This window comes from Clostridium sp. AF28-12, from assembly GCF_003435225.1.
Lineage (GTDB): Bacteria > Bacillota > Clostridia > Lachnospirales > Lachnospiraceae > Pilosibacter > Pilosibacter fragilis.
Map to the genome: position 1 here is coordinate 1 of NZ_QWGJ01000008.1, position 57,671 is coordinate 57,671.

At 46.4% G+C, this 57,671-nt stretch carries 50 protein-coding genes (1 of these 50 running past the window's edge); 34 read left to right on the plus strand and 16 right to left on the minus strand.

All coding sequences use genetic code 11. The features are described 5' to 3' along the window. Positions 1 to 444 precede the first annotated feature (444 nt). The 9 genes from DWY93_RS08365 (at position 445) to DWY93_RS08405 (ending at position 11,282) form a co-directional block, all read left to right on the plus strand. A complete protein-coding gene (locus tag DWY93_RS08365; protein WP_117472188.1) occupies positions 445 to 1,776 on the plus strand; it encodes a sodium-dependent transporter in 1,332 nt (443 codons plus the stop codon). Between the two features lie 77 nt (positions 1,777 to 1,853). After that, positions 1,854 to 3,047 carry a Zn-dependent hydrolase gene (locus DWY93_RS08370; RefSeq protein WP_117472190.1) on the plus strand — a complete coding sequence of 398 codons (1,194 nt, stop codon included), beginning with the start codon at positions 1,854 to 1,856 and terminating at the stop codon, positions 3,045 to 3,047. A gap of 81 nt (positions 3,048 to 3,128) precedes the next feature. Continuing rightward, positions 3,129 to 3,557: a RidA family protein gene (locus DWY93_RS08375; protein ID WP_117472192.1), complete on the plus strand. Its 429-nt coding sequence runs from the start codon at positions 3,129 to 3,131 to the stop codon at positions 3,555 to 3,557. Between the two features lie 624 nt (positions 3,558 to 4,181). Further along, complete coding sequence (locus DWY93_RS08380; RefSeq protein WP_117470123.1) at positions 4,182 to 5,624, plus strand: sodium:solute symporter family protein; 1,443 nt, start codon at positions 4,182 to 4,184, stop codon at positions 5,622 to 5,624. An 88-nt stretch (positions 5,625 to 5,712) separates the two neighbouring features. Beyond that, positions 5,713 to 6,906 (plus strand): Zn-dependent hydrolase, encoded by a 1,194-nt coding sequence (locus tag DWY93_RS08385; protein WP_117472194.1) that lies wholly within the window; start codon positions 5,713 to 5,715, stop codon positions 6,904 to 6,906. Positions 6,907 to 6,942: 36 nt separating this feature from the next. After that, positions 6,943 to 8,379, plus strand: coding sequence for an amidohydrolase family protein (locus tag DWY93_RS08390; RefSeq protein WP_117472196.1), 1,437 nt, complete (start codon positions 6,943 to 6,945; stop codon positions 8,377 to 8,379). 169 nt (positions 8,380 to 8,548) lie between these two features. Next, the gene (locus DWY93_RS08395; RefSeq protein WP_117472198.1) at positions 8,549 to 8,977 is read left to right on the plus strand and encodes a RidA family protein; all 429 of its coding nucleotides are present in this window, start codon (positions 8,549 to 8,551) and stop codon (positions 8,975 to 8,977) included. A 129-nt stretch (positions 8,978 to 9,106) separates the two neighbouring features. Next, positions 9,107 to 10,381, plus strand: a complete 1,275-nt coding sequence (locus DWY93_RS08400; RefSeq protein WP_181968520.1) for a lactate racemase domain-containing protein — start codon at positions 9,107 to 9,109, stop codon at positions 10,379 to 10,381. Between the two features lie 127 nt (positions 10,382 to 10,508). Further along, positions 10,509 to 11,282 (plus strand): IclR family transcriptional regulator, encoded by a 774-nt coding sequence (locus DWY93_RS08405; RefSeq protein ID WP_015552733.1) that lies wholly within the window; start codon positions 10,509 to 10,511, stop codon positions 11,280 to 11,282. Between the two features lie 186 nt (positions 11,283 to 11,468). Here DWY93_RS08405 and DWY93_RS08410 read toward each other — a convergent pair whose 3' ends face one another. Continuing rightward, positions 11,469 to 12,689 (minus strand): pyridoxal phosphate-dependent aminotransferase, encoded by a 1,221-nt coding sequence (locus tag DWY93_RS08410; protein WP_015552732.1) that lies wholly within the window; start codon positions 12,687 to 12,689, stop codon positions 11,469 to 11,471. 177 nt (positions 12,690 to 12,866) lie between these two features. On the opposite strand from DWY93_RS08410, the gene DWY93_RS08415 reads away from it, so the two are divergent. After that, positions 12,867 to 13,757 (plus strand): LysR family transcriptional regulator, encoded by an 891-nt coding sequence (locus DWY93_RS08415; protein ID WP_181968332.1) that lies wholly within the window; start codon positions 12,867 to 12,869, stop codon positions 13,755 to 13,757. On the opposite strand, the gene DWY93_RS08420 is transcribed toward DWY93_RS08415, so the two are convergent. Then, positions 13,754 to 14,719, minus strand: a complete 966-nt coding sequence (locus DWY93_RS08420) for a LysR family transcriptional regulator (RefSeq protein WP_117472204.1) — start codon at positions 14,717 to 14,719, stop codon at positions 13,754 to 13,756. The two genes, DWY93_RS08415 and DWY93_RS08420, sit on opposite strands and share 4 nt — an antisense overlap. A 626-nt stretch (positions 14,720 to 15,345) precedes the next feature. Here DWY93_RS08420 and DWY93_RS08425 point away from each other — a divergent pair. After that, the gene (locus DWY93_RS08425; protein ID WP_117470116.1) at positions 15,346 to 16,116 is read left to right on the plus strand and encodes a sulfite exporter TauE/SafE family protein; all 771 of its coding nucleotides are present in this window, start codon (positions 15,346 to 15,348) and stop codon (positions 16,114 to 16,116) included. Between the two features lie 154 nt (positions 16,117 to 16,270). Here DWY93_RS08425 and DWY93_RS08430 read toward each other — a convergent pair whose 3' ends face one another. Beyond that, positions 16,271 to 17,596: a GntP family permease gene (locus tag DWY93_RS08430; RefSeq protein WP_181968333.1), complete on the minus strand. Its 1,326-nt coding sequence runs from the start codon at positions 17,594 to 17,596 to the stop codon at positions 16,271 to 16,273. 200 nt (positions 17,597 to 17,796) lie between these two features. On the opposite strand from DWY93_RS08430, the gene DWY93_RS08435 reads away from it, so the two are divergent. The 10 genes from DWY93_RS08435 to DWY93_RS08480 all read left to right on the plus strand — a co-directional run bounded on the left by DWY93_RS08435 (position 17,797) and on the right by DWY93_RS08480 (position 29,271). Next, entirely contained in the window at positions 17,797 to 18,759 is a 963-nt protein-coding gene (locus DWY93_RS08435) for a LysR family transcriptional regulator (protein WP_117470114.1), read from the plus strand. Positions 18,760 to 18,904: 145 nt separating this feature from the next. Continuing rightward, complete coding sequence (locus DWY93_RS08440) at positions 18,905 to 19,657, plus strand: aspartate dehydrogenase domain-containing protein (protein ID WP_117470113.1); 753 nt, start codon at positions 18,905 to 18,907, stop codon at positions 19,655 to 19,657. 58 nt (positions 19,658 to 19,715) lie between these two features. Beyond that, entirely contained in the window at positions 19,716 to 20,900 is a 1,185-nt protein-coding gene (locus DWY93_RS08445; protein WP_117470112.1) for a pyridoxal phosphate-dependent aminotransferase, read from the plus strand. A gap of 14 nt (positions 20,901 to 20,914) precedes the next feature. After that, a complete protein-coding gene (locus DWY93_RS08450; protein WP_117470111.1) occupies positions 20,915 to 21,853 on the plus strand; it encodes a hydroxyacid dehydrogenase in 939 nt (312 codons plus the stop codon). Positions 21,854 to 22,079: 226 nt separating this feature from the next. After that, a complete protein-coding gene (greA, locus tag DWY93_RS08455) occupies positions 22,080 to 22,583 on the plus strand; it encodes a transcription elongation factor GreA (protein ID WP_015552730.1) in 504 nt (167 codons plus the stop codon). 22 nt (positions 22,584 to 22,605) lie between these two features. After that, positions 22,606 to 23,868 carry a 2-hydroxycarboxylate transporter family protein gene (locus DWY93_RS08460; protein WP_117472248.1) on the plus strand — a complete coding sequence of 421 codons (1,263 nt, stop codon included), beginning with the start codon at positions 22,606 to 22,608 and terminating at the stop codon, positions 23,866 to 23,868. Between the two features lie 134 nt (positions 23,869 to 24,002). Then, positions 24,003 to 24,878 carry a LysR family transcriptional regulator gene (locus DWY93_RS08465; RefSeq protein WP_117472206.1) on the plus strand — a complete coding sequence of 292 codons (876 nt, stop codon included), beginning with the start codon at positions 24,003 to 24,005 and terminating at the stop codon, positions 24,876 to 24,878. Positions 24,879 to 25,112: 234 nt separating this feature from the next. Continuing rightward, positions 25,113 to 26,378 (plus strand): M20/M25/M40 family metallo-hydrolase, encoded by a 1,266-nt coding sequence (locus tag DWY93_RS08470; protein ID WP_117472207.1) that lies wholly within the window; start codon positions 25,113 to 25,115, stop codon positions 26,376 to 26,378. A 3-nt stretch (positions 26,379 to 26,381) separates the two neighbouring features. Continuing rightward, positions 26,382 to 27,677 (plus strand): CapA family protein, encoded by a 1,296-nt coding sequence (locus DWY93_RS08475; protein ID WP_117472209.1) that lies wholly within the window; start codon positions 26,382 to 26,384, stop codon positions 27,675 to 27,677. A 178-nt stretch (positions 27,678 to 27,855) separates the two neighbouring features. Next, positions 27,856 to 29,271: a serine hydrolase domain-containing protein gene (locus DWY93_RS08480; RefSeq protein ID WP_117472211.1), complete on the plus strand. Its 1,416-nt coding sequence runs from the start codon at positions 27,856 to 27,858 to the stop codon at positions 29,269 to 29,271. A gap of 186 nt (positions 29,272 to 29,457) precedes the next feature. On the opposite strand, the gene bilS is transcribed toward DWY93_RS08480, so the two are convergent. Both bilS and DWY93_RS08490 read right to left on the minus strand, forming a co-directional pair. Beyond that, a complete protein-coding gene (bilS, locus tag DWY93_RS08485; protein ID WP_158553017.1) occupies positions 29,458 to 29,964 on the minus strand; it encodes a flavodoxin family protein BilS in 507 nt (168 codons plus the stop codon). A 15-nt stretch (positions 29,965 to 29,979) separates the two neighbouring features. Continuing rightward, positions 29,980 to 31,182 carry an FprA family A-type flavoprotein gene (locus DWY93_RS08490; protein WP_117470099.1) on the minus strand — a complete coding sequence of 401 codons (1,203 nt, stop codon included), beginning with the start codon at positions 31,180 to 31,182 and terminating at the stop codon, positions 29,980 to 29,982. Between the two features lie 382 nt (positions 31,183 to 31,564). On the opposite strand from DWY93_RS08490, the gene DWY93_RS08495 reads away from it, so the two are divergent. From DWY93_RS08495 to DWY93_RS08515, 5 genes are all read left to right on the plus strand, one after another. Beyond that, complete coding sequence (locus DWY93_RS08495) at positions 31,565 to 31,741, plus strand: FeoB-associated Cys-rich membrane protein (RefSeq protein ID WP_242990569.1); 177 nt, start codon at positions 31,565 to 31,567, stop codon at positions 31,739 to 31,741. A gap of 28 nt (positions 31,742 to 31,769) precedes the next feature. Beyond that, positions 31,770 to 31,985: a FeoA family protein gene (locus DWY93_RS08500; RefSeq protein ID WP_117470097.1), complete on the plus strand. Its 216-nt coding sequence runs from the start codon at positions 31,770 to 31,772 to the stop codon at positions 31,983 to 31,985. Positions 31,986 to 32,231: 246 nt separating this feature from the next. Then, positions 32,232 to 32,456, plus strand: coding sequence for a ferrous iron transport protein A (locus DWY93_RS08505; protein ID WP_015552719.1), 225 nt, complete (start codon positions 32,232 to 32,234; stop codon positions 32,454 to 32,456). Positions 32,457 to 32,570: 114 nt separating this feature from the next. Then, the gene (gene feoB / locus DWY93_RS08510; protein WP_117472213.1) at positions 32,571 to 34,754 is read left to right on the plus strand and encodes a ferrous iron transport protein B; all 2,184 of its coding nucleotides are present in this window, start codon (positions 32,571 to 32,573) and stop codon (positions 34,752 to 34,754) included. A 177-nt stretch (positions 34,755 to 34,931) separates the two neighbouring features. Beyond that, positions 34,932 to 35,720, plus strand: coding sequence for a ZIP family metal transporter (locus tag DWY93_RS08515; protein WP_117470095.1), 789 nt, complete (start codon positions 34,932 to 34,934; stop codon positions 35,718 to 35,720). 227 nt (positions 35,721 to 35,947) lie between these two features. Here DWY93_RS08515 and DWY93_RS08520 read toward each other — a convergent pair whose 3' ends face one another. From DWY93_RS08520 to DWY93_RS08530, 3 genes are all read right to left on the minus strand, one after another. Further along, positions 35,948 to 37,390: a TrkH family potassium uptake protein gene (locus DWY93_RS08520; RefSeq protein ID WP_117472215.1), complete on the minus strand. Its 1,443-nt coding sequence runs from the start codon at positions 37,388 to 37,390 to the stop codon at positions 35,948 to 35,950. 12 nt (positions 37,391 to 37,402) lie between these two features. Next, positions 37,403 to 38,761 (minus strand): Trk system potassium transporter TrkA, encoded by a 1,359-nt coding sequence (trkA, locus tag DWY93_RS08525; RefSeq protein WP_117472217.1) that lies wholly within the window; start codon positions 38,759 to 38,761, stop codon positions 37,403 to 37,405. A 179-nt stretch (positions 38,762 to 38,940) separates the two neighbouring features. After that, positions 38,941 to 39,801, minus strand: coding sequence for a class I SAM-dependent methyltransferase (locus DWY93_RS08530; RefSeq protein ID WP_117472219.1), 861 nt, complete (start codon positions 39,799 to 39,801; stop codon positions 38,941 to 38,943). 388 nt (positions 39,802 to 40,189) lie between these two features. Here DWY93_RS08530 and DWY93_RS08535 point away from each other — a divergent pair, with 388 nt between their 5' ends. Further along, entirely contained in the window at positions 40,190 to 41,602 is a 1,413-nt protein-coding gene (locus DWY93_RS08535) for a cell wall-binding protein (RefSeq protein WP_117472221.1), read from the plus strand. A gap of 202 nt (positions 41,603 to 41,804) precedes the next feature. Here the strand turns inward: DWY93_RS08535 and DWY93_RS08540 are convergent, their stop codons facing one another. Both DWY93_RS08540 and DWY93_RS08545 read right to left on the minus strand, forming a co-directional pair. Then, positions 41,805 to 42,944, minus strand: coding sequence for an amidohydrolase (locus DWY93_RS08540; protein WP_117472224.1), 1,140 nt, complete (start codon positions 42,942 to 42,944; stop codon positions 41,805 to 41,807). A gap of 174 nt (positions 42,945 to 43,118) precedes the next feature. After that, entirely contained in the window at positions 43,119 to 44,069 is a 951-nt protein-coding gene (locus DWY93_RS08545; RefSeq protein WP_015552710.1) for an NAD(P)-dependent oxidoreductase, read from the minus strand. A 576-nt stretch (positions 44,070 to 44,645) separates the two neighbouring features. On the opposite strand from DWY93_RS08545, the gene DWY93_RS08550 reads away from it, so the two are divergent. Both DWY93_RS08550 and DWY93_RS08555 read left to right on the plus strand, forming a co-directional pair. Further along, a complete protein-coding gene (locus tag DWY93_RS08550) occupies positions 44,646 to 45,515 on the plus strand; it encodes an isocitrate lyase/phosphoenolpyruvate mutase family protein (protein ID WP_117472226.1) in 870 nt (289 codons plus the stop codon). Between the two features lie 398 nt (positions 45,516 to 45,913). Beyond that, on the plus strand, positions 45,914 to 46,543 hold the full coding sequence (locus DWY93_RS08555) for a transposase (protein ID WP_015552708.1): 630 nt from the start codon (positions 45,914 to 45,916) through the stop codon (positions 46,541 to 46,543). A gap of 977 nt (positions 46,544 to 47,520) precedes the next feature. Here the strand turns inward: DWY93_RS08555 and DWY93_RS08565 are convergent. The 6 genes from DWY93_RS08565 to DWY93_RS08590 form a co-directional block, all read right to left on the minus strand. Further along, the gene (locus tag DWY93_RS08565) at positions 47,521 to 48,195 is read right to left on the minus strand and encodes a hypothetical protein (protein WP_117470088.1); all 675 of its coding nucleotides are present in this window, start codon (positions 48,193 to 48,195) and stop codon (positions 47,521 to 47,523) included. Next, positions 48,192 to 48,413, minus strand: a complete 222-nt coding sequence (locus DWY93_RS08570; protein WP_117470087.1) for a hypothetical protein — start codon at positions 48,411 to 48,413, stop codon at positions 48,192 to 48,194. The genes DWY93_RS08565 and DWY93_RS08570 overlap by 4 nt, the downstream gene beginning before the upstream one ends. 641 nt (positions 48,414 to 49,054) lie before the next feature. After that, positions 49,055 to 49,414: an IS66 family insertion sequence element accessory protein TnpB gene (gene tnpB / locus DWY93_RS08575; RefSeq protein ID WP_147324196.1), complete on the minus strand. Its 360-nt coding sequence runs from the start codon at positions 49,412 to 49,414 to the stop codon at positions 49,055 to 49,057. After that, complete coding sequence (locus DWY93_RS17295) at positions 49,408 to 49,794, minus strand: IS66 family insertion sequence element accessory protein TnpB (protein WP_147324197.1); 387 nt, start codon at positions 49,792 to 49,794, stop codon at positions 49,408 to 49,410. Before DWY93_RS17295 ends, tnpB begins: the two co-directional genes overlap by 7 nt. Positions 49,795 to 50,517: 723 nt before the next feature. Continuing rightward, positions 50,518 to 51,324: an enoyl-CoA hydratase-related protein gene (locus DWY93_RS08585; protein ID WP_117472230.1), complete on the minus strand. Its 807-nt coding sequence runs from the start codon at positions 51,322 to 51,324 to the stop codon at positions 50,518 to 50,520. Positions 51,325 to 51,565: 241 nt separating this feature from the next. Next, the gene (locus DWY93_RS08590; protein WP_117472232.1) at positions 51,566 to 52,675 is read right to left on the minus strand and encodes an SLC13 family permease; all 1,110 of its coding nucleotides are present in this window, start codon (positions 52,673 to 52,675) and stop codon (positions 51,566 to 51,568) included. Between the two features lie 654 nt (positions 52,676 to 53,329). Here DWY93_RS08590 and DWY93_RS08595 point away from each other — a divergent pair. From DWY93_RS08595 to DWY93_RS08615, 5 genes are all read left to right on the plus strand, one after another. Next, entirely contained in the window at positions 53,330 to 54,139 is an 810-nt protein-coding gene (locus tag DWY93_RS08595; protein WP_117470084.1) for an AzlC family ABC transporter permease, read from the plus strand. A gap of 58 nt (positions 54,140 to 54,197) precedes the next feature. After that, complete coding sequence (locus DWY93_RS08600; RefSeq protein WP_117470083.1) at positions 54,198 to 54,506, plus strand: AzlD domain-containing protein; 309 nt, start codon at positions 54,198 to 54,200, stop codon at positions 54,504 to 54,506. A gap of 421 nt (positions 54,507 to 54,927) precedes the next feature. Continuing rightward, on the plus strand, positions 54,928 to 56,373 hold the full coding sequence (locus tag DWY93_RS08605) for a sodium:proton antiporter (RefSeq protein WP_117470082.1): 1,446 nt from the start codon (positions 54,928 to 54,930) through the stop codon (positions 56,371 to 56,373). A gap of 15 nt (positions 56,374 to 56,388) precedes the next feature. Then, positions 56,389 to 57,432: a cytidylate kinase-like family protein gene (locus DWY93_RS08610; RefSeq protein WP_117472234.1), complete on the plus strand. Its 1,044-nt coding sequence runs from the start codon at positions 56,389 to 56,391 to the stop codon at positions 57,430 to 57,432. A gap of 111 nt (positions 57,433 to 57,543) precedes the next feature. After that, positions 57,544 to 57,671: the beginning of an MATE family efflux transporter gene (locus tag DWY93_RS08615; protein ID WP_117472236.1), read on the plus strand. It continues 1,228 nt past the right edge of the window; the window shows 128 of its 1,356 coding nt (coding positions 1–128); the start codon lies at positions 57,544 to 57,546; the stop codon falls past the right edge of the window.

Consider the following 57,671-nt stretch of genomic DNA (forward strand, 5'->3'; position numbering starts at 1 on the left):
AGAGATAGAAAAAAGAGTCATCCGATGGATGGCTCTTTTTTCTATGTTCAAGCCCTGCCGGGCTCGAACGGTTCGAATGTCTCCGCTCCGCTGCGGTCGTCGCAGGCGAACGTCCCCCGGACGTTCTGCGACGTCTCGTGCTCTCAAAGAGATAGAAAAAAGAGTCATCCGATGGATGGCTCTTTTTTGTATGTTCGAGCCCTGCCGGGCTCGAACGGTTCGAATGTCTCCGCTCCACTGCGGTCGTAGCAACAATTTCAAATGCTTGTAAATCATAGGATTGCATGGTATGATAAAATATGTTCGGAAATGCTGGCTGAATGTATCAGCAGAAATTGCCGACAGCACGCGATAGAGTTCATGCATGAGGGTCACACGCTCAAAAAAGTTTAAACATGAATCATGAGAAAGGGGACATAGCTGTTCTAAGGCAGTTGTAAGTGTATGGGAAAACATAGAGATGGCTTTAAGAGCCGGACAGGATTTGTACTGGCCTGCATTGGGTCGGCTGTTGGTATGGGGAATATCTGGAGATTCCCATATATGGTTTCAGAATGGGGTGGAATGACGTTCCTGCTTCCATATGTTCTGTTTGTTATTTTGATCGCTTCTACCGGAGTGATCGAGGAAATGGCGCTTGGCCGCGCGGCAAAGAGCGGACCGATCAAAGCATTCGGTAAATGTACGGAGATCCGCACCGGAAATAAGCGGATAGGAGAGGTGATCGGTGTGATTCCGGTTATCGGATCCCTGGCATTGGCGATCGGATATAGCGTGGTCGTAGGATGGATCTTTAAATATACATTTTTTGCACTTTCCGGTGGTCTCTTCCACTTAGGGCAGGACGTAGCCGCGATCGAAGGCTTGTTTGGAGGTACAGCCGCCGCATTTGGAAATAATGTATGGCAGGTGGTCGCAATGCTTGTAACCGCGGTGATCATGGCATATGGAATTTCCGGCGGAATTGAGAAAGCGAATAAGATCATGATGCCGATGCTTTTTATCCTGTTTGTTGGGCTCGGCATATATATTTTTACACTTCCAGGTTCGGAACATGGATATCGTTATATTTTTACACTGGATCCCAAAGGGCTTTTTGATCCAAGACTCTGGATCTACGCGTTCGGCCAGGCATTCTTTTCGCTTTCCATCGCAGGAAATGGAACAGTCATTTACGGTTCTTATTTGAGCGAGGAAGAGGATGTGGTCAGCTCAGCAAGAAATGTAGCATTTTTTGATACATTAGCGGCGCTTCTTGCGGCACTCGTCATTATACCGGGCATGGCAGTGGGAGGCGCAGAACTATCGTCAGGCGGACCGGGGCTGATGTTTATTTATCTGCTGAATGTGTTTAATGGCATGCCGGGCGGATGGTGTGTAGAGATAGTCTTTTATGTCTGTGTTTTGTTTGCAGGCTTAAGCTCTCTGGTAAATCTTTATGAGGCACCGGTAGAGATGATGCAGGAGCGGTTTGGGTTCAGGCGGAAAATTGCGGTTGCAGTGATCGCGATGCTTGGCGGTATCATTTCCCTGATGATCCAGGGAATCGTTTCCGGATGGATGGATGCGGTCTCCATTTATATCTGTCCGCTTGGCGCGATGCTTGCTGCTATCATGTTTTTCTGGGTAGCCGGAAAGGATTTTGCGCTTACAGCAGTTAACAAAGGAACGAAAAAAACGATCGGCAGCTGGTTTATGCCGCTTGGAAAATATGTATTGGTTCCGGCTGCGCTTCTCGCACTTGTGGCGGGGGCGCTGCTTGGGGGAATTGGCTGATAAGAGATACTTTCATGTTTCGTTAGGAGAAATCTGAGGACGGCATGTGGAAAACTTAATGGAGGAGATGACTAAAAATGAGCAGATTAAACGAATTGCTCCAACAGGCGGGCAATATTGGACGGAACGAAGATGGTTCGATCACAAGACTGGGATTTTCAGAAAAATATTTTCAGGCGCTTGAGTTTTTAAAAGGACGCATGCAGGAGCTGGGAATGCAGGTGGAGACTGACCCGGTCGGAAATCTTCATGGCGTATTGCAGGGGAGTGACCCGGCAGCAAAATCCATCGTGATCGGCTCCCACATGGATACAGTTATGCAGGGCGGTGTTTATGATGGAATGCTGGGTGTGACCGGTGCATTGGAAGTTGCAGCCCGCTTAAAGGATGAAGGACGTACCCTGCGCCATCCATTGGAGATCTGGGGATTTAATATGGAAGAGTCCAGTATTCTTGGCGGTACATTTGGAAGCAGATGCGTGACAGGGATGCTCGATCCGGATATTCCCGGATATGCGGAAAAATTAGCAAAGTTTGGCTGCAGTCCGGAAAAAGCAAAAGCCGCAAAGAGAGATATCAGCAAGTATGAGTGCTACCTGGAGTATCATATCGAACAGGGCGATAAACTCGATCATACGGGAATCGATGTGGGAGTTGTCAGCGGAATCGTCAGCATCATCGACTATAAGGTAACGGCAAAAGGCATGAGCAACCATGCGGGCACAACGATGATGGCTAACAGAAAAGATGCGCTTGTCGGAATGGCAAAGCTGATCGTGGCAGCAGAAGAGCGGGCAAGAGAACTGAATGACACACTTGTATTTACGGTCGGAAAGATCGCTGTATCCCCCGGACAGGAAAATGTAATTCCGGGACAGGCTGTGGCGAACTTTGAGATGCGTCATATGGACAAAGCTGTAACTGATCAGTTCTATGCAGATATTCAGGCATTTGCAAAAGAGATTCCGAACTGTGAGTTTGAATTTGTAAATACCAGTGCCAAATATTCCACACCGTGTGATCCGAGATTGATCAAACTGATCGACGATGTCTGCACGGAAAAGGGAATCAGCCATATCATCATGCCAAGTGGTGCAGGTCATGACGCGAATTCGATGGCCCACGAAGGTGTCCCGATCGGTATGATCTTTGTTCCGAGTGTCAAGGGCATCAGCCATCAGGGAGACGAATATACAAAACCGGAACATATCGATATGGGGGCGGATGTTCTGTATCAGACGGTGTTAAAACTGGATGAAAATGGATTTTAAGTTTTACAGATGCTCAAATGAAGAACTGAATTTTATCTGGCAGAACTTGAAAAACGATATAAACATAGGAGGTATTTTATCATGGCAAAGGAAGCGAATCCGATTCCACAGGGAAAGTATGTACCGGCAACGAGATTTGGCAATCTGATCTTTACAGCAGGTATGACACCGAGAAACAATGGTGTTCTGATCAAGACAGGAAAAGTAAAAGCGTCAGATGATATTGCTGATTATAAGGACGCTGTTGTACAGGCCGCGAAGAATGCGCTCACAGCTGCAAAAAATAAGCTGGAAGAGGGCGAGAAGATCGTACAGATCATGCAGATTACAGTTTATGTAAATTCTGAGCCGGATTTTACAAAGCAGCCGAAGATCGCGGATTTCGCGTCTGAGTATTTCTGCGAGGAGCTTGGGGAATCCGGAGTTGGAAGCCGCGCGGCTGTCGGTGTTGCGGTTCTTCCGGGAGAAGCTCCAGTGGAGATCGCGATCATTGCGGGGGTAGGCAAGTAAAATAAATTCATGCTATAAAAGAAGACCACTGATGGGAAAGATCCTGCTCAGTGGTCTTTTTTGTGTAACAGGAAATTCCGAGGAATTTCCTGTTACATAAAAAGGCACTGACGTGCCAATGATGCACGCTTGCGCGAAGATGTAGATTGTCGCAAGCAGCCGCGGGAGGCACGGAAATGTGCCAAGTCACATTCTTTTTTATTATTTTAAATATTAATGGCAATAAACATATGATAAACAGATGTATTATATTTGATATTGATATGTTTTATGCGGCGTTTTGAATTGACAAATAGTCTCTGGTTGAATATAATAAAAATACAAATATATGAATGCGTTCCAATATAATGAATTTAGAAGCGATTGAATCACGATTTCCGATTGACCAATTTTGGCTGTTTCTGGCCGACTCTATGTGGCCGATTCTACCCAACGCTAACAATGAGGAAGAATTATACGTAAAGAAACAAAAGAAGATTCGGAAATGAACAACAGAAGGGATGGATGGTTATGTTTGGTGTTTCTGGCAGTTGTGTATTTTTATGGTGTGTTTATTTGTTTTTAGGTATTTTTCCGCTGATTTATGTCACGGTTAATGACAAGAAGAAAGGGGGAAAATAAGATATGTCAAATAATGCTTTGTATATGATCGTTACGGTCATATTTATGGTCGGTCTGGCAGTGATCGGTATCTTAATTTCCCGCGGAATCAAGGACACGGAAGATTGGATGGTTGCCAGTAAATCATTAGGAAAACTCCCGATGGCTGGTACCTACTTTGCAACAATTATTTCTGCAACGTCAATTATGAGCTACATGGGCTATTATTACCTGAACGGTTGGTCTGGATGGTGGAATGCAGCCGGTACGCTTCTGACTTCTTTCCTCGCATGTATGTTCTTTGCAAGAAGAATGCGTCAGAGTGAATGTAATACTCTTCCGGAGCTGATTGAAAAACGTTACAGCGGAAAGTATTCCATCGTTATGAGTCTTCTGATCGTTGTAAGCTGTACTGCACTGTTAGGTGCACAGGTAACAGGTGCAACTATCATTTTACAGACTTTCTCCAATTGGAGCACATTAACATGCTGTGTTATTTTACTTGCAGTGTTTGTCGTATTCACATGTATCGGTGGTATGAAAGCGGTTGCATGGACAGATACGATCTGCTCCTTCGTAATCATCATTGGTATTTGGCTGATCGCAATCCAGTTCCTGTTAAAGGTTGGCGGATTCACAGCTATGAACGAAGGTATTGCGGCTCTGAATCCGGAATTTGTAAAAGGATTCAGTGTTAAGATCCCGCCGATCACAGCGTTAAGCTGGGTAGTTACATGGGGTATCTGTAACTTTGGTGCACCGCAGTTCGTAGCACGTTTCATGTCTGCTGAGAGCCCGGAAGTTGCTTCTAAGAGCCAGGGTATCACAGGCATCGGTTTATTACTTTTCTATGTTCCACTTGCAATCACTGGTTTATGCGGTATGCTGATCCACCCGGGTATCGAAAAGCAGGATATGGTATTTACAACATTAGTATTTAGTGAAGTAAATCCGATTATCGGAGCAATCATGCTTGCATCTGTTGTAGCAGCTATCATTTCTACAGCAGACAGCTTACTTCTTTTGATCGCTACAACATTTGCACATGACTTCTATTCCAAGGTAAAGAGCAATGTATCGGATAAAGAAGAGTTATTCGTATCTCGTGTTTCTACAATCGTATTTGGTATCGGTGCCGTTGCCCTTACATTCGTTATGAGCGACACGATCCAGATCATTCAGGCGAAAGCCGTTACTCTTATGGGTGCTGCAATGGCAGTCCCGATTATGGTCGGCGTTGCATGGAAGCGTGCAAATAAAATCAGTGCCATGATCGCAGCAGCGGCTGGTTTTGTGACAGCACTTGTTTGGTACGGCCTTGGACAGCCAGCTGGTATTATGGCAGCTCTTCCGGCGTGTCTGGTATGCTTTATCGTAATCATGGTTGGCTCTGTTATGACTCCGGAAAGTGCAAATGAATCTGCTGATAAGGAGACAATGGATCACTTATTTGGAGAGACAAAATAAAAAATAGAATTAAGAGATTTGCCTGCGCCGTCATAATGATCATTCTGACGGCGCAAGGAGATCTCAGTGAAAGAGGTGGATCATCGATATGAGCAGATTAAATGAATTGCTGCAGCAGGCTGGAAACATTGGACGGAATGAAGATGGTTCGATTACCCGGCTTGGATTCTCAGAAGGATACTTTCAGGCACTTGAGCTTTTAAAAGCACGCATGAAAGAAATAGGAATGCAGGTGGAAACTGACCCGGTTGGAAACCTTCATGGCATTTTGCCGGGCAGTGATCCGGAAGCAAAAGCAATTGTAATCGGTTCTCATCTGGATACAGTTATTAAGGGCGGTGTTTATGATGGCATGCTCGGTGTGACCGGTGCAATGGAAGTTGCAGCTCGTTTAAAGGACGAAGGCCGTACACTGCGTCATCCATTGGAAATTTGGGGATTTAATATGGAAGAGTCCAGTATCCTCGGTGGAACCTTCGGAAGCCGCTGTGTGACAGGAATGATCGATCCGGATCTTCCGGGATATCCGGAAAAATTAGCAAAGTTTGACTGTAGTCCGGAGAAAGTTAAAGCTGCAAAGAGAGATATCAGCAAGTATGAATGTTATCTGGAATATCATATCGAACAGGGCGATAAACTCGATAATGCGGATCTTGATGTCGGTGTTGTCAGCGGAATCGTCAGTGTGATCCGCTATGAAGTGACAGCTAAAGGCATGAGCAATCATGCAGGAACGACGATGATGGTAAACAGAAAAGATGCACTTGTCGGAATGGCAAAGCTGATCGTTGCAGCAGAACAGCGTGCAAGAGAACTGAGCGATACACTTGTATTTACCGTCGGAAAGATCGCCGTATCTCCGGGACAGGAAAATGTAATTCCGGGACAGGCAGTGGCAACCTTTGAGATGCGTCACATGGACAGAGCTGTTACAGATCAGTTCTATACAGATATCCAGGCACTCGCAAAAGAAATTCCGAACTGTGAATTTGAATTTGTAAATACCATCGCAAAATACTCTACACCGTGTGATCCGAGGCTGATCAAACTGATTGATGGTGTCTGCACAGAGAAAGGAATCGGTCATGTCATCATGCCGAGCGGTGCTGGCCACGACGCAAACCCGATGGCACACGAAGGAGTCCCGATCGGTATGATCTTTGTTCCGAGTGTTAAGGGCGTCAGCCATCAGGGTGATGAATATACAAAACCGGAACATGTGGACATCGGTGCTGACGTTCTGTATCAGACGGTACTGAAACTTGATGAAAACGGACTTTAAAGCCTGACAGATAAAATGGAAAAGGAGAATGAGACTATGATGGATCTTGCTGTAATCAATGGACTTGTATTTATTGAAGGCGGCTTCCGCAAAGCGGATGTCGGAATTAAAGATGGGAAATTTGCTTTGATCGCAGAGCCGGGCTGCCTGCCGGAAGCTGAGCGCACAATTGATGCAGGCGGAAAATATGTTCTTCCTGGTGGAATTGATACTCATGTACATTATCGTGATCCTGGCCACTGGGAGCGTGAGACATTTGAGGTTGGTACACGTGCAGCAGCAGCCGGTGGATGTACAACATTCTTTGAGCATCCGATTTCTATGCCGCCGCAGTGGAATGGAGAGATTTTAAAGAACCGTATCAGCATCTGTAAAGGTGAAGAAAGCGCAGCGAATGACCGTCATGAGAAAGGAAGCTGTGTAGACTTCTGCTTCTTCGGAGCAGCAGGCGGTGAGCATCCGGAAGCAATCGAGCCGCTTTCCCATGAAGGAATTATCGCATATAAGACATTCTTACATGAAGCTCCGGAAGGAAGAGATGCAGAGTTTGAAGGTCTGACAAGTGCAAACAACGATCAGTTATACCGTGTCCTTGAAGAAGTTAAGAAGACAGGTCTGGCAGTTGCGGCACATGCAGAGGATAATGAGCTTGTAACAGGTTTCATTAAACGCCTTAGAGAACAGGGACGTCAGACAGAAAATATTGCTCACTGTGAGTCACGTCCACCGATCGTAGAGATCGAAGCAATCTCCAAGATGCTGAAATTTGGTAAGGACGTTGGATGCCCGATCGAATTAGTACATGTTTCCACCTGGCAGGCAATGGAACTTGCAAAGAAAGCAAAAGCAGAGGGACAGCCGGTTATGGTCGAGACCTGTCCGCACTATCTGCTTCTCGATGAGAGCTATGTAGAAAAATACGGTGCATACGCAAAGTGCAACCCGGCGCTTAGAAAAAAAGAGGATGTAGAGCGTCTCTGGGATTATGTAAAAGACGGTACCGTTGATTTCATCGGCAGTGATCACAGCCCGTTCTTAGTTTCCGAGAAAGAAAAGAAAGATAAAGATGGAAATAAGGATATTTTCCTTTCTCCATCTGGATTCCCGGGAATCGATCTTCGTCTCCCGTTAATGATTACAGAGGGATTAAAGCGTGGCGTCAGCCTTGAAAAGATTGTAGAACTCTTAAGCGTTAATCCAGCTAAGTTATTCCATATCTTCCCACAGAAAGGAACGATCTCTGCAGGAGCAGACGGCGACCTTGTTATCGTTGATATGAATAAGAAGGTTACCTGCCATGCTGAGGACAGCTATTCTCAGGCAAAAGGTATCATGAAGGTATACGAAGGCTGGCAGCTTGACTGTGCAGTTGACAGTACAATCGTTCGTGGACGTGTTGTTTACGAGAATGGTAAAGTTGACGAGAGCGCATCTGGCTGGGGCGAATTTGTAAAACCGGTATTAAAAAAATAATTAAATCATGATTTTATGAGAAAATTCCCTGTGAATAAAAGTTTCAGCTGTTCAACAGGGAATTCTCTAACTATTATGTTTATTTCTATTTAGGGAAAAATGATCAGAACAGCCGGGGGATACAGCTGGTCTGATCTGCAAAATGTATAATGTCAAAGGGGAAATTATTATGACAAGAGAAGCAAATCCAATTCCGCAGGGAAAATATGTTCCGGCAACAAGATTCGGCAATATGATCTTTACAGCAGGTATGACACCGCGCAATAACGGAGTACTGTTAAAAACAGGAAAAATTAAAGCAACAGACGAAATTGCAGATTATAAAGAGGCTGTTGTCCAGGCAGCAAAGAATGCACTGACAGCGGCGAAAAATAAGCTGGAGAACGGTGAAAAAATTGTACAGATCATGCAGATCACCGTTTATGTAAACAGCGAGACAGATTTCACAAAACAGCCAAAGATTGCAGATTTTGCATCGGAGTATTTCTGTGAAGAACTCGGAGAATCTGGAGTCGGAAGCCGGGCTGCGGTTGGGGTTGCAGTTCTTCCGGGGGACGCACCGGTTGAAATATCTATTATTGCTGGAGTTGAAAATTAAAAATTAACAGGATGTAATAGAAAGTGACTGCTGTCAAATAGAAAATTTGTGCAGCAGTTTTTCTATTTACATATGTAGTGAATGGAAAATCAGAAAATACATGCGAGTATATATGTAGGGGGAGTATATATGTCATTATTTCCAGAAAGCGCTTATCAGTTAGAATTACCCAAAATGCATAGAGTCCTGCAAAAATTTGATACAACACAGTTAGAAAATGTAGAGGAGACTTTGCGTGCCGAAATGCATAAGAAGGAAATCAGCAGTCTTGTAAAACCGGGAATGAGGATTGCTATGGCCGTGGGAAGCCGCGGAATTCAGAATTTGGCGTTGATCGTCAAAACTATTGCGGACGAATTGCAGAACATGGGAGCAATGCCGTTTATCGTTCCGGCTATGGGATCGCATGGAGGAGGAACCGCTAAGGGACAGACAGCGGTTTTGGAAGGCTATGGAATTACGGAAGAGGCAATAGGAATCCCGGTTAAATCCAGTCTCGAGGTTGATGAAATTGGAACCGTAGAATGTGAGAGTGGAACGGTTCAGGTTGTAGTTGATCATTATGCAGCTCATGCTGATCTGATCATTCCTATTGGAAGAGTAAAACCGCATACAGATTTCAGAGGTCCTATTGAAAGCGGATTATGTAAAATGCTTACGATCGGGCTGGGAAAATTTGAGGGCTGCACGAGACTGCACCATATGGGAGCAATACATTTTCCTACGCTTCTTCCAGTTGCCGCAAAACTTGTAATTGACAAAACTCCGGTAGGTTTTGGAGTTGCAATTATTGAAAACAGCTATGATCAGACGTACCATATTGAGATGGTTCCTGCAGACAAGATCCACGACAGAGAGCCGGAATTGTTAAAAATCGCGCGTTCAAAGATGCCAAAGATCCTGGTGAAGGAAATTGATGCATTAATTGTGCAGGAAATGGGAAAAGATATTTCCGGAGCAGGTATGGATCCGAATATTATAGGACGTGCGGCCAGAGGAAGATTGAAAGACTTTGATGGTCCGGAAATACAGAGAATTTTAGTGAAGAGTCTTACAAAAGATACACATGGAAATGCAAGCGGCATTGGATTAGCGGACTATGTTTTAAAGCCGTGTGCGGAAACAATCGATTTAGGGGCAACATACACCAACTCGGTGAGCTGTGGTAATCCGGAAGGTGGCCGGATTCCAATTCAGGTGACAGATGTAAAAGAGGGAGTTTTAGCCTGTCTGCGGAGTGGTGTGGGTGTAGAGCTGAATGCTCCGAAGCTTGTGTATATAAAAAATACACTCCAATTAGGGGAGATATGGGTCTCAGATGCACTTATCGAGGAAGTGAGAAGAAATCCTCAGCTGATATTATGTGATGAAGAGCAGTCGATCGAGAAGTTACAAATGTCATAAAAGAGGAGAAAAATGATAAGTCTCCTGTTATTGCAAAATTTGTTTGTTTTTCCATGCAGAATGCATTATACTAAAAAGAGGTGAAAAAGAAATAAATGGAAATAATCCTTTTTGGGGGGTAAAATGAATGCAGGAAAAGGAACCTCAATATATAAATTCAATTATAAGGGCAACTGCGATATTAGAGTTATATGAAAAGCTGAATGTACAGTATCTTGGAATCGCCGAGATCAGCAAAGAATTGGGAATTCAGAAAACAACGGTATTTAATATTGTAAAAACACTGGTGCATCAGGGATGGCTGATTCAGGACAATCCGAACGGAAAATACCGGCTTGGGACCAGAATTCTCAGGGTATCCACGATGATCACGCGGAGTATCACGACGGAAGAACTCATAGAAAAGGAAATGAGGCGCCTGAGAGATGAGTACAATGAGGATGTTGTACTGACTGCTATGGTTGACGGGGTTCCAATCTGTGTAGAGAAAGTAAAATCTGCAAATTATCTCCAGATCCAGTCAAAAGTAGGACGTGTCGGAAGCTATGTAAAGGGTTCCACTGGAAAGACCGTGTTTGCATGGCAGCCGGAGAATTTTATTCAGGAGATACTGAGAAAGATATATCCGGAGACGGAAGCGGGATTGCGGGAGAAAGAGCAGGTTGAGGAACAGCTAAAAAAAATCCGGGAGCAGGGATATTGTATCAGTATTTCAGAGCAGGATAAGGGCGTTGCATCTGTTGCGGTTCCAATCTTAAATGATAAAGGGTATGCAGTATACTCACTGGCTGTGGTCGGAGAGGAAAATCGAATGCGGCAGAAGGGGCTGGATGTGATCCGGCAGGAGCTTGTGAGAGTTGCACGGAGTCTTGGAAGAGAACAGCATTATATGAAAGGGTAGCAGCTTTTTACAGAAAATTTATCCCACAACAAATATAGAAAAACACTGTTTTGCATGAAGGGGGTAATCAAAAATGCGAAACAGTGTTTTTTCTATTATCAGTAAATAAGGAGGTAATCAATAGTGGTGTGGATCGTATCGGGCATGTAAGAGGGAATAATCCAATTTGGGTGCATTTGGATTAGATTATGCGCGGTAGATATCGACCATCTTGCAGATTCTCTTTACAGCATCAACGGCCTTGTCGTGATCCTGAGAGAAATTCATACGGATAAAATCACCGTACTGTTTGCCGAACTCTGTACCCGGTGTTACAGTAACACTTGCCTGTGCGCGGCAGAGCTTTGTAAACTGGAAAATATCAACTTTTAATTTCGGCAACTGCATGAAGATATAGCTTCCGCCTTCTGTTGGACGAGCCCAGCATCCAGGGCAGCTGTTGATGACGGCAAGAATATCATCGCGGATCTGTCTGTGATCAGCAATACGTTTCTCCATCCATCCATCCGGCTCAGAGAACCATCTGTAGAAAGCTGCCTGATTGTAACCTGCACAGCGTAAGGAAACGACGGCCTGAAGTTTTTCCATGCGGGTGATGATTTCAGGTGTACCATAGCCGACACCGAGACGGAAACCACTTAAGGACTCTGTTTTGGACGGACCCATAATTGTGATCAGCTTGTCCGGTTTCTCCGGGAGTGCACGCATGTGTGTGTAAGTGAAATCTTTTTCAAGGATCTGGCGGCTGTAAAGCTCATCTGCAAGGATTGCAACGTCGTATTTCTTTGCGAGGCGTGCAATCTCAGAAACTTCTTCTTTGGAGAAGACTGCGCCAGTCGGGTTGTTCGGGTTTGAGTAGAGGAACAGCTTTACACCGTTTTTGAAAGCTTCTTCCAGCTCTTTTAAATCGATACCGGATGTGTGGGGAGCAGCGTCTTTCCAGTTCATGTGGATCGGAACCATCTCGCCCTCGAAGAATTCAACAAGTTTACGGTTGTCGAAGTAATCCGGTTCAACGATAGCGACCTTGTCACCTCTGCCGACTAAGGAACCCATCGCTAAGAAAAGCGCTCCCTGTGTACCAGGTGTAAGGATGATCTCTGTCTTCGGGTCTACCGGAGCGCCGCTGTACTCTGCGAGTTTTTCAGCAAGATATTCACGGATCGCGCCTTTGCCGCGGTATTCTGTGTATGCCTGATAGGTACCATCTACACAATAGTGTTTCACAAATGTCTCAAGGCTGCCTGGGATCGGCTGGTGTGCGTTTACATCACCGTGAGAGAAATCAACAGCCGGTCCTTCAAGTTTGTCACCGATCATCGGAAGATCTTCTGCTTTCTGAAGTCCTTCCTGTCCGGGGGCGTTGTCTGTGCCCAGTCTTGCAAATTTTTCTGCTAAATAATCCATAAGTTTACCTCTCCTTTTTATCAATCAGTCTGGTGTGTGAAAATTGGAATGACTGCATTGACTGTGTGAAATGCTTTTCTCTTTGTATCTATACAATAACATGAAAAGATCACATTGTAAAACGGATAAATCAGATATATAATATATGCAAAACAGATGTTTTGGGAGGTGAAATTTATGAATGATGAGGCACTCGAAACGTATTTAAATATTGTAAAGACACATAGCCTGACAAAGACAGCGGAGAACATGTTTATCTCACAGTCAGCAGTGAGCAACCGGCTGATCAGTCTGGAAAAGGAATTGAACGTGAAACTTATTGATCGCAGTCCGGGGCAGAAAGGGGTTGTGCTGACGCAGAAAGGTGAAGAATTTGTTGAATTTGCGAAAAGGCATCAGGAACTGAACCGTCAGATTCAGGATTGGAGCCGGGGAGATGTGACGGAGGTGTTACGGGTAGCGTCTGTTATCAGCCTCACGGACTATGTGAAAGGGTTTTACAGGGAACTTCTTGGGAAGGGAAAACTTTCGATCACATTAGCGACACACTGGACAGACCGCATTATTTCGATGTTGGAGAACAGAGAGACAGACATCGGAATTACCCCGCGTGTCTTTTATTCGAAGGCGGTGGAGGCTGTACCGATCTTTAGGGAACCGTTATTTCTGCTTAGCTCAAAAAGTGTTTCTGATTACCCTGAGGTTGTGCAGGCACAGCAGTTAAAGCGTTCCAATGAAATCTATTTTGATTGGGGAACGGGGTTTGTGGAGTGGCATGAAAAGCAGATGAACCCGTTAGATCTGCCGCTTATGGTGACAGATACAACGGAGCTGATACCGGAACTTTTACGGATTCCTAATTCTTTCAGTATTATTCCTGCATGCATTTTTAAAAACTATCATGATACAGAGCTGAGACTTTCCAGAATTGTTCCGGAACCACCTCCAAGAATCTGCTATCTCTTAAAGCTTAGGGAACTGCACTCACAGAAAAAGGAACTGATCGAGCAGTTTGAAAAGGAATTTAAAGAATATATACGGACGGTTGAGGATGTTATCAGTATTTAGCCGGAAAACATCTCCACCGCCAGCTTCGTAAATTCCTCCATAGCCTTTGATACATATCTCTTTTTCTTCCACATAACAGCGATGTCACGGCTCACATCATCGGAGTCCAGCTTGTAAAAGACGACGGGTTCATCGTGGTCGGACATGCGGACAACGGTGTCAGACAGGAGTGTGACGCCGAGACCGGCACCGCAGGAGCGGTAGGCGGTGGCGAGCTGATCCAACTGCAGGCGGATATTTGGGGCAAAGCCATTTTGGGAACAGAGCTTCACGGCGCGCTCGTAGGCAATGGTCTCCGGGCGAAGCAGCAGGAAAGGGGCCTTTGCGAAGGAAGAGAGGGGGACGGAAGGCGCAGCCGGATCTAAATGAACACCGCGGCGGATCTCATCGGCGGTGAATGCCGCAGGAAGAAGGTCTTTTTTTATTCCCATAGAGGCAAAGAAATTTGGAGCATCTGGGACAGCGAGGAGAAAGTGGTCTTCAAAGAGGATAACAGAGTTGAAGGTGTCACACTGCTGGTCCACCGGATCCACAAGGATGTCGAGCGCTTCATTCGCGAGCCGCTTTTGTAATTCGAGAGATGGCGCTTCCTGAACGTCCAGAGAGATTCCGGGATAGCGGCGGCTGTACTCGGCAACGACCGGGAGAACGATGCTGGAGAGGAAAAAGCTGGAGGCGCCGATCCTCAGAGCCCCTGTTTTGAGGTTCGAGAGGTCGTTGCAGTAGACCTTCAGATCCTCTTCAATGCGGTGGAGCTTTTCCACGGCATCGATGTAGGTGCGGCCGGCGTCAGTTAAAAGAAGACGGGAGGAAGAACGCTCAAATATGGGCTGGCCTAACTCCTGTTCTTCTTTTTTTACTGCGATGCTGATAGCGGGCTGGGTGATATAGAGATTCCTTGCCGCGGCGGAGAAGCTGCCGCAGCGGTAAATTTCGTAGATATAGTCTTTTGACTGGAACATTTTGTTCTCCTACATATAAATGATGTTGGGGTCAAAAGCTTTTGACCCCTCTGATACCGGATTGCTCTGCACTGCGTGCTCCCGCATCTCCGCTCTGCTTCGGTCGGTGCTAAACATGTGCCACTGGCACATAGCCCCCTCAAAAACATTCGTAATTCGCTCATTTTGCTTTGAAAAATGGCTGCTTACTCATGTTTTTGGCGGGTCTCAAGGTCAAAAATTCTCCTGCAAGCAAGCTTGCGTCGAACTTCTGACCTTTTGACCCTAGTATCATATAAATATAGTTAATGAAAAATATCAATATTATAAATTTGATTATATATGAGATCCATGGTATATTCAAGATGATCAAGGGAGGGAATAAAAATTACTGTACACGGGTAGGAATTTTCTGAACTGAAAATTCCGTACAATACAGTGGTGGTAGTGGATTTTGCCGATTCGGAATGCGAAGCATCGGCAAAATCAGTTACTGTTTGCGCAAGGTGTGAACAGTAAAAGGATTTATGTGCCAGGAAGATAGCTTTTGACAGATCAAAATAACAGCAAATACGAACAGCAGCACAGTGGAAACAGTTTCCCGGAGATGATGAAAGAACGCGGGCTGTGCAAAAAGGGAGAAGGAAATGAGTTACTTAAAAACATTGCTTATCATCTGCCCGATCTTCTTTATTTCGGGTATCATTGATTCTATAGGCGGAGGCGGAGGATTGATCGCGTTGCCGACATACTTAATGATCGGATTGCCGGTCCGCTCGGCTTACGGCTGCAACAAGCTGCAGGCAGGTCTTGGAAACCTGGTCTCGGCGATCAAGTATTTTAAAAACAACATGGTCGATCTGAGGATCGCACTGGTCTCAGCTATCACGGCGATGACGGGGGCATGGATCGGAACAAAGATCATCTTTCTCCTTCCGGAGGAGAGCATCCAGAAGGCCATCACGGTGGCACTTCCGGTGATCGCCCTCATTATGGTTCTCAGAAAGACAGACGCGAGAAACGTGATCATGAGAAGCGAGATATCAAAAAAAACAGTTGTTCAGGCCCTGATCGTCGGCGTGATCATGGGATTTTACAACAGTCTTTTCGGACCGGGGATCGGTACCGTAGCGATCATCGCATTTACGATGATCATGCACTATGATGCGAGATGTGCGTCCGGTAACGGTAAGGTCCTCATTGTACTTACGAATGCCATTGCCCTTGTAAGCTATGTGAAAACGGGAAATGTCGCTTACGAGATCGCTTGTCCGGCAGCAATCTGTGCCATTGCAGGAAACCTCGTCGGCGTTAATCTGGCAATCAGGAAGGGCGAGAAGATCATCAAACCGGTGATGTTAGTCGTAGTAATCCTCACTGTGATCAAATTTGCCTGGCAGAATCATCTGTGGGGTTAAATGCATAAAATTCAATAAGGTTTACCTGTTTTTGTTTACCCATATAAAAGAGGCCGGTCGATCAAAGACTGGTCTCTTTTATTTGAAAATAGAAAAGACTGATGATCAATGGATATACAGATCATCAGTCTTTTTGGGGAAAATCAGGGGAATATTAAATAATTCCTGTAAAGTAGAGAACGAGAGTCATAGCACAGCAGGCAAGACCGCCGATGAGAGTAGAACCGCCGACAGAGCGGAGTCCCTGTTTGAAGTCCAGATTACTGAGAGAGCAGGTAAGCCAGAATCCGGAACTGTTTGCGTGGCTGAATGCAATGCCGCCAGAGCACATCGCAAGGTAAGCTGCTAAGGTGGAAACGCCGAGAGTCTCAAGCATCGGCTGGCATAAAGCGGCAGAAGTAGTAACAGCTAATGTATTGGAACCGGTAACGATACGGATCAGGATACCGATGAGCATCGGGACGAAAATTCCAGGAATATGGGCACTTACTACGAGGTTTGCGAGAGTTTCTGCAACGCCGGCACTCTTGATAAATGCAGCCAGGGAACCGCCAAGGGCAGTAATAAATACAGGACCTGCACAGTCAATAACTGCTTTGCTGATCCAGTCATTGCGGACATCTTCACGTTTCCACCATTCTTTCACCTGAAGGAATACTGCGAGGAAGCAGCCGATGATCAGGGCAGAGAGAGGTGCACCGATAAAGTTCATAACACTTGCAAATATGGTGCCGGGAAGAAGAACGCCTGTAACAGTCTGACCTACGATTAAGAGGACCGGAACAACGATCGGAAGGATCGCCCTTATAAGACTCATAGTGATCTTGTCTTTAGTATCTTCCTGATTTAAAAAGTTGGCATTTAGCTCTACATGTTCATTCTTTAAAGTTGATGCATAAAGTACGGTTGCGATCAATCCGGGGATAGATACAAGGATGCCCCACGGGATCGCCTCACCGAGAGAAAGACCGAGAGTAGCAGCACCGGCAACTGGGCCAGGAGTCGGCGGAACCAGGGAACTCGTTACGATACTGACCTGAATAACAGCTGCAAATGCCATCATGGAGATTCCGGTCTGCTGCGCCAGGTTTGTACAGAGCGGGATGGTAAGTAAGCTTACGGTATCCGGGAATACAGGGATACCAAGGATGCAGGCACTGGTGCCAATGGCCCAGAGTACACGTTTTTTTCCACAAAAATCTACCAGTGAGGTTGTGAGTTTGACAATTGCGCCGGTTTCACTTAAAATAAGACCGAGCAATGAGCCGAGGAAGATGACCAGAGCAACACTGGTACAGGTACTTCCAAAGCCGGAATTCAGTGTGGACGGAATCTTTTCAAGAGGTGTTCCGACGAGAATACCGAGAGTGATGGTGGCAATTAAAAGTGCGAGTATTGCATGGAATTTTAATTTACCGACCATGAGGATCAATAATGCGACTACAATACATAAGACAATAACAACATAAGTACTAGACATAAAAATCTCCTTTTCCGTATGTAAATCTCCAATACACATATGAGAAGCATAAGCACAATCATATTATAAATAAAAGAATGGGAAAAAACCAACATTGTATGGGAATAAGCTTATTCCAAAATAGACTGTGCAAATTATATAAAAAATAACTAAATACAAAAGAAACGGCACAAAAGTTGCACAGAAAAGAGGAACATGACATGGAATATTTAGAAGTAAGAGATGCAATCTGTGTGCTAGCAGTTGCAGAGGAACAGAGCTTTTCACGAGCAGCGGAGCGGTGCTATATCTCGCAGTCGGCGCTCAGCAAAATCATAAGAAAGACAGAACGTAATCTCGGGGTAGAACTCTTTTCGAGAGGCTGTGTTCCGGTGCGCCTGACGGCAGAGGGAGAACGTTTTCTGGGACTGTTCCGAAAAATGTATGATACACATCTGGAGATGGAGCAGCTAAGTGATGAGATCCGGCGAAGAAAGAAGAGTGACTTAAGCATTGGAGCTGCTTCTTATTTTTGTACATACGTCCTTCCGGGAATTATTGGAGACTATAATCTGGAAAACCCGGAAGTGAATATCAAGGTGATTGAGAGCAATGATAAGGAAAAAGTGGAATTTTTACACTCCGGCATCTGTGATATTGGAATATCCGTCAATACGGAGATGCCGTCAGATCTTGACTATTTCGTCTTATGTCGTGAGAATATTCTGTTAGCAGTTCCAAAGGAGCTGAAGGTCAACCATGGACTTGAGAAAGCAGCGCTGTCATACAGCGATATCTGCAGCGGAAAGTATCTGGATCCGGATACACCGGCGGTTTCGTTAAAAAAGTTTGAAAAGGAGAATTTTCTGTTCCTGCGTCAGGGAAATGATCTTTGGACGAGAGGACTTGCAATCTGCCATGACGCGGGGTTTGAGCCTAAGATTCTGATGGAGCTGGATCAGCTTCAGACCGCGTATTATCTGGCGGATGCCGGAAAAGGCGTTGCATTTATCCGGGCAGGAATTCCTTATTATGTGGGAGATTCCGGAAACCTGAACTTTTACCGGATCGATCATCCCAAAATGAGCAGAGAAGTCCGTGTTTACTATAATAAAGAAGAGAAATTCCCTAAAGTGCAGAAAGATTTTATGGAGTATCTGAAAAAATACCCGGTGTTCGCATGAGCGCACCGGGTATTTCCTTTTTGGAATAGAGTCATGACAGATGCGCACTTGGATTTTGAGTGAAATATAGTTATGATGTTTTCAGAAGCAAAGCACAGGCACAATCTCATATTTGACACACGAAGACTGGAAAGGAGACATTATTATGAAAAAAATTGCATTTTTAGGCGGTGGAAAAATCGGAAGAACGATGATTGCTCATGTGACGGAGGGAAAGAAAGCGGAGGTCGCTTTTGTGTACGATCCGTTTGTAAAGGATACCGACATCTGCGGAGTGAAGGTCGTCTCTGATATTACAGAAGATATGTTTGAGGGACTCGATCTGGTCATTGAGTGCGCGACAGCGGAAGTTGTTGCAGCTAATATCGTGACTGCATTAAAACATTGTGATTTCATGCCGTTCTCCATGACAGCATTTCGCGATGACGAATTAAGAGAAAAAGCAAGGGAGACAAGCCTAACACACGGCACAAGAGTATATCTCCCGCACGGAGCAATTCTTGGTCTGGACGGAATCTTTGACGGACGTTCTGAACTTACAGAGGTTTCAGTTGTCACAACAAAGAATCCGAAAGCTCTCGGAAGAACAGATACCGAGTATACAGTTCTCTACGAGGGATCGACAAGAGAGGCTACGAAGCTTTATCCGAGAAATGTCAATGTCCATGCGGCTCTTGCGCTGGCAGGAATCGGATTTGACAAGACTCATTCAAAAATCGTTGCTGATCCGTCAGTGAACACAAATACTCATGAAATCCACATCGTTGGAAAAGGAATTGATTTCACAATTCGAGTATCCAGCTTCTCTGAAGGTGGAGTGTCCGGCAAATACGTACCGCTTTCCGCATGCGGAAGTCTGGATCGTGTTCTTGGTGGAGCAGGATTCCAGTTTGTATAGAGTCTGAAACATATGGGTTACGAATGAGCACTTATTCAAGAAAGGATATAACAAAACTATGAAAAACAGAATTGCATCAAGAATGGATAAACTTCTTCCTTCAGGAATCAGAAAAGTGAATGAAAAAGCGCTTGCAATGGAAAGAGAAGGAAAAAACGTCATTCATTTTGAGATTGGACGTCCGGATTTTGATACACCGGATTACATAAAAAAAGCAGCTGAGGACAGTTTAAAGCGCGGTGAAGTTTTCTACACATCCAACTATGGCGATATGCAGCTTCGTGAGACGATTGCCTGGAAATTGACGACCCAGAATCAGATTCCGACAAAGGCAACGGAAGTACTTGTCACGGTAGGTCTTTCTGAGGCGATTTTTGATCTCTTATGCACAATCTTAGATGCGGGAGATGAGATTTTGGTTCCGGATCCAGTATGGATGAATTATGTGAATGTTCCGCGTCTTCTTGGTGCAGTTCCGGTAAGCTACAGGCTTCGTGAGGAGAACGACTACCAGATGGATCTCGACGAAGTGAGATCCAAGATCACAGATAAGACAAAAGCGCTTGTTATCGTAACTCCGAATAACCCGACAGGAAGTGTCCTTTCTGAGGAAGTTCTCACAGAACTTGCAAAGCTTGCCGTCGAGAAAGATATTCTGATCATTGCTGACGAAGTTTACGAGCGTCTGCTCTATGATGGAACAAAGCATGTGAGCATTGCCTCCCTTCCGGGAATGAAAGAACGTACTTTCACATTAAATGGAATGTCAAAGGCATATTCCATGACCGGCTGGCGTCTCGGTTACGTATCTGCGCCGGAAGAGTATATCCTTGCGATGAATAAGATCCATCAGCACAACGTTACCTGTGCTCCGTCCTTTGTACAGAAGGCCTCCATCGCTGCGCTCCGCGATGAGACGGACGAAGTAGAGAAGATGGTAGTGGAATATCAAAGGAGAAGAGATTATGCGGTAAAGGCGATCAACGAGATTCCGGGACTCTCCTGCCGCTGCCCAAAGGGTGCATTCTATATTTTCATTAATATCAAAGACCTTGGTATTTCAAGCGCGAAGTTTGCGGATTATCTTCTTGAAGAGGCGTATATTGCACTCGTTCCGGGAGATGTATTCGGCACATCTGGTGAAGGCTATATCCGCATGTCCTTTGCAAACAGCTATGAAAACATCGTGGAAGGTGTAGATCGTATGGCAAAGGCTGTTGAGAAATTAAGAATAGAAAAGTAATCGGGGAGGATATTATGGCAAAAGTTTTAATCACAGAAAAGATCAATCCGATCGGAATTGAAGTTATTAAAAACGCAGGCCACGAGGTGATCCAGATGGAGACACTCGAAGAGTCTGAGTTAAAGGAAAAGATCAAGGATGTTGACGCGGCACTTGTCAGAATTCTGCCGATCACGAGAGAGATCCTGGGAGGTGCAAAGAATTTAAAGATCCTCAGCAAACATGGTGTCGGTGTGGACAATTTTGACATCGAGGCAGCCAAAGAACTTGGAATTGCCTTGACGACAACTCCGGATGCCAATGGAAGATCTGTTGCAGAGCATACATTCGCGCTGATGATGAGCCTTGCGAAGAATATAGTTCCAGTATCAGAAGAGTACAAGAGAATCGGATTTGCGGCGAAGAACTATAAAGAGGGCGTGGAAGTTACCGGAAAGACGCTCGGAATTATTGGATGTGGAAAGATCGGAAGAAGAATGGCAAAGATGGCCCACAATGGTTTTGATATGCGTGTCCTTGTTTATGATCCATATATCACAGAAGTTCCGGAAGGATGCGAACTTGTATCAGAGAAAGAACGTGTTCTCTCTGAGTCTGATTTTATCAGCCTTCACTGCTATCTTTCCGATGAAACTTTCCACTTCATTGGAAAGAAAGAATTTGCTCTCATGAAGCCGACCGCATATCTGATCAACTGTGCCCGTGGGCCGGTTGTGGATGAACCGGCGCTGATCGACGCACTTCTCAACGAGAAACTTGCGGGAGCAGGACTTGATGTGACAGAGGCAGAGCCGCTTGATCCGGAAAGCCCGTTATTTAAGCTTCCGAATGTTATTGTAACGCCCCATTACGCGCCGACTACGAGAGAAGCGGCGACTGCGGTATCCAGAATTGCGGGAGAAAACATTGTGAATTTCCTCCGCGATGGTTCTTGTGTCGGTCGGATCGTATAATTCCTTTCTAAAATATTCATTGAAAAGAGATCTCCATGGCAGATTGCACCAATTTGCCAAGAGATCTCTTTTTGCTGCCATGCATCCGTAAGAAGCTGCCAGCGGCAGGTCCTGCAGGTGCGGCAGACGTTTCCCGAACCTTTGGATGAAACCATTCGGGGTTGTTTTTCGAGTGGGAATGAGATAAGATAGTGTTAAAAGAATTCAGGAAAGAAGTGGAAGAACTATGTATGATGAGTTAACAAAAAATGATATAAAGAAGATGGAAGAGGAGATCGAATACCGGAAACTTGTGGTCCGGAAAGAGGCGATCGAGGCGGTAAAAGAGGCGAGAGCCCAGGGCGACTTAAGTGAAAATTTTGAATATTATGCAGCGAAGAAGGACAAGAACAAGAATGAGAGCCGGATCCGGTATCTGGAGAGAATGATCCGGACGGCGAAGGTGGTCTCTGATGAGTCAAAAGACGATGAGGTCGGTCTCTACAACACGGTGGACGTGTATTTTGAGGATGACGATGAGACGGAGACCTATAAGATCGTTACGACGATCCGCGGAAATTCCTTAAAGGGACTGATCAGTTCTGAGTCCCCGCTCGGAAGGGCACTTCTGGGGCATAAGGTCGGTGACCGGGTACATGTGCAGGTGAATGACAGAGCGGGATATGATGTGATCATCAAGCGTCTGGAGAAGACCGTGGATGACGGAAGCGATGCGATCCGGAGTTTTTAAAGAAGACAGAGAGAGGTTGAGCATGAAGGATTTTAAAGTGGCGGGGTTTCCGCTGCCATTGTATGTCCTCATTCTGGCACTGACGGCGGCATGTATGTTTACGGGATGCGTCCCGAAGAGTCTGGTCCCGGCGTTTTTAGTGTTGATGGTATTCGGTGAGGGCTTAAATGCGATTGGAAATAACGTACCGGTGGTGAAGACGTATCTCGGAGGATCTGTGATCTGTATTCTCGGTTCTGCGATCCTCACGGCAGGCGGACTGATTCCCGAGCAGACGATTGAGACGCTCGATTATTTTGTCAATGACAGTGGCTTCCTGATCTTTTATATCGCGGCGCTGATCTGCGGCAGTCTCTTTAATATCGACCGGAATCTTCTGCTCAGGGCTACCGTGAAGCTTCTGCCGGTGGCGGTGATCTCTCTTTCTATGGGAATTCTGCTTTCGGGAATTATGGGGATCATCCTTGGGGAAGGTTTCTGGGGCGGGATCCTCTATATCGGAGTGCCTATGACCAGCGGCGGAATGACAGCGGGTACAGTTCCTCTTTCTGCCATGTACTCCCAGGCGCTCGGCGTGGAAGCGGCGGATGTGCTGACAAAGATGGCACCGGCCACAGTGCTTGGAAACTGTGTAGCGATCATTTTTGGCGGTCTTATGAACAACTTCGGGAAAAAACACCCGGAGACGACCGGAAACGGTGTATTGGTGAATGATGGAAAAACGGTGAAAAAAACACCGCCATTGAAGCCGACATTTGCGTCTTTATGCACCGGGATGATCATTGCGTTTGCCTTTTATCAGCTTGGCGCGATCTTACACAGGTTTGTTCCTGTGATTCCGACGTATGCGTGGATGATCATTGCAGTCGTGCTTGTAAAGGGAACCGGCATCATGTCCGAAGAGCTGGAGGATGCGGCAAGAGAGTGGGGGCAGTTTGCTATTAAGAGCTGGACGGCGGCGGCACTTGCGGGGATCGGTTTTACGCTGATCGATCTGAATACAATTTTAAAAACTCTGACACCGTTATATCTGATCACGGTGGTACTCATCGTGGGGATCATTACGTTTACGGCGTCAGTTCTTGGAAAGCTGGTTGGCTTTTTCCCACTGGAATCCGCCATCGCAGCGGGGATGTGTACAACAAATATGGGCGGTTCCGGCAATGTGGCTGTTTTGAGCAGTGCGCATAGAATGGAGCTTCTGCCATTTGCGCAGATCGTTACAAGATCCTGCGGAGCGCTGATGCTGACGATTGGAGGAATATTAGTGCAGATGGTGGGGTAGGACCTGGATTCTGTATTGTGAGCAGCAGGCTTTTGCACCTGCTGCGCTTGTTTTAGTAGAGTATGGGATTTTTGCCCGTAACTGTGAGGCACTGAACAGTTACATCATGCATTAAAAACGGGGGAGTGGCAAAGATGGAAATATATCAGCTTCGATATTTTGCATATGCGGCGAAATATGAAAATATCACGATGGCGGCGCAGGAATTGAATGTATCCCAGCCTTCCATCAGTAAAGCGATCCAATCACTGGAGCGCGAATTAAAAACAGAACTGCTCCGGAAAAACGGAAGATCCTGTGTGCTTACCCATGATGGGTATTTATTGCAGGAAAGGGTGGTTCCTTTGCTTGAGGAAATAGAACGGCTTCCGTTAGAATTCCGTAATAGACAGAAGAAGAAAATGATCCGTTTGAATGTTCTGACCGCAGGACAGCTTGTGCCGGAATTAATTCGCGAATTTCGGGAGGAAAATCCGGATGTATTTTTTCGAGTATTAGATCGCAGAGAGGCAACCCAATGGGATGTCTGTATTCGAAGTACACTGCCGCAGTATGTGTTCAGTAATGCGGTAAAGTTGATGGAAGAGCCATTGTGTCTTGCATTTCATAAAGATTCGTGGCTGAAAAATCTGGAAAAAGTCAAGTTATCGGATATCAGGAATGAAAAATTTGTTATGCTGAGAGGCGGAGGAAGTATCCGGACGATTTCAGATGCAATATTCGAAAAAGAAGGGATCATTCCGGATATTGCATTTGAATGTGATACCGTTGATATTTTGCGACGTATGGTACAGGAGGGGTTAGGGATTACTATCTGGCCAAGGTATTCCTGGAGAGATCACCTGAGAAGCGAGAGAGATTTTGAAAATGTCTGTTATCGGCCGATCGATAACAACGAATTCAAACGATCCCTGTATCTGATCCTGCAGAAAGATCTGAAAATGACAGAAGAATTGGAGAAATTCTGCAAATACACGGAAAAATATTTTGATAGTATCAAAGAAGAATAAATAAAACTGTGACAAATTCATTCGAAATGAGAATGTAAGTCATTCGTGAATAATATTTGAACAATATATATAATTATTATATAATTGACCTATAAAAGAAAGCGCACCTTTTTAAGAATCAGCCATATGCATCTATGGTGAAGGTCTGAGAGACCTTCTTAAAAAGGAGCGCTTTTGTCGTGTTTATATCATTTTTGTTACCAGTAGTTATTGATCACAAATGGAGGATGAAGCATGTATCAGGTATCAGAGCGGGTAAAAAAACAGTTTGAATATACAATGAGTATTCCGTGTGTAAAGGAAGCTATGAAATTTATACAGGAAGATGAGAGGAATACGATTGAAGAGCAGAAAGAACTGGTTCTCATAGAGGCTCCGACGGGGGAGGAAGAAAAACGCGCAGCGGTCATGATGGAAAAATTTAAAGCTCTTGGTCTTGAAAATGTTCACATTGACCGCGGTGGAAATGTTGTTGGCCTTCGAAGAGGAAGCGGCAAAGGACCGAAGGTATTGATCGAGGGTCATCTGGATACAGTCTTTCCATTTGGAACGGTACATGGTGTAGAGGAGAGAGACGGATTCCTCTACGCACCGGGAATCGGTGATGATACAAGAGCACTGGCAATGCTGTTGGGACTTTTAAGAGCATTGAATCAGAACGAGATCAAGACATTCGGAGACATTGTATTTGTGGCAACTACCCGCGAGGAAGGTATGGGTGGCCTTGGCGGAATGAAAGATTTCCTGAATGATAATGACGACATTGATATTTCACTCACAATTGATAACAATGACATGAGCGCACTGATCTTCGAGGCGACAAGCGGAGAAACCTACGAGGTCAACTTTTATGGTATCGGCGGTCATGCGTTTGGATCGTTTGGCGAGATGGCACAGCCGATCCATGCAGCAGCCAGAGCAGTTGCGAAGATCGCAGATTTTACAGTTCCATCAGATCCGAAGACAAGCTTCTGTGTCTCAAATTTCCACGGTGGAACTGCGGCTGGAGTGCATGCGATCGCATCGCAGGCAACCATCAAATTTAATTTCAGATCAAATTCACCGGAGGAGCTTGCAAAGCTTCGCACAAAAATCTTTGATGCGATCGAAGAAGCATGCCGGGAAGAAACAGAAAAATGGGGAAAAGATGAGATCACCTGGGATAAAAACCTGATCAGTCAGGTTCCGGGCGGAACTCAGGATTCCCATACACCACTGGTAGAATCCGCGTGGCTTGGTTTGAAGTCTCTGGATATTGAACCGGTATTCCATAAAGGCGGCTGCACAAATGCGAACGTAGCGGTTTCGAAAGGAATTCCATCGATCTGTCTTGGACGCGCGTTTGCACCGGATGAAAATAGAAAAAATATAATGAATCATAGTGTTCATGAAAAGTTTCCGATCACCGACTCATATAAGGCAGTTCAGCAGGCATTTATGGTATTGATGATGGCAGCAGGAATCGACGGGGAGACTAATTCTGTTGTGGAGGGAAAATAGATTATGAAGAAAATGACACTGATCGCTACAGGAGATGCGTTTATCACAAGAAGATTTCCGGAAGGCGGTTATGAAGGATTTGAGCAGGTCAGAGACGTGATCAGTCAGTATGATGTGAAATTTTCGAATCTGGAGATGACATTCCACAATGAGGAAGGATATCCGGCAGCATTTTCCGGAGGAACCTGGGCAATGGCAGATCCAAGAACCCTTGATGATATGAGATCGTTTGGTTTTAATCTGTTTAATACGGCAAATAATCATTCCTGCGACTACAGTCATGGAGGCGTTCTTGCGACCATCCGGAATCTTGAAGAGAGGGACATGATCTTTGCCGGAACAGGAAAAAATCTTTCCGAGGCATCAAAACCATGCTATCTGGAGACGAAAAACGGACGTGTCGCAATGATTGCGGTCTCTTCAAGCTTCCATGAGTCAGGAATGGCTGGTGGACAGAGCGCGGAATTGATCGGAAGACCGGGATTAAATCCTCTTCGTTATGAAACGATTTACCATGTCACGGAAGAGAATTATAAGAAAGCAGAAGAACTGGCGGCGCTTACAAAGATCAACGCAACGATGGAGCGGTCTGTAAAAAACGGATATCAGAATCCGTCGGCTTCCGGAACACTGCCCTTTGGAACATACAAATTTGTTCTGGATGAAAAAAACTGGATCGAGAGCGTTCCGTTTCCGGCTGATATGGAACGTGTCGAGAAGGAGATCATTGAGGCAAAAAAACAGGCAGATATCGTTCTTGTAAGCTTTCATGGTCATGAGACAGATGGGGAAGACACAACGGTTCCATCCATGTTCCTTGAGACATTTTCAAGAAGATGTGTGGATGCAGGAGCTGATGCGGTAATCGGACACGGACCGCATGAACTTCGTGGAATTGAGATCTATCACGGAGCGCCTATCTTCTACAGTCTGGGAAATTTCCTCTTTGAGACAGAAACTGTGGAAAAGCAGCCTTACGATGCATACATAAATAAAAAAATGCCGCTGGATACCAAGGTTGGTGCTTATATGGATGCCCGTAGTAAAAATGGCACGGCCGGATACGGAGTGCTTCCGGAGATCTGGTTATCCGTGATGGCGGGCTGGACCATGGAAGATGGACATTTAACAGAAATCAAACTGTATCCGATTTCTCTTGGAATGACGGAAAAAAGACCCCAAAAAGGAGTTCCGGTGTTGACCGGTGATGAGAAGGTACTGGCATACCTGGCAGAGCTTTCAAAACCTTACGGAACTGAGATGGAAATTAAAGACGGTGTAGGAACGATCAGACTTTAAAGAAGATAGAAGGTGAGCGGATATGGAAGAGAGAAAGCGTAAAATTCTGAGCGAAATTGATCGGGACAGGGAAGAACTTGAATAAATCGATCAGAATCGATATAATGAATATGAAGACAGCGCGCCTGTGTGAGAATCAGATCATCAGGCGCGCGCAGCGTAAAGGAGAGGAGTACCCATGAACAAAATCACAAATGCGTCAAGATTTCTTTTTGAGGAACTTGTATCCAGAATACAGGAACGTTCCAACGCAGTGGGAATCGCGGTTGCGATCGTTGACCGAAATGGAAAGACTCAGTATGAAAAGTTTTTTGGATACCGGGATCAGGAGAGAAAACTGCCGATCGATGAGGATACGATCTTCGGATTAGCGTCCGTCACGAAATCCTTTGTGGCTTTATCGATCATGCAGCTGGTCGAAGCCGGAAAAGTAGATCTGGATGATCCGGTGAGCAAATATATTCCGGAATTTACAAACCGTAATCAGAAACCGATAAAGGTATGGCACTTTTTATGTCACACAGCGGGCTTTTATCCGATGCACCGCACGATCATCAATGAGATCGCGCAGAAGGCAGGACTGGATGAAAATGAGACAGGGGATTTTGCGTTCTGTGAGAAGATCGCATTGGAAGGAACAAAGGCAGTCGCTGAGCTGCTGGATGCCCAGACAAAGGAAAACGGCGGTCTGATCGGAGATCCGGGAAACTACATGAGCTATTGCAATGATGGCTTTGGACTTTTGTCAGAGATCGTGCGTCGTGTCGGCGGGGAGAACAGCTTTGCGGAATATGTGAAAAAACATATTCTTGAGCCTCTTCATATGGAGCGGAGCAGCGGAGAGTATGTAAGACCGGCAGCGGATACGAATGCGGCAGTTCTCTACAAAATGCAAAAAGGTGTCATGACCTCCGGCAGAGATTACCATGACAATGCATTTTCCCTCGGAGGAGCCGGTTCCCTGAAATCTACACTTGCCGACATGAAAAAATACATCTGCATGTATCTGAATTACGGAAAGGGGATCGATGGAACAAGGATCCTCTCCCAGGAGGGTGTCCGGACGATGTGCCGCCCAAGAATCGATTATCGCCCGGATAGCCATTATTGCTTTGGCCTTGCGCAGAAGAAGCTGGATGACCTGACGGTTATGGAGCATGGCGGAAGCCTGCCGGGAGTTTCGTCGAATTTATCCTGGTCGTATGATGCCGGAGTGGGTGTTATAGTACTGTGCAACACGTCGGGCGTGCCGGTTAGCACGATCGCGGATGCAGCAATGCGGATGTATCATGGAAGAAATCCGATCGAGGACCGATTTGTTTATCAGGAGACGGAGTGGAATGCGGAAAAGAGAAAGGCAATGTGCGGCACCTTCCGGTCTGATGAAGATAACAATATCACGATCTTTGAGAAAGATGGAAATCTGGCAGTCAAAGAGGGAGAGACGCTTCTTCGATTTGTGCCGGTGCAGGAATTTTTAGGGATTGTGCGCAACCCGGATAAGGATGGCTACGTGAGATTCTTCGAAAATGAGAATGGTGAGATCTTTGCAATCGGATACGGTGGAAGAATGCTGCCGAGAGTGAAAGACTGATTGGAGCAAAGTTTGAGCATGAAAAAATGCCGGATGATCGGTTTTCCCGATCATCCGGCATTTCATGATTCTGGTAAGAATATGTCAGCTTCGCTGACCAGAATCATGCGTAAAGTCTCACGGACGTTTCGACTTGAATTTAACCGCCATACGGAATCCATGCAGTGCGTTTTATATGACGATCAATTAGTGGATAAAGCCTTCAGCCCACTTTTTAAAGTTTGCGAAGTCCTCTTCGTTCGGATGGGAGAGACCTTCCTGGTACGTATCGCGAAGAAGCTTTCCCTTTGCGTCCTCCGGGTCCTTTTCGAGCATTGCGGCAAATTTATCTGCGACTGCCGGCTGCATTTTCCCCTGGCAGACGAAGCCTGTAAGAACGGTGTTGTTTACGGGAATATTTGCCTCTGCCTGTTTTAAGATCGAGTGGATGTAATCAGGAGCTGCATATCCGGCTGTGCCGAAAAGAGCGATCTTTGTATTCTGAAGGTTCTTTAAGAAAACACGCGTCCTGTCATCGCAGCTTCCTTTATCGGTCCAGAAGCCGGCGAAGATAAGGTCCGCTCCAAGATCCGGGGAGTAATGGGACGTATCACCGAAATAAACACAGTGCTCATGCGGAAGGATATCATGGAGACGATCTGCAAGTGCTGCGGTATTTCCGGTCTTACTGGAATAAACGATTGCATATTTCATGGGCATTTCCTCCACTTACTGTAATGATGCGGCAATTGCGTCTGCAAGTGCGTCAAGCTCAGCCTCCTGATTGTCTTTCAGGGCAGATTTAATGGTCACATCTGACTCGAGCACATGGATATTTTTCATTGTACCGAGGATTTCCCCCATCTGCTTTGAGGTGGTTGCCGCCCAGGTTCCGTTCTGGATCAGGGCAGCGGTACGGTTTGTAAGACCGTGGGCTGCAAGCTGGTGGAGCAGTGTGTCCATATTGCAGAAGATACCGCCATTGTAGGTGATGGATGCAAAGACAATCGCGGAGGTACGGAACGCGTCTGCAATGATGTAGGACGGATGGGTCTTGGAAACGTCAAAGACGGAAATATGGCGGATGCCGCGGTCGGCAAGCTTTCCGGCAAGGATATCGGCAGCTTTTTCCGTATGACCGTAAACAGATCCGTAGGCGATCGTTACAGATTTCTCTTCCGGCGTATAGGAGCTCCATTTGAGGTATTTATCGATGAGCCATGGGAGATCTTCTCTCCAGATCACGCTGTGGAGCGGGCAGATCATCCGGATCTCGAGCCCGGCAGCCTTCTTTAAGAGACCCTGTACGGACATGCCGAATTTTCCAACGATATTTGTATAATAACGTCTCGCCTCAGAGAGCCAGGCAACCTTATCGTCGATCTCGTCAGCAAAGATATTTCCGTCGACAGCGCCGAAGGAACCGAAGGCATCAGCGGAGAACAGGATCTTTTCTGTCTTTTCATAGGTAACCATGACCTCCGGCCAGTGCACCATCGGGGCCATCACGAAGGTAAGCTCATGGGAGCCGAGAGAGATGGTATCTCCCTCTTTTACCAGAATCGCGCGGCTGTCCACATCAAAATCAAAGAACTGTTTCATCATTCCCACAGCCTTTGCGGTGCATACGATCTTTGCCTCCGGGTAAACGGCGATCACATCGGCGATGGACGCACAGTGGTCCGGCTCCATGTGGTTTACGATCAGATAGTCCAGAGTGCGGCCCTTTAAGGCAGCGGTCACATTTTCGAGAAAATCATGGGTGAAGGACGCGTCCACGGTATCGAAGAGTGCTGTCTTCTCGTCAAGAAGAACGTAAGAGTTATAGGACATTCCTGTAGGAACCGGATAAACATTTTCAAAGAGAGCGATGCGGCGGTCATTGATGCCGACCCAGAAAAGGGAATCTGTAAGCTTTCTTATGTTATTCATGTTAGAAACCTCCTGATATTAATATTGCTGTGGCGTTTTCCGAATCTGCCAGAACGAGAACGGTGAAATACCGGAAAGGTACTGGCTTCTGAAAGAGTCACAAAAGGTCAAAAAATAAAATCATCTGGACCTATATATTCCTATTGTCGGCAAATTTTAACAATATAAAAGTAAATCCAGACAAGACAGAAATATTGACGCAGATATACTATCATTTTAAATGGAAAGTCTTTGGAAAGCAAGTAAAACCATCCGGTAAAATCTTAAAAAATTATTAAATACCAGTTGACAAGTTGGGTATGAAGTCATATAATTCATTTGAAATTGATATTCGTTATCAATACAATTATTCCCATAAATGGTTTGGTGAGAGGTGATGGAAATGCTTACAGATGTAATTGTTTTGTTGCTGGTTGCCATGGCCGTGATCGGTGTGATAAAGAGCATCCGGAAACAGAAGAAGAGCGGTTCCTGCGGAGGTTGCTGCGGTTCCTGCTCCGGGTGCAGCGGATGCGGCAGTGTCCATTACGATACAGCTCCGAAAGCTCACAAGATCTGAGTGGATGGGCGTGTAAAGAGGAGGAAACATGATGCCAATGACATTTTTACGTGCCGGTGAGACCGGTATGATCCAGCGTGTCGGCGGAGCGGAGGACACAAAGAGATTCCTCGCGAATCTTGGCTTCGTGGACGGAGCGGCAGTGACAGTGATCTCTGAACTCAACGGAAACCTGATCGTAAACATCAAGGATTCCAGAGTCGCGATCAACAAGGAGATGGCAAAGCACGTTATGGTGCAGTAGCTGTGAAAAAAGACGGTAACTGTTCAGCAGTTTGCCTTATCCCGCAGGGAAGTGCAGACTGGGAAGAATGAGGCAGTTATGGATGATGAAAGTTCAAGTGGGAGATTTCCCACTTTGCTTTTTCCCCAACGGTTAGCATGCACTAATTAGCAGCGGTTAATCGAAAGCTTTTGGGAAAATTTTACAAAAGACAGGGGAATGGATCCGGACCGCAGGAGCGATCCACAGGGATAGAAAGGAGAAGACATGACATTACGTGAAGTTCCGGTACATACAACGGTTAAAGTTGTGAAGATCAACGGAGAGGGCGCATTCCGCCGCAGAATCATGGATATGGGCATTACCAAAAACAGCGAGATCTACGTTCGTAAAGTGGCACCGCTCGGTGATCCGGTCGAGATCACGGTCCGTGGATATGAACTGTCGTTGAGAAGAGACGATGCGGAAAGTGTCGAAGTCGTTACAGTCTGATGACGGATAAATGTTTTGCCTGATGTGTATGCAAAGCATTGGCAAAACCTGGTTGCTGTCCGCCCGGAATGTGGACAGCAGCAACACAAGTGCAGGAAAATAGGAGGATGAAAAATGGCTATCAAAATCGCATTAGCCGGAAACCCGAACTGTGGTAAGACGACCATGTTCAATGCCCTCACAGGCGCGAATCAGTACGTCGGAAACTGGCCGGGTGTAACTGTAGAGAAAAAAGAAGGTAAATTAAAATCTGCCAAGAGCGGTGAAGAGATCATCATCACAGACCTTCCGGGTGTTTACTCCCTTTCCCCGTACACACTGGAGGAAGTCGTAAGCCGTGATTACCTCGTTCACGAGAAACCGCAGGCGATCATCAATCTGGTAGACGCAACAAACATTGAGAGAAACTTATATTTGACGACTCAGATCCTCGAGATCGGCATTCCGGTCGTTATCGCGTTAAACATGGCTGATCTGCTTGCAAAGAGCGGGGATAAGATCGATGTGAAGAAGCTTTCCGAGATTTTCGGCTGTGAAGTTGTTGAGACTTCCGCATTAAAGGGCACAGGTCTTAAGGAGGTTGTCGAGAAGGCAATCGAGGCAGCGAAGAAGAATGAGTGGAAGAATCCGGCCGGAATCTTCTCCGGAAGCGTAGAAAACGCGATTGAGAAGGTTGAGGAGGCTGTCGGTGACGCTGTGGATGCAGACCAGAAGAGATGGTTCGCGATCAAGCTTCTTGAGAAGGACAGCAAGGTCATCGAGCAGTTACATCTTCCGGCATCCGCTATGGCAGCGGTCAACACGGAGGTGACCCGTCTTGAGAAAGAGCAGGACGACGATACAGAGAGTATCATCACAGACGAGCGTTATACATACATCGGAAGCGTGATCGACAAGGCCGTTAAGAAATCCGGCAAGAAGCTCTCCACATCCGATAAGATCGATAAGATCGTTACAAACCGTATTTTAGGTATCCCGATCTTCGCGGCAGTGATGTGGTTCGTTTACTACATCTGTGTAAGCACACTCGGAACCATGGGTACAGACTGGGCGAATGACACATTCGGCGGCGGCATTCAGGAATGGGCAGGCGCGGCACTCGCGGCAGCAGGCGCAAGCGACTTCATCCAGAGCCTTGTTGTGGATGGTATCCTCGGCGGACTCTTCGCTGTATTCGGATTCCTCCCGCAGATGGCACTCTTATTCTTAATGCTTTCCATCCTTGAGGACTGCGGATACATGGTACGTATCGCATTCGTCATGGACCGTGTGTTCCGTCACTTCGGACTTTCCGGTAAGAGCTTCATTCCGCTCCTGATCGCATCCGGCTGCGGTATCCCGGGTATCATGGCTTCCAAGACCATCGAAAATGATAACGACAGACGTCTTACCATTATGACAGCCACATTTATTCCGTGCGGCGCGAAGCTTCCTGTTATCGCTCTGTTAGGCGGCATCATGGTCGGCTGGACATCCGGAGATTATTCCGATGCAGGAAATACAGCATTCTTAATGTACGCGTTAGGTATCGTTTGCGTCCTTGTCGCAGCGATCATGTTAAAGAAGACAAAGCCGTTCTCCGGCGAGGCAGCTCCGTTCGTTATGGAGTTACCGGCATACCACATCCCGTCTGCCAAGACCGTTCTCATGCACACCTGGGAGCGTCTGTGGGGCTTCATTAAGAAAGCCGGAACAATCCTGTTCCTTGCCTGCGTGATCATGTGGATCCTCTCCACCTTCGGTTTCGAGAATGGCGCGTTCGGTATGGTAGAAGATACAGAAAACTGCTTCATGGCGATCCTCGGAAGCGCTCTTGCATGGATCTTCGCTCCTCTCGGATGGGGCAAATGGCAGTGCGTTGCAGCGGCGATCTCCGGATTCTCCGCAAAAGAGGGTATCGTTTCCACAATGGGTGTCCTTGCAAATGTCAGCGAGGATCTCTCTGAGGAGACAGATGTTGTTGCAGCTGCGATCAGAGACTGGTTCCCGACAATGGCGGCAGCCTTCTCCTTCCTTGTATTCAACCTGTTAAACTCCCCGTGTCTGGCGGCTATTTCCACAATGGCCCAGCAGATGCAGTCCAGAAAGTGGTTCTGGTTCGCGATCATTTTCCAGAACGTATTCGCTTACTGCGTAGCACTGATGTTCTATCAGTTCGGTCTTCTTATGGAAGGCGGTTCCTTCGGAATCGGCACAGCAGCAGCTGTTGTTGTTCTTCTCGGATTCCTCTATATGCTGTTCCGTCCGGATCCATATAAGAACCAGAAGAAGGCATCCCGCCGTTCTGTAGCAGCTTAATTTTGGCAGTATCACTTCATTATTCCATAGAAACTCTATAAAAGATCCAGGTCAGAGGCGGACGTTGCTTCGTGGCCTGGATCTTTTCAGTTGGAAACCGCATAGCTTATAGAAGGAAGATTGCGAGAGCCGCGCCGGGGTCCGGACGGCCTTCGCGGATCAAAGGAGACAAAAACGATGGAAAATATCGGAAATATTATTCTTGGGATCATGATCCCGTTTGCGGGGACGACACTTGGAGCTGCGTGCGTATATTTTATGAAGAAGGGAATCCGTCAGAATGTGGAAAAAGGTCTTCTGGGCTTTGCGTCCGGTGTCATGGTGGCGGCATCCGTGTGGTCACTTCTGATCCCGTCCATGAATCTTTCCGCGGATCTGGGACGTCTGGCGTTTCTGCCTGCGGTGACCGGATTCTTCTGCGGCATCCTGTTCCTGCTGTTCCTTGACGGGCATGTGCCTCATCTTCACATCGGGTGCGATGAACCGGAAGGTCCGTCCTGCACGTTAAAAAAAAATACGATGCTTGTCCTTGCGGTGACCCTTCATAATATTCCGGAAGGAATGGCGGTTGGTGTCATGTTCGCGGGCCTTCTTACGGCAAACAGCGGGATCACGTTAGCCGGTGCGTTTGCCCTGTCCGTCGGGATCGCGATCCAGAACTTCCCGGAGGGGGCGATCATTTCCCTGCCGCTCAAGGGTGAGGGGATGAGCAGCAACCGTGCATTTCTATATGGAACACTTTCAGGCGTTGTAGAGCCAGTGGCAGCAATTCTCACCGTTTTGATGTACAGGATCCTCGCTCCGGTCCTGCCGTATCTTCTCGCCTTCGCTGCAGGTGCCATGATGTATGTGGTCGTGGAGGAGCTGATCCCGGAGACCGCGGAGGGAGAGCACTCGAATATCGGAACCATCGGGTTTGCGGTCGGGTTTGCATTGATGATGATGCTTGATGTGGCACTTGGGTGATACAATATGGACGATTGAGCGTCATAGATAAATATGATAGGGAAGCGGTGATGCCCGCCTGCCCGCTGTCCGGTGGAAAAAAGACAGAAAAACAAAAAGGAAAGTGGATATCCAGAGTCCATGATGTGACTCTGGGATATCCACTTTTTATTTCCGACAATCAGATTTTTCAACACGGATCAGTCAAATTGTCAAAATTACATCTATTATCGGGAATGTTTGCTTAATTAGAATCTCTTCCAGGTACCCCGATAGAAAAGCAGCAGCAGCGGGAAGAGCTCCAGACGTCCGGCAAGCATATCAAAGGTCAGAACCAGCTTGGAGAAGTTGGAGAAGAGCCCGAAGTTCTGGGCCGGGCCTACAAGTTCCAATCCCGGTCCGATGTTGTTTAAGGTCGCCGCGACGGCGGTAAAGTTTGTCACAAGATCGAAGTTGTCGATGCCGATGAGCAGCACGGAAATAGCGAAGATCAGGATGTATGCCGCCATGAAGACATTTACGGAGCGGAGGACCACATGATCCACCGCGCGTCCCTCAAAATGGATCTTGCGGACCTGATTCGGATGGAGACTCTGGGAGAGCTCCTTTGTCAGGGACCGGAATAACAGCACGACACGGGACACCTTAATGCCGCCGCCGGTACTTCCCGCGCAGGCACCGATAAACATTAAGAGCACCAGGATCGTTTTCGGGATCGTTGGCCAGAGGTTAAAATCCACGGTGGCGAATCCGGTGGTCGTGATGATGGAAGCAACCTGAAACGCGACATGGTGGAACGCGAGGAACAGGCTGTCGAAGAAATCCCGGACAAAAAACGTGATGACGAGGATCGATGTGGCAATGATCCCGAGGTACCATCGCGCCTCCTCGCAGCGCAGTGCTTCCTTCGGCTTTTTCATATAGAAGAGGAAGTACACGTTAAAGTTGATGCCAAAGAGGATCATAAACACGGTAACTACGCCCTGAAGGTAGGTGGAATAGCTTCCGAAGCTGTCGTTCTTGATGCCGAAGCCTCCGGTTCCCGCGGTACCGAAAACGGTACACAGGGAATCAAACACCGGCATCCGTCCCACAAGCAGGAGAATAAACTCCAGAACCGTGAGGAAGAGATAGAGCCCATAGAGGATCTTTGCGGTGGACTGCACCTTCGGGACCAGCTTTGTGACAGAGGGGCCCGGGCTCTCTGCCTTCATGAGGTTCATATGATAGCCGCTTCCGGTAAGCGGAAGCAGGCAGAGAAGGAACACGAGAACTCCCATACCACCGATCCAGTGTGTAAAGCTCCTCCAGAACAGGATGCCGTGCTGAAGCGGTTCCACGGCGGGAAGAATACTGGCACCGGTCGTCGTAAATCCAGACACAGTCTCAAACAGGGCATCCACCGGATTTGTGATGGATCCGCTTAAGAGGAACGGGATGGAACCCATGATACTCATGACGATCCAGCTTAAGGCAACCGTCACGGAACCTTCCCTTGCGTAGAATACCTTGTTTTTCGGCTGCTTGCGGATAAGGATCACACCTGGGATCAGGCAGAGGACGATCGTGATGAAGAATGCCAGTGCGCAGCTTTCATGGTAAATCAGGGAGACTGCCAGGGATGGCACAAGAAGCGCCGCCTCCACGTCCAGAATCCAGCCGATAATATAAAAGATCATCGAATAATTCATGGAATCGCTCCTTTATGATTTTAAGATATCCCGGATATCACCGAGACCGCGGTTTGTGGTCACGAGAATCACGGTATCCCCGACCTTGATTATATTCTGACCACGGGGGGTGAGGATCTGACCGTTGCGGTTGATGCAGCAGATCAGAAGGTTGTCCTTTAAGTTTAAGTCCATAAGCGGCACATTCGTGACAGCGGAATCCTCTTTGATGGAGAATTCCAGTGCTTCGGCACGGCCATCCAGGATCTTATACAGCGTTTCCACGTTGCAGCCGATGGTGTTCTGGCGGGCACGGACGTACTGTAGGATATAATCTGCCGTCAGGTACTTCGGGTAGATGATGCTGTCGATACCGAAGCTGTCGATCACGTCATCGAAGGCGATCTTGTTGACCTTTGCGATGAGCTTTGCATTGGAGTGGAGCTTTCCGTAGAGGGCGAGGAAGATATTCTCCTCGTCAAGTCCGGTGAGGGCCACAAGGGAATCAGCGTAGGTCAGGCCTTCTTCCAGAAGAAGATCCCGATCACTTCCGTCCCCGTTTATGATATCAGCACCGGGAATCACCTCGCTTAAGTAATCGCAGCGCTCTTTCCGCTGCTCGATGATCCGGACGCGGAACCCGATCTTTAAGAGGTCCTGGGCCAGATAGTGGGCGATGGTGCCGCCGCCGATGATCAGGGAATTTTTTACGGATTTTGAGCGGAGACCGATCTTTTCAAAAAACTGAGCCGTATTTTCAAGAGATCCCACGATAGAGAGGATATCCGTATCCTGAAGGACAAAGCTTCCGTTCGGGATCACGACCTCGGATCCGCGCTCAACGGCACAGATCAGGACATCGCATTTTAACTGCCGCATGATATCCATGACAGTTTTTCCGCCGAACCCGATCTCCGGCTTTAAGCGGAAGCGGAGAAGCTCGACACGTCCCTTTGCGAAGGTGTCGATCTTGATGGCGGACGGGAATTTTAAGAGCTTTAAGATCTCTCTGGCCGCCGTCAGCTCCGGGTTGATGATCATGGAGAGTCCGAGCTTTTCCTGAATGAAGCGGATCTCCTTATTATAGAGCGGGTTTCTTACGCGGGCGATGGTGTCACAGTGTCCGGTCTTCTTCGCCATCAGGCAGCAGAGGAGGTTTAATTCGTCCTCGCCGGTGACAGCGATAAAGAGGTCCGCATTTTCCACTCCGGCTTCCTGCTGGATATTGAAGCTGGCGCCGTTTCCAACGATTCCCAGGGCGTCAAACTGGTTGGAAAGATGTTCCACTTTCTGCGGATTCATATCGACCATAACGAGATCGTGGCCCTCGGCGCTTAAGCGCTCTGCAAGGCTCACGCCGACCTTTCCGCAGCCGACAATGATGATCTTCATATGTTTTGTTTACCGGTCCTTTCAGTTAATTAGGCGTTACAGTACACGGGCACTCTATGCCCGCGCACTGTAACAGGATTTTGCCGATGCTTCGCATTCCGAATCGGCAAAATCCGCGGCCATAACGGTATCATACGGAATTTTCAGTTCAGAAAATTCCTACCCATGAAAAGTAACAATTAGGCTTCCCATCGTCCGGAAGCGCCGCACGGAAGTACGAGCCCGGAACCCGTAACGGGAAGTCCGATCTCCTCCGATCTCACGGTTCCGCCGAACTGCGGGACAACCGCTGTTCCGAGCATGTAAGTCAGCACGGCCGGAGCGAGACCGGTTGTGTAGGAGTTGATCAGGTAGAATAACGGCTTGTCGGAGAGGAGCTTTGCACACAGCTTTACGAGCGGGTAGATCGCGTCCTCGATCTTCCAGATCTCGCCCTTCGGGCCTCTTCCATAGGAAGGCGGATCCATGATGATCGCGTCGTAGTGGTTTCCACGGCGGATCTCACGTTCTACGAATTTTACGCAGTCATCCACGATCCAGCGGATCGGCGCGTCCTCAAGGCCGCTGGATTTCGCGTTTTCCTTTGCCCAGGCGACCATGCCCTTGGAGGCGTCAACATGGGTCACGGAAGCTCCGGCTTTCGCGGCTGCCAGTGTTGCTCCTCCGGTGTAGGCGAAGAGGTTTAAGACTTTGACCGGGCGTCCCGCGTTTTTGATCTTTTCGCCAAACCAGTCCCAGTTTGCCGCCTGTTCCGGGAAAAGACCGGTATGCTTAAAGCTGAAGGGCTTTAACTGGAAGGTCAGGCCTTTGTAGTTGATGCTCCACTGCTCCGGGAGACTGAAGAATTCCCACTCGCCGCCGCCTTTTGAGCTTCTGTGGTAGTGGCCGTTCATCTTTCTCCACTGTGGTGCCTTTTTATCGGTATCCCAGATGACCTGGGGATCCGGACGGACCAGAATATATTTTCCCCAACGTTCCAGCTTTTCACCGCCGGAACAGTCGATGACTTCATAGTCCTTCCATCCATCTGCTATCCACATAATTGTATTCCATCTCTTTCTTTAGACTTTTTTGCGTAAAAACGGATCAGGGGCATAAAATGCCTATGATATACCAGTATAATAGATTCGGGGGATACTGTCAAATAGGAGTGGGGATGGAATGCGGGATGTTGGCGGAAATATGGGGAACATGAACGGAAAATGTGTCTTTCTGTGGCGGGAATGCGGCAGAACTGTGGTGGGGACTTAAGAGAATTGACAGGTATTTTCTGTTGAATAATCAGGGAGTTACTGGTAAAATAAAATCAGATGTATTGCGAAATGAAAAATACGGCCGGAAGGCAGAAATCCCATCGGCGAAGCTGATCCGGAATGGATGTTGGCGATAGTTATGCGCCTTTTGGGGTACAGGAAGGAGACGGAGCGAGTGAAGAAAAAAGGGTTAAGAATACTGGCAGCAGCGGCGGTCCTGACTTTCGGATGTCTGACGATGAACGCCTACGCAGCGGAAGGCTGGGCGCTTTCCAATAATATATGGACGTATCTTGATAAAAACGGAAACCGCGTGACGAATGAGTGGAAAAAGGGCGCGGACAACCTCTGGAGATATTTGAACAGCAGCGGCGAGATGGCGGTCAACAGCTGGGCAGACAATGATTACTATGTGGATTCCAACGGAATCATGGTGTCAAATAAATGGATGCAGCTGGCTTCCCCGTACAGCAGGGATAATGGGACGACATACTGGTTCTATTTCAGTTCCAGCGGAAAAGTCACGAAGGACAGCTGGAAGAAGATCGACGGAAAGAGTTATCTCTTTGATTCCGACGGAATTATGCAGACCGGATGGTCCGAGGATGGGGATTACTATTTAAGCTCCAGCGGCGCTATGGTCACCGGCTGGAAGTATCTGGAGCCGAAGGATGAGGATAAGGATCTCTACGGACCGGAGAGCGACGACGGAAAATACTGGTTCTACTTCTCTGCGAGCGGAAAGAAGAACAGCCCGTCGACGAGCAGTAACGGCGGCGATTATAAGGTGATGAAGATCGATGGCAAATATTACTGCTTCGACGAGGACGGACGGATGCAGACCGGATGGGTGTATTTAGAAGGTGACCCGGAGAATGCAAGTAAGGACACGATCGAGAACTGGAGATATTTTGCGGAGAGTGGGATCCAGAACGCGACTCTCGGTGCGTCGATCACCGGATGGCTCTCCTTAAATCCGCCGGAACAGCTCCAGGACAATGTGGATGAGCCGGTTGTCTGGTACTATTTCGAGAAAGATGGAACACCGAAGACAGGTCCGGAGGACGGAAAAGCGTCCACAAGTGACTTTGTCAAGATCAACGGAAAGACATATCTCTTTGACCAGAAGGGAAATCCGGTGAAGGGATTAAAGAAGATACAGATCGGATCGACAGGAGAGTACACCTCCTATTACTTTGATGCATCCTCCAGAATTTCCGTAAAGGGAAAGATGACAGTGGAGGAAGGCGATGGAAATAAGACGACCTTCTACTTTAATGAGGGAACCTACGCGGGACGTGGTGTCAGCGGTGTGAAGAATGGCTATCTCTATTATATGGGTAAGCTTCAGGAAGCGGACAGCTCCAGCCGTTACGCATTGATCAGTATCCCGAACGGCAGCAGTGGATATCAGACTTACGTCGTAAACTCCTCCGGACGTATCTCAAAGAATACGACGGTGAAGGACCGCGACGGAAACAAGTTTAAGGTAAATTCCAGCGGAATTTTGACTCAGATCAACGATGAGACGGCGAGCACGAAGGAAGAATACGGTGAGCCGACAGAACCGGTATTTGAGAATGATTGATGTGGATTCAGGATAAAAGATAAAGGATTTTTTGAAGGATCAGGGGCAGAGATGTTCCTGGTCTTTTCCGTTAGCTGCCATGTATCCAGGAAACTTCCGGCAGCAGGATCTGCAGCAGAGAACTTTTACATATGATGGTTAAATAAAAAGAGGATTCCGACTGCAAATACAGGCAGTCAGAAATCCTCAGTTTTTTAGTGCTTTAAACTTCCTCGCCGTTGATCAGCACATGCTTGATCACGCCTGTCACATCAAACGGACAGCCGTCGACGATGACAACATCGGCGTCTTTTCCTTCTTCCAAAGAACCGACACGGTCAGCGATGCCAATGTGCTCGGCCGGATTGATGGTTACGGCGCGGAGTGCGTCATACTCGTCCATACCGGCTTTGATGGCGAGACCTGCGCAGAGCGGCAGGTAGTGGAGCGGGGTTACCGGCGCGTCTGTGATGATGGAGACATGACATCCGGCTTTCGCGAGAATGCCAGGTGTCTCCCAGGTCTTATTCTGGAGCTCAAATTTGGAGGCATGTCCGAAGGTCGGACCTACCGCGAGCGGGAGATTTTCCTTCGCGAGTTCATCCACGATCATATGGCCCTCTGTCACATGCTCCAGAGTCAGGCCGACACCGAATTCTTTCGCGATACGGATCGCAGTGAAGATATCGTTTGCCTGATGGGCATGGGCTTTTAACGGGATCTCATGGTTTAATACCGGGATCAGAGCTTCGGACTTCTGGTCGTAAGCCGGAAGCTTGGAAGCGTCATCACCGGCCGCCTCGATCTTTGCCTTGTAAACCTTCGCTTTATTTAAAGCCTCGCGGATCTTTGCGGCATTTGTCATACGGCTGGAGATTCCCTGTTTCTGGTAGCAGCGTTTCGGGTTTTCACCGAAAGCGCATTTCATAGCGATCGGGAATTTTACGATCATATTGTCAACACGGGTTCCAACCGGTTTGATAGCAGCGAAGGTTCCGCCAATGGAGTTGGAGCTGCCTGGACCGGTTGCGAAGCAGGTAACACCGGCTTTCGCGGCCATCTTCATACACGGGTCAAACGGGTTGATTCCGTCGATCGCCTGTACCTGTGGAGTTACCGGGTCATTCAGTTCGTTGTAGTCATGCCCCTCGTAGCCGATCCCGTAGCCGTCAAGACCGATATGGCAGTGGGCCTCAACAAATCCCGGATAAACATGGAGTCCGGTAGCGTCAATAACCTCAGCGCCGTCAGCAGAGAGACCTTTTCCGATCTTTACGATCTTTCCGCCGTCGATCAGGATGTCAGCGATAAAAGTTTCCTTTGATACCGCTGTGTGAAGTGTTCCGTTCTTGATACAAATCATTGGAATTCCTCCTCTTTTCAAATCATAACTCTATCATACATGAATTGCGAGAATATTTCAAGGATTCTTTCTGTACAGTAGTTAAAAATAAGTTACGATTCACGCTTTGCGCAAACAGTAATAAAAAAAAGGAACTATTTCATCTTAAAAGATGAAAAGTTCCTTATATTTGAGTTATGAAACTACATTCACCGGTGTTCCCTCAAGGAATCCCTTTACATTTCCGGCAAGGATGGAAACGAGGCGCTGTCTTGTCTCAAGTCCTTTCCAGCCCATATGCGGGGTGAGGATCACGTTGTCGAGGGTGTAGAGCGGGTTGTCGGCTTTCGGCGGCTCAGTTTCCTGGACGTCGAGGCCTGCGCCTGCGATCTGGTGCTTTTCAAGCGCTTCGATCAGAGCCGGTTCATCGATGAGAGCACCGCGGGAGGTGTTGATCAGGAAGGCGGTCGGCTTCATCAGCGCAAGAGTCTCTTTATTGATCATATGCTTTGTCTGCGGAGTTAACGGGCAGTGCAGGGAAACATAGTCACTGTTCTTTAAGACTGTCTCAAGATCCACATAGCGGATGCCGTCTTCGTCGGCTCTCGGTGTTCTTGTATACACGAGAATGTTCATATCAAGAGCTTTTGCAATCTTCATTACAGTCTTTCCGATATGTCCGGCACCGATGATTCCTAAAGTCTTTCCGTTTACCTCAACGTGCGGAACCTGGAGATTTTTCGTAAAGTTATCATGGTTTCCGTTTGCCAGCATTTTCATCTGGACCTGCATGGTGGAGCTTAAATTTAAGATCATCATGACCGCCGTGTGGGCTACGCGCTCGGAGCTGTATGCCGGGATATTGCAGACGGTGATCCCCTTCTCCCTTGCGGCATCAAGATCCAGATTGTTGTATCCGGTACCGGCCTCACAGATCAGCTTTACGGAAGCCGGAAATTTGCGGATCAGGTCACCGTTTACCGGCATCTCCTTTGTGACGATAATATCAGCTCCCTCAATGCGCTCTAAGAGCTGTTCTGGTGTGGTATCATCGTAGACGGTCACGTCGGAAGAGAGAACAGAAAAGTCGAGATTTCCGTCAAAGTTCATTTTTTTTGCGTTTAATACAACGGTCTTGTCGCTCATGGGTAAATCCTCCTGCGAAATTGATAATAAAAAATTGTACGTACCTTGGTGCTGTATTGTAACTGTTCAGCAGGTCTGCGCATTTACTGCGCTGACCGTAAAAAAACTTATATTATAATAGAAAGCAAAAATCCTATCGGCACCGCCGCTTTGGAATGGATTTTGCGCGTAACTGTGAGGTGCTGAACAGTTACGCTGTATTCATTATATAACGGTTTTTGAAATGTGACAATGAAGAGTTTGTGGTTATAGGTTATGATACATAGATGTATAAATAAAAAATGGAAAGAAATTTTCTATGCGTTTCCGTGATAGAGCAAGTTGAAGAGGTAAATGTTCAGACGAAAGGAAAGATCAACAAGGAATCGTTTGTCCTGCTCTAAATGAGTTTCCTTGAGAGATGCTTATTTTAACATAATAGTATGTTTGAACAAGTATTGGAAAAATAATAGCATATTATCGTATAATATGTACATCAAAAGACAATAAATGACATAAAAATAGTCATTTTAACGAAAACGCGTTTCGTAAGTGCTTATTAACAAAAAGACAATATGACAGATAGGAGAGTTGATTATGCAGAACGAACATGCAAAAGAATTAAGAAAAATTTTAAGTGAGACATCTTTTTTGACACTTCCGGGTGTATATGATTGCCTTTCTGCTAAGATTGCAGAGGAAGCAGGATTTCAGGCATTATTTCTTTCCGGTGGAGCACTTGCCTACAGTGTATTAGGACGCCCGGATTTTGGATTTTTGAGTCTGGCAGAATTTGGAACAGCGATCCAACATATTGTGTCTTCCGTTCATGCTCCGCTGATTGCAGATGCGGATAATGGATTTGGAAATGCAATTCAGGCTGCAAATACCGGAGCTATGTATGAGCAGCTTGGAGCGGCAGGACTTCAGATTGATGATAAAGTTCTTCCGGCCAATCATCCGGCTAAAAATGAGATCATCGATTGGGAGTTAATGGGACCCAAGATCAAAGCTGTGAGAACTGCAGTTTCTGATGACTTTGTGATCATCTACCGTACATGCGCAGAGTTGTATGATTTTGGTGTCGATGAAGCAATCAGAAGAATCAATCTTGCGAAGGAGTGCGGCGCCGATTATGCATATGTGGATGGAATCAAGTCCGTGGAGAATCTGGAAAAGATTTCCAGAGAAGCCAAAATTCCGCTTATGGTAAATCTGAATGAGAAAGGATTTGTCGGCGGACTTCCTACAGAGCAGGTCAAGGCATTAAATTACTGTATTGGTTTATTTCCAATCTCCGCCATGCTGGCAGCAGCGCAGGGAATGATTGATGTTCTTGGGGCATTGGCAGAACAGGGAACAACGCTTGCAGTGAGAGACAAAATGACAAATCCGCCAACGAAGATTCATCGCATGATGGGACAGTTTTCACTGGTAGAAAAGTATACACCATATTATAACGAATGAGGAGATATACAGGAGAAAAGCTGATTGCTCAGAAAGGAGTGTCTGAATGACATACCGAAACATCCAATACGCCCAAATGACAATCCAAAAAGATTGATGTAGTATTTGTGCATTATAGAGAAAAAATTTCCACTGTTTCACCGATGAAAAAGCGTTCGTTTCGTTTTACTGCATTTATCCACAGCATCCGATCCTCAAAAATCGAACCACACGATTTTTCGAAAAAATATACACTGGATTTGTGGATAGCAGTACAGAGCATCTGGAATTTCATGGAAATATCCCAGATGTTCTGTATTGTTATCCACCGTCATAATGACGAAAGGGAAACAGCCGCCAGGTGGCAGAAACTGTAAAAATCTGGTACAATGAACTCATGAAGAAAAGGAGTTCCTGCCATGGCGATCAAGTACACAGAAGAACAACTAAATAGCGTTGACAAGTCTATGCTGATCCAGATGTTTTTGAACCAGCAGGAGCAATTGGAAAAAGTCAGTGCCGATTCGTTCCTGATCATAAAGCAGATCCAGGCGATCTACCGGGAGGAAGGAAAACTCAAAGAACTTTCATCAAAAGAAAGACTTGTTCAGCGTCAGGTGGTTGTAAAACCACTGGTAGATGCTTTATTTGTGTACCTGAAACAACACGAAAATGAAGTCGGTACGGAAAAACTGAGGGAAGCTTTCATTTATGTATTAAATCAGGAAAAATACCTCCGGGTTTTCCTGACCGATGGGGATGTTCCAATGGACAATAATGCATCCGAGCGTGCGATCCGCGGATTCTGTGTCGGTAAGAAAAACTGGCAGATGATCGATACCATCAATGGTGCAAAATCATCCGATATCATTTACAGCATTGCAGAAACAGCAAAAGCGAATAATTTAAAGCCATATGAGTACTTTGAATATCTTCTGACAGAGATTCCGAAACATATGGATGATACAGACCGATCTTTCTTAGATGATCTGATCCCGTGGTCAAAAAATTTGCCGGAGAGTATTCGAAAACCAAAGAAGATCAATTAAGCCAAGCCGCAAAAGCGGCTTTTGACTGGTTCAGTACTTGCTATGGAGCGTTTAATTTTCGATATCATTTTGACATAAAGCAGGGCTGCCGTATTAGCAAATATTGCTAGGCGACAGCCCTCTTTTGGATGAAACTTATTTTCTATATATAATATGGAACAGGAGCAGCTTTGGGGGTGTTATTACCAAAACCAATTACACACCATAGCAAAAAAGTAAAAAATAGTAAGCAAATGATAACATATGTATACATTAGATATCGAAAGAATGATGTCCCTTTTCTTGTCATTAATAAAACACAACAAATGAAAAAGAAGAGACTTACAAGTCCAATAAAAACTGAATTAAAAAGGAGTGGTACTATTATGCTAATTAACCCTGTAATCATTTTGACTATACTCCTGTTTATTCAAAATAAATTACACCCTTATAAAGACTTCCCCCGTTAACCCACGTTGGAAAATCGTAGATTTCTTTTCCAGCCCAGTTAGAAGTTACCATTTTAGTCCCACTACCAGCGTCGTAAATACGTGTTACAGTAACCCAATGTTGTTCCAAATCAGGTATAGGCGAGTTCCATGTAAGCAACAGAACTGGCGATTCTTTATTTAAGCCCGTAGCAATATATTTTCTCACATTAACTTCTGACCATGCTGAAGAACTTCTAGTTGCCTTTAAATCCACCTTATGATTGGAAGCAAATTCCTCAGCTCTACTAATGAGCGAATCTACTGTAGGAATCCCCCAGACTGCTGGTGAAATAGTGTCATAGACCTCTTTTTGAAAAGCATTAAATTCTGATTTCGTAATACCAGATTTCGTATATAACCCTTTTGCATGTTATAAAAATTTCAAAGTAACTTCTACTTACTTTGTTACTAATAAGATAACACTCATTTTTATATTTTGACGACGGATGTAAGAAATACGAGTCTACAAGATATTTTCACTGAATCATCATCTTGCCACTTCCATTGTCATGCGAAAGGCTTTTCCAGAACGAGCCTTATTACATCATCTTCTATCTGAAAGAAAAACGGCATCCCCGGAGTCGCATTCTCATATGTTTCAATATACTTTTTGAACTCCTGCACATCTGTTGTGGTATATTCCTCCGGATACTCAGAATCGGAAAAGTCCCCGTTCCAATCAATAAAAGTATATACTGTCTGTGCATCCAGTTTCCATACAATAGTTTCCGTATCGGGATTGTATATATAATAGCCATCCGGCATATCATCTTCCGTAAGGTTCAACTCTCTTATCTTTTCCTCATTGTCATCTGTAATAAACTCTATCACATCAACCATTAAATTGTTTTCTGTCATCTCTTTCAGAAAAGCAGCAACATAGACCTTGCCATCCTCATCAGTAAATGTTGGATTGGAAACTTCGCCACTTTGCGGAACCTTTTTCCCTGTTGCAATTACTGAAATTGCAATGATGATTACAAGCAAGATAATTCCTGCCAATATGTAGATGCCTATTTTCTTATTTACATTTTTACTCATAATGTGATTTCTCCCTATTTTTTCATCAATTTCTTCTTTAATCCTATCTGGTGCATTTATATTTTCTGCCTCCTCTTTCACCGCTTTCCTTATCAACGCATCTACTTTTTCATCTTCATAATCACTAATCAACTTTTTCATGGTATCTCCTTCATATCACAAAGTGTAATTTTTTCTTCAAGATCTACACTTCCATCAATAGAAAGGATATTGGTATCTGATTCAACAACATTTTTCATCAGTACTGATGAATCGCTATCGTTTTGTGACGTCGCCATAGCTACAAATGTTGACATTACAGACAAAGAAATAATACTTAGTGCGGCAATAGAAGATTTAAAACACTTGTTTTTTATCATAGAATCACCTCATTTAGAATTTTTATTTAATATGTTACAATGATTTATGTATTCAATGGCATCATCTCCTCTTGTTAAATATAATTATCTAAAAACAATGGCGTTATTTTTAAATTATTCGTTTTATGTCTTGATATTATCATGGGGCGAGTGAATACACAATGCATTTTATCGATATGCAAGAAATCGTAAGAAAATATAAAACATATAAGCTACAAGATTTATAATTGAACTGGGTTATTTTTGATAGTCTGTTTATTTTTTTTCTTTAAAGTATAGTAATAAACGTAATCTCGATTTCTTTTGTCCAAACTGGGCTTAAATAATTTTCTAATCAATGCGGAGCAGCTTCTAGCAGACTTAGAGAAAGATGTCATTTCTACCTGTTGAATCCTCCACTGATTTTTCTGGCAAATCGGACGGAAAATAGCACCGTCATTTTGACGATAAGTCACAATGCTGAAGTTGAAGCGAAAATAGAAAAATCAGAGCTATTTGCGATTACTTATCCACATCCACGTAAACATCAAACCAGAATTACACGAATAAGTTTTTGCATCCACGAAAGCTTGTGGATAATTGCAAAAAGCCACATTTTTTCTAGTAAAAAAATTTTTTAATTTCGGCTTTTTAGACAAAAATCAGAAATCCTTCTTTTCTTTAGAAGGACGGATGACTTTTGGCTGGTCGATTGCAAGGCCTTCCATCAGCCAGCGGAATTCCTGCCTGGTTAAAAGCCTTGCTTCCGAAGCATTGCGTGGCCATTGGAAACGACCATTCTCATCCAGACGTTTCTGGTAGAGAACAAATCCATCTTTGTCATAATGGAGTGCTTTTAACTTCCGACTGTCCCTGCCGCAAAACAGATAGAGCGCGTTGGCATAAGGATCCAGCTTATAAGTATCGCGAATAATGGCCATCAATCCATCAAAGCTTTTTCGCATATCTGTCCGGCCGGTAATGATAAAAATCTTTGCTACGCCGGACAGTTCGCCTAACACAGTTGCTGCAGCGCTGCGATTGTGTTTCGAATCGTTTCGCAGGCTGCCGAATTCTGGATTTCCACAGAAAAACCAGAAAAGACCAAACGAATGGCCGGGGCGGAAACAGTGGTACGATCAGGAAGTTGCTCACCTACTGCAACCGTATCAGCACCAGAAAAATCAATTGCCACAACTTCATGCTGTTCCGGGCAGGAAGACATCGGATTATCTGGTATTTCACAAGCCATGCTTCGAAATCTCCGGATATGATAGTAAAAGTTGCTGCGTTGTATGTGATGTTGCTCACACCATGCTTTATCTGTAAGACCACTGGTGCGGCATTCCTGAATCAGCGCCATCCATTCCTGATCCGTACGTCTTGGGTGTCTTTGAACCATTCTTGCCCAACTCCATTCCTGTGTATTATGAGTGTGTTAGACAGGATGTGTCCAGATTTGAACCAAACTTGTCCACTGTCCAAACTCATTAGAATGATTGTTACACAGATCTTGGCTGATGAAAAGACGGCAGGTTATTCATCGCTTACAATCCAGGTAAAGATTTTATCCGCAAACGCAAACTTGATTTTAAGAAAATGATGCGTCTGATTATTTCCATGGAAAGCGGAAGTCTAAATCATGAACTTCTTAAATTTTTTGAGTATGATTCCTCGGTTCCTACCGGATCTGCTTTTTATCAACAACGTTCCAAACTTTCCGTTTCTGCATTCCGTCATCTTATCAAGGAATTTAACCTTAAATTCCCCTTAGAAAAATTTCGCGATAATTACTATGATATCTGGGCTGCTGTCCAGTCATGATCCTCCGACCAGATTCTGTAAACAGATCGCACGGACACGGCTGTGAGGACGATAACGGCACCGACGATAGCCATTTTTTCCGGAATTTCCAAGCACGAAGCGGATCCCAATAAGCGCGGACAGGAGAGCTGAGGCAGAAGGATCTCCGAAAGGCCGTAAGCAGGTCGGCGAAGCGGTGAATCGGAAAACTACGAAAAAATATCCTGGCGGGGAATTGAGACCACAAGAAAAAGCTGCCCGCGAGGGACAGCTTTTTCTTGTGTGATGGGTTTTCTATTTTCAGGTTTGTTAATGGGCTGTTTTACTGCGCTTTCCGCTGCAGTTTCGCAACGAGGGCGCTGGTCCTCTGACGGTAGTCGTCGAGTTCGGTGACGATTCCCATGAAAGAGGAGATAAGATCTAAGGAGGCGCGCAGAGAACTCTGCTCACCCTGTACGACTGCGCGTTTTGTGAGGCGCATAGCCTGCTGCGGCGCTGCCAGAAGCTTCTCCATATACTGCTCCACAAATGCGTCAAGCTCTGCATCCGGGACGCAGTGGGTAACGAGACCCATATCTGCGGCTTCTTTTCCCTTTAATGTGCGGGCTGTCCAGAACAGGTCTAAAGCTTTGTCCCGGCCGACGAGACGGGGCAGGAAATATGCTCCGCCGTCACCAGGTACAATTCCGGCATTAAAATAGCTTTCCGACATGGAAGCACTCTCCCCGGCGATCCGCACATCGCACATGAGAGCCATGTCAAGACCGGCACCGACTGCGGCACCATGGATCTTGGCAACCACCGGTTTATCGATTTCTTCTAAAAGAAGCGGAATTCTTTGGATTCCCTTCCAGAGTGAATTCTTTCTTGCGAGGGCTGTGGAGGAGATATCTTCATGACTTTCGAAGAATCCGTCACCGGCTGCCATTGCCTTGACGTCACCGCCTGCGCAGAACGCTTTTCCGTTTCCGGAAAGCAGAAGTGCATATACATCATCGTTGTCACGGACATCTTCCAACGCTTCTGTCCAGAGACGGATCATCTCCTCGCTGAAACAGTTGAGCTGCTTCGGACGATTCAGTGTGATGCGTGCAAGGTGGTTGTGTACTTCGTAGATCAAGTCTGCCATAGAATATCTCCTCCTCTATTTACTCTCTCAATATACCATATTGTGGAACTGATTTCATTATATGGAATTTCACACAGAATGTCAAGCCCTTGAAACTGGTTTTAACGTAAAATTTGCAAAAAAATATTGTCCAGAATCGAAAAATCCTGGACAATATCACAAAGCGAAAAAGTATTGCATTCTATATCACAATATGAAATTCTGTTACAGACGTAATGATTGAACCATCCGCACACTTGATTTACAGAGAGAGCAGCATCCACCCCGCCGCGCACATAATTATGAGAAATATGAGATTGTAAAGGGTGAATACCATCATGTACGTTCCTGACTTTGCTTCCGGAATCTCAGCGTAGGCCCGGTAGGAGATCACGCTTGCCATGGATGCGATCAGGGTTCCAAGACCGCCGACATTCACACCAAAAAGCAGAGGACGCACTGCACCGGTAAAGCCGGAGAGCAGGATCGCTGCGGGGACATTGCTGATGCACTGGCTTAAGAGAACACCTGCCGGAAATTCATGACCGGAGATCAGCTTCGTGAGGAGTCCGGAGATCGCAGGGATCCGTTCCATATTGCCGATAAAGATAAAAAAGCAGACGAATGTCAGGAGCAGAAAGTAGTCGACCCGGATAAACAACGAGCGGTCCTTTATGAGAACAGCGGCCAGGATGATGAAAAACATGATCGGCCAGGAATAGATCCGAACGACGCAGCCCAGACAGACGAGAAAAAGCGCCAGATAGAAGATCAGAGAAGTCTTCGTGGGACAGCCGTCCTGGTGAAGGGAGGTCCGGCTGAGGGTGATGGCTTTATTTTTCAGCAGAAAAACGGCAGCTACAAGCAGCAGGGCTGAGAGTACCGTTAACGGCAGCATGTATCCCACAAGCTCACCGGCAGAGAGACCAAAGGAAGAGTAGAGATACAGGTTCTGTGGATTCCCGATGGGTGTTGCCATACTGCCGAGGTTCGCGGCGATGGTCTGAAGGACGATCACAGGGATCATGAGTTCCGGAAGTCCAGCCATATTGAGGATCAGGATGGAAAACGGGACAAATGTGATCAGGGACACGTCGTTCGTGATCAGCATGCTGGAGAAAAAGCAGAGTGCTGTCAGGGTGAAGGCAAGCCGGCGTGTGGAATGCATTCCGGCGAGCAGGGATGATCCGAGATAACGGAACAGACCGATCTCCTTCAGCCCGGCGACCACCGTCATCAGGGAGAAGAGGAGTGCCAGAGTGCGGAAGTCAATGTAAGTCAGATACTCCGGTGACGGAGCGACAAAAAACATGGAGAGGACCGCCAGAACCGCTGCCGCGGAAAGGACTGGTTCTTTTTTTATGAATGACATGGATCGATTTCCTTCCTTATATAAATATCATGCATGCGGCAGAAGACAGAAAAACTGTATACAAAGTGCCGCCCTGCAATTCAAGTCGAACATCCGAAAGACCTGGCGCGTGATTCTGGTCAGCGAAGCTGACAAATCCTATCAGAGTCACTGCGTATCCTCGCGGGATAGGAACAACCGTGTTACTGTACACGGGTAGGAATTTTCTGAACTGAAAATTCCGTACAATACAGTGGTGGTAGTGGATTTTGCCGATTTGGAATGCGAAGCATCGGCAAAATCAGTTACTGTTTGCGCAAGGCGTGAACAGTAACCAACCGCAAAACTTCTGTAATTATTATAAACAGTGGCTTTACGAATGTAAAGAAGAAGAGTATACTGTACATGTTTGGTCATTGCACACAGGTAGGAATTTTCTGACCTGAAAATTCCGTACAATACAGTGGTGGCAGTGGATTTTGCCGATTTGGAATGCGAAGCATCGGCAAAATCAGTTACTGTTTGGGCTTCTTTCATGCCCGTATAGACAATGATGTCAGAATAATGGAAAGCGGCAGCTCTGGATGAAAATTCCTGGGTGCCGCTAATTTACGCGGAATGGCAGCGCATAAACAGGACAGGATGTCTGCTGTTTCTGTTTGAGGGAGGAATATTATGGGGAACAACAAGTTTTCAATCGCCAGTGTTGGAAACCGGCGGGCATTCCGGGATGGAGCCCGGGACGGGGTGCCGATCGCGCTCGGGTATTTTGCGGTATCTTTTTCACTGGGAATCGTGGCGCGGAATGTCGGGATGACACCGATTCAGGGAATGATCACAAGCGCACTCTGCAACGCGTCCGCAGGGGAATACGCGGGCTTTACGATGATCGCCGCGGGGGCAGCGTATATTGAGATGGCGATCGTGACACTGATCGCGAACGCGAGATATTTACTGATGAGCTGTGCCATGAGCCAGAGAATGGATCCGGATATGCCGTTTTTCCACAGGCTTCTCATGGCATTTGATATTACCGATGAGCTGTTCGGAATTACGATTGCAAGACCGGGCTGCTTAAATCCCTGGTATATGTACGGGGCAATCGCATTAGCACTTCCCGGCTGGGCTGTCGGAACAGCCCTCGGTGCGCTGGCAGGTAATCTGATGCCGTGGCGTCTTGTGAGCGCCTTCAGCGTGGCACTCTACGGAATGTTCCTTGCGATCATAATTCCACCGGCGAGAAAGAGCCGCATCCTTGCAGGGCTCATCGCCATCAGCTTCGCGGCAAGCTACCTTGCGGAGCATCTGCCGGGGATCTCATCGATCTCCAGCGGCACGAGAACGATCATTCTGACTGTTGTGCTCTCATCCGCAGCAGCGATTCTCTTCCCGCATCCGGCAGAGGACAGCGCGGCTGATACTTCCAAGGAAACAACGGAAGAAACTCATGTCCATTCTGCAGACGCGGCAAAACAGGGCGCTTAAAAGAAAAAGAAGTTTTTGAAAATTGTCTTGTTAAATTAAGAAGGAACACAGAAAAAACATGGAAAAGAATATTTATCTCTATATTGCGGTGATGGCGGGTGTCTCTTACATGATCCGTGTCCTGCCGCTCACATTGATCCGGAAACCGATCAAAAATCAGTTTATCCAGTCATTCTTATATTACGTCCCATATGTGACGTTAGCTGTTATGACGTTTCCGGCGATCCTCTCCGCCACAAACAGTACGGTGTCGGCGGCGCTGGCGCTGGTCATCGGAATCATCGCGGCATGGTGCGGAAGAAGTCTCCTGTCCGTTGCGGTGATCTGCTGCGCGATGGTATTCATTACGGAATTTTTCTTAGTGTAGTAAAAATACATAAAACACATATATTAAATAAAACAAAAGCAGTTTCGGTATCTGATCATCCATCAATCAAATGACCGTGCTGCTTTTTTACTTTATAGAAGACCGATTACGGCATTCTCGCAGGGCGTGAAAAACCAAGAAAAAAAAGCAGTACATGGCGCAGAAAAACGGAATGCGGCGGTATCCCAGACCAATGCTTTAACGTTGTAAAATAAATGAGATAAAATCCCATTGTCTGAAATTTCACAATACGAAATATATTCCATTTTGGCAAAAATGCTGATTTTCTACGCGGAAATTTGGCAATTATTTGGAAGAATCGTACTTGTATTTGTGCGGGAAAGTTGTTATAATCAGTAGCCGTGTTGAGCGAAAAAAAAGAGTAATGGCTCATAAAAGCTGATTACATGGAGGTTTACCCATGAAGAAATTATTTGCATTCTGCGCAGGACTTCTGGCGGTCTTAAACCAGACTGCAGTTACAGCGCTTGCGGCAGAACCAGAGGCTGCCGGGGCGGCAGCACAGACGCCGTTATGGCTTTGTATTCCATTTGCAGGACTCCTGCTCTGCATCGCGGTCCTTCCGCTTGTGAAAGCAGAGTGGTGGGAGGCGCACCAGCCGCATGCGGTCGTGTTCTGGTCCCTGCTGTTCCTGATCCCGTTCGCCGTGAAGTACGGTGTGCCGAAGGCAGCGGAGACGACACTGGAATGTATCATAAACGACTACCTGACATTCATCGTCCTTCTTTTTGGATTGTTCTGTGTGTCCGGTAATATTACCCTGTCAGGTGATCTCGCTGGTTCCCCGAGGATCAATGTGGGACTTCTGGCACTCGGAACCCTGTTATCCAGCTGGATCGGAACCACCGGTGCCAGTATGTTAATGATCCGTCCGATCATCAAGATGAACGCGTGGAGAAAGAGAAGACGCCACATCGTGATCTTCTTTATCTTTATGGTGTCCAACATGGGCGGCTGCCTGACTCCGATCGGAGATCCGCCTCTGCTCATGGGATTCATGCGGGGCGTCCCGTTCTTCTGGAGCTTAAAGCTTTTACCGATCCTGATCTTCAATATGATCATCCTGCTGTTCATCTTCTATCATTTTGATATGAAGGCATATAGAAAAGATATCGCGGCAGGCTTAAAGCCGGATATCAGCAAACCTGGTACTGAGGTGAAGATCCGCGGCAGCCACAACCTGATCTTTATCATTATGATCGTGATCGCCGTTATCTTAAGCGGTACCCTGCCGTCCATGCCGATGTTTCAGGATGCCGCAGGAAATGTCCTCGGGATTCATGTATTCGGAGAAGTTACATTATCCTATCCGGCGATCATTGAGTGTGTGATCATCCTTGTATCCGCATTTCTGTCCTTTAAGACGACGGATGGATCGATCCGCCGAGAGAACCACTTTACCTGGGGCGCGATCCACGAGGTCGCAGTTCTCTTCGTCGGTATCTTTATCACGATGCAGCCGGCGCTTATGATCTTAAAGGCAAACGGAGCGGAGCTTGGGATCACAGAACCGTTTGAGATGTTCTGGGCGACCGGTCTGTTATCCAGCTTCCTCGACAATACGCCGACCTATCTGGTATTCCTGACAACAGCAGGCGCCTTAGGATTGTCACAGGGCATGGTGACGGCCCTCGGAACCGTTCCGGTCAAGATGCTGGAAGCGATCTCCTGTGGTGCTGTATTTATGGGCGCGAATACATATATCGGTAACGCGCCGAACTTCATGGTCAAATCCATTGCGGATGAGAACGGTATCCGGATGCCTTCATTCTTCGGATATCTGATCTGGTCCTTTGGAATTCTTGTTCCGGTATTCATTGTGGATACTCTGGTATTCTTTTTATAGGAAGGGGGAGGAAATATGGCTGCAACGAAAGAAGAAATCAAAGAACTGGCAGAACATATCTACGATCTGGACGCGGAGGTCTATGTCCACCTGGGTTCCTCCCTGGGACGTGTTTTCAACCGTGACAGAGAGCGCTGTGTGAATGAGCTCACAGAGCTTCTGACCACAAGACCGCAGGGACATTTAGTCCGCAGCGAGCTTGGATTGATCGCGAACATGGCCCGTACCATCGAGGATAAAGAAGAACGCGCGATGTGTATGACCGAGTACAACCGCATCCTCAATGAGGTCATGAGCCTTCCGACAAGCTTCGCCAGCGGCGATGTGATCGACCCGATCCTCGCGAAGTTAAACAGCTTCAACGTAGCGAACCGTTTCTCCAACGACGACCATCTGATTATCTGCATCAGCTGGACATACGGAAGCGGCGGAATCGATGTCGGCTTCAAGCTTGCGGATAAGCTTCATATTAACTACTACGATGCCGATATTTTCGCGGCAGTATTAAAACGCCTCGACGCGGAGAAAGATAAGACGATCCGTGACGCGGCGGGATATGCCCACGTCTCTGAGGAACTGCAGCAGAGTCCGGCGAGCGAGTTTGAGGCAGTGACCCATATGTCCCTGAAGGATCATATCAAATATTTCAGCCGTTACCACGGCCTGAACCGTCAGGATGCCGTCTTCTTCAACCAGAGCGATCTGATCTGTGATATGGCGAAAAAGGAAGACTTTATTATCATGGGCCGCTGTGCCGATGCGATCTTAACGAACAACGGTATTCCGCATATCAGTATCTATATCACTGCACCGATCGAGCAGAGGATCCAGCGCGCGATCGAGGTAAACTCCGGATTAGACCGGAAAAAAGCGCGCCATTTCCTGAAAAAACTTGACAAAAAACATGCGCATTATTACAATTTTTATACCGGAAGAAGCTGGGGAAACGCGAATAACTATGATCTATGCATCAACAGCGCAAGCTACGGAATTGACGGTACTGTCGATTTTATTCTGAGAATGATCGGTCACGATAAGGATAAGAAAAAATCGGAATGATCCCCAAATGAAATGTGCTGCCGGCCTGTTTGCCGGACATGACAAATTATGATTTTGATGCCTGGCTGATATCAGTCAGGCATTTTTATGTAAAAAGAAAGGATCAACAGCATGCAGCTCGATATGACAAAAGGAAAACCGCTGCCGGTGATTTTGCAATTTACGATTCCATTGGTGATCGGAAATATCTTTCAGCAGCTTTATAATATGGCGGACACGATCATCGTCGGCCGCTGCGT

Coding starts and splice junctions, on each gene's coding strand:
- DWY93_RS08365 (WP_117472188.1), top strand. CDS start 445: ATGGGAAAACATAGAGATGGCTTTAAGAGCCGGACAGGATTTGTACTG.
- DWY93_RS08370 (WP_117472190.1), top strand. CDS start 1,854: ATGAGCAGATTAAACGAATTGCTCCAACAGGCGGGCAATATTGGACGG.
- DWY93_RS08375 (WP_117472192.1), top strand. CDS start 3,129: ATGGCAAAGGAAGCGAATCCGATTCCACAGGGAAAGTATGTACCGGCA.
- DWY93_RS08380 (WP_117470123.1), top strand. CDS start 4,182: ATGTCAAATAATGCTTTGTATATGATCGTTACGGTCATATTTATGGTC.
- DWY93_RS08385 (WP_117472194.1), top strand. CDS start 5,713: ATGAGCAGATTAAATGAATTGCTGCAGCAGGCTGGAAACATTGGACGG.
- DWY93_RS08390 (WP_117472196.1), top strand. CDS start 6,943: ATGATGGATCTTGCTGTAATCAATGGACTTGTATTTATTGAAGGCGGC.
- DWY93_RS08395 (WP_117472198.1), top strand. CDS start 8,549: ATGACAAGAGAAGCAAATCCAATTCCGCAGGGAAAATATGTTCCGGCA.
- DWY93_RS08400 (WP_181968520.1), top strand. CDS start 9,107: ATGTCATTATTTCCAGAAAGCGCTTATCAGTTAGAATTACCCAAAATG.
- DWY93_RS08405 (WP_015552733.1), top strand. CDS start 10,509: ATGCAGGAAAAGGAACCTCAATATATAAATTCAATTATAAGGGCAACT.
- DWY93_RS08410 (WP_015552732.1), bottom strand. CDS start 12,689: ATGGATTATTTAGCAGAAAAATTTGCAAGACTGGGCACAGACAACGCC.
- DWY93_RS08415 (WP_181968332.1), top strand. CDS start 12,867: ATGAATGATGAGGCACTCGAAACGTATTTAAATATTGTAAAGACACAT.
- DWY93_RS08420 (WP_117472204.1), bottom strand. CDS start 14,719: ATGTTCCAGTCAAAAGACTATATCTACGAAATTTACCGCTGCGGCAGC.
- DWY93_RS08425 (WP_117470116.1), top strand. CDS start 15,346: ATGAGTTACTTAAAAACATTGCTTATCATCTGCCCGATCTTCTTTATT.
- DWY93_RS08430 (WP_181968333.1), bottom strand. CDS start 17,596: ATGTCTAGTACTTATGTTGTTATTGTCTTATGTATTGTAGTCGCATTA.
- DWY93_RS08435 (WP_117470114.1), top strand. CDS start 17,797: ATGGAATATTTAGAAGTAAGAGATGCAATCTGTGTGCTAGCAGTTGCA.
- DWY93_RS08440 (WP_117470113.1), top strand. CDS start 18,905: ATGAAAAAAATTGCATTTTTAGGCGGTGGAAAAATCGGAAGAACGATG.
- DWY93_RS08445 (WP_117470112.1), top strand. CDS start 19,716: ATGAAAAACAGAATTGCATCAAGAATGGATAAACTTCTTCCTTCAGGA.
- DWY93_RS08450 (WP_117470111.1), top strand. CDS start 20,915: ATGGCAAAAGTTTTAATCACAGAAAAGATCAATCCGATCGGAATTGAA.
- greA (WP_015552730.1), top strand. CDS start 22,080: ATGTATGATGAGTTAACAAAAAATGATATAAAGAAGATGGAAGAGGAG.
- DWY93_RS08460 (WP_117472248.1), top strand. CDS start 22,606: ATGAAGGATTTTAAAGTGGCGGGGTTTCCGCTGCCATTGTATGTCCTC.
- DWY93_RS08465 (WP_117472206.1), top strand. CDS start 24,003: ATGGAAATATATCAGCTTCGATATTTTGCATATGCGGCGAAATATGAA.
- DWY93_RS08470 (WP_117472207.1), top strand. CDS start 25,113: ATGTATCAGGTATCAGAGCGGGTAAAAAAACAGTTTGAATATACAATG.
- DWY93_RS08475 (WP_117472209.1), top strand. CDS start 26,382: ATGAAGAAAATGACACTGATCGCTACAGGAGATGCGTTTATCACAAGA.
- DWY93_RS08480 (WP_117472211.1), top strand. CDS start 27,856: ATGAACAAAATCACAAATGCGTCAAGATTTCTTTTTGAGGAACTTGTA.
- bilS (WP_158553017.1), bottom strand. CDS start 29,964: ATGAAATATGCAATCGTTTATTCCAGTAAGACCGGAAATACCGCAGCA.
- DWY93_RS08490 (WP_117470099.1), bottom strand. CDS start 31,182: ATGAATAACATAAGAAAGCTTACAGATTCCCTTTTCTGGGTCGGCATC.
- DWY93_RS08495 (WP_242990569.1), top strand. CDS start 31,565: ATGCTTACAGATGTAATTGTTTTGTTGCTGGTTGCCATGGCCGTGATC.
- DWY93_RS08500 (WP_117470097.1), top strand. CDS start 31,770: ATGATGCCAATGACATTTTTACGTGCCGGTGAGACCGGTATGATCCAG.
- DWY93_RS08505 (WP_015552719.1), top strand. CDS start 32,232: ATGACATTACGTGAAGTTCCGGTACATACAACGGTTAAAGTTGTGAAG.
- feoB (WP_117472213.1), top strand. CDS start 32,571: ATGGCTATCAAAATCGCATTAGCCGGAAACCCGAACTGTGGTAAGACG.
- DWY93_RS08515 (WP_117470095.1), top strand. CDS start 34,932: ATGGAAAATATCGGAAATATTATTCTTGGGATCATGATCCCGTTTGCG.
- DWY93_RS08520 (WP_117472215.1), bottom strand. CDS start 37,390: ATGAATTATTCGATGATCTTTTATATTATCGGCTGGATTCTGGACGTG.
- trkA (WP_117472217.1), bottom strand. CDS start 38,761: ATGAAGATCATCATTGTCGGCTGCGGAAAGGTCGGCGTGAGCCTTGCA.
- DWY93_RS08530 (WP_117472219.1), bottom strand. CDS start 39,801: ATGTGGATAGCAGATGGATGGAAGGACTATGAAGTCATCGACTGTTCC.
- DWY93_RS08540 (WP_117472224.1), bottom strand. CDS start 42,944: ATGATTTGTATCAAGAACGGAACACTTCACACAGCGGTATCAAAGGAA.
- DWY93_RS08545 (WP_015552710.1), bottom strand. CDS start 44,069: ATGAGCGACAAGACCGTTGTATTAAACGCAAAAAAAATGAACTTTGAC.
- DWY93_RS08550 (WP_117472226.1), top strand. CDS start 44,646: ATGCAGAACGAACATGCAAAAGAATTAAGAAAAATTTTAAGTGAGACA.
- DWY93_RS08555 (WP_015552708.1), top strand. CDS start 45,914: ATGGCGATCAAGTACACAGAAGAACAACTAAATAGCGTTGACAAGTCT.
- DWY93_RS08565 (WP_117470088.1), bottom strand. CDS start 48,195: ATGAAAAAGTTGATTAGTGATTATGAAGATGAAAAAGTAGATGCGTTG.
- DWY93_RS08570 (WP_117470087.1), bottom strand. CDS start 48,413: ATGATAAAAAACAAGTGTTTTAAATCTTCTATTGCCGCACTAAGTATT.
- DWY93_RS17295 (WP_147324197.1), bottom strand. CDS start 49,794: ATGGTTCAAAGACACCCAAGACGTACGGATCAGGAATGGATGGCGCTG.
- DWY93_RS08585 (WP_117472230.1), bottom strand. CDS start 51,324: ATGGCAGACTTGATCTACGAAGTACACAACCACCTTGCACGCATCACA.
- DWY93_RS08590 (WP_117472232.1), bottom strand. CDS start 52,675: ATGTCATTCATAAAAAAAGAACCAGTCCTTTCCGCGGCAGCGGTTCTG.
- DWY93_RS08595 (WP_117470084.1), top strand. CDS start 53,330: ATGGGGAACAACAAGTTTTCAATCGCCAGTGTTGGAAACCGGCGGGCA.
- DWY93_RS08600 (WP_117470083.1), top strand. CDS start 54,198: ATGGAAAAGAATATTTATCTCTATATTGCGGTGATGGCGGGTGTCTCT.
- DWY93_RS08605 (WP_117470082.1), top strand. CDS start 54,928: ATGAAGAAATTATTTGCATTCTGCGCAGGACTTCTGGCGGTCTTAAAC.
- DWY93_RS08610 (WP_117472234.1), top strand. CDS start 56,389: ATGGCTGCAACGAAAGAAGAAATCAAAGAACTGGCAGAACATATCTAC.